The sequence below is a fragment of the Streptomyces sp. NPDC054783 genome (genome assembly GCF_053611725.1).
Genome location: NZ_JBSHAY010000004.1, coordinates 395,843 through 451,613 on the forward strand (window position 1 = coordinate 395,843; position 55,771 = coordinate 451,613).

General features: G+C 71.1%; 51 protein-coding genes and 4 pseudogenes (1 of these 55 only partly in view). 17 read left to right on the plus strand and 38 right to left on the minus strand.

Annotated features, from left to right (window positions below):
- Positions 1-1,102: the 3' portion of an alpha-amylase gene (locus ACWGJ5_RS11410; RefSeq protein WP_453309557.1), read on the plus strand. It extends 275 nt beyond the left edge of the window; only the last 1,102 of its 1,377 coding nucleotides appear in the window; its start codon lies beyond the left edge, outside the window; the stop codon is at positions 1,100-1,102.
- 1 nt (position 1,103) lies between these two features.
- On the opposite strand, the gene ACWGJ5_RS11415 is transcribed toward ACWGJ5_RS11410, so the two are convergent.
- Positions 1,104-3,173, minus strand: coding sequence for a carbohydrate-binding module family 20 domain-containing protein (locus ACWGJ5_RS11415; protein ID WP_453309496.1), 2,070 nt, complete (start codon positions 3,171-3,173; stop codon positions 1,104-1,106).
- A gap of 198 nt (positions 3,174-3,371) precedes the next feature.
- Between ACWGJ5_RS11415 and pulA the strand changes: the two genes are divergently transcribed.
- Positions 3,372-8,747: a pullulanase-type alpha-1,6-glucosidase gene (gene pulA, locus ACWGJ5_RS11420; RefSeq protein ID WP_453309497.1), complete on the plus strand. Its 5,376-nt coding sequence runs from the start codon at positions 3,372-3,374 to the stop codon at positions 8,745-8,747.
- A gap of 32 nt (positions 8,748-8,779) precedes the next feature.
- Positions 8,780-9,148 carry a 5-carboxymethyl-2-hydroxymuconate Delta-isomerase gene (locus ACWGJ5_RS11425; protein ID WP_453309498.1) on the plus strand — a complete coding sequence of 123 codons (369 nt, stop codon included), beginning with the start codon at positions 8,780-8,782 and terminating at the stop codon, positions 9,146-9,148.
- Here the strand turns inward: ACWGJ5_RS11425 and ACWGJ5_RS11430 are convergent.
- The 4 genes from ACWGJ5_RS11430 to ACWGJ5_RS11445 form a co-directional block, all read right to left on the minus strand.
- A complete protein-coding gene (locus ACWGJ5_RS11430; protein WP_453309499.1) occupies positions 9,145-9,834 on the minus strand; it encodes a TetR/AcrR family transcriptional regulator in 690 nt (229 codons plus the stop codon). The genes ACWGJ5_RS11425 and ACWGJ5_RS11430 overlap by 4 nt on opposite strands.
- A 36-nt stretch (positions 9,835-9,870) precedes the next feature.
- Positions 9,871-10,893 (minus strand): PDR/VanB family oxidoreductase, encoded by a 1,023-nt coding sequence (locus ACWGJ5_RS11435; RefSeq protein ID WP_453309500.1) that lies wholly within the window; start codon positions 10,891-10,893, stop codon positions 9,871-9,873.
- Positions 10,893-11,771, minus strand: coding sequence for a metal-dependent hydrolase (locus tag ACWGJ5_RS11440; RefSeq protein WP_453309501.1), 879 nt, complete (start codon positions 11,769-11,771; stop codon positions 10,893-10,895). The genes ACWGJ5_RS11435 and ACWGJ5_RS11440 overlap by 1 nt, the downstream gene beginning before the upstream one ends.
- 110 nt (positions 11,772-11,881) lie before the next feature.
- Positions 11,882-13,798, minus strand: coding sequence for a hypothetical protein (locus tag ACWGJ5_RS11445; protein ID WP_453309502.1), 1,917 nt, complete (start codon positions 13,796-13,798; stop codon positions 11,882-11,884).
- 130 nt (positions 13,799-13,928) lie between these two features.
- On the opposite strand from ACWGJ5_RS11445, the gene ACWGJ5_RS11450 reads away from it, so the two are divergent.
- On the plus strand, positions 13,929-14,339 hold the full coding sequence (locus tag ACWGJ5_RS11450; protein WP_453309503.1) for a hypothetical protein: 411 nt from the start codon (positions 13,929-13,931) through the stop codon (positions 14,337-14,339).
- A gap of 92 nt (positions 14,340-14,431) precedes the next feature.
- Here the strand turns inward: ACWGJ5_RS11450 and ACWGJ5_RS11455 are convergent, their stop codons facing one another.
- The 8 genes and pseudogenes from ACWGJ5_RS11455 to ACWGJ5_RS11490 all read right to left on the minus strand — a co-directional run bounded on the left by ACWGJ5_RS11455 (position 14,432) and on the right by ACWGJ5_RS11490 (position 21,943).
- A complete protein-coding gene (locus tag ACWGJ5_RS11455; protein ID WP_453309504.1) occupies positions 14,432-15,967 on the minus strand; it encodes a DUF1996 domain-containing protein in 1,536 nt (511 codons plus the stop codon).
- A gap of 136 nt (positions 15,968-16,103) precedes the next feature.
- Entirely contained in the window at positions 16,104-16,757 is a 654-nt protein-coding gene (locus ACWGJ5_RS11460; RefSeq protein WP_453309505.1) for a LuxR C-terminal-related transcriptional regulator, read from the minus strand.
- A complete protein-coding gene (locus ACWGJ5_RS11465; protein WP_453309506.1) occupies positions 16,742-18,004 on the minus strand; it encodes a sensor histidine kinase in 1,263 nt (420 codons plus the stop codon). The genes ACWGJ5_RS11460 and ACWGJ5_RS11465 overlap by 16 nt, the downstream gene beginning before the upstream one ends.
- A 31-nt stretch (positions 18,005-18,035) precedes the next feature.
- A pseudogene (locus ACWGJ5_RS11470) lies at positions 18,036-19,089 on the minus strand (NAD-dependent epimerase/dehydratase family protein).
- Positions 19,090-19,164: 75 nt separating this feature from the next.
- Positions 19,165-19,752, minus strand: a complete 588-nt coding sequence (locus ACWGJ5_RS11475) for a winged helix-turn-helix domain-containing protein (protein ID WP_453309507.1) — start codon at positions 19,750-19,752, stop codon at positions 19,165-19,167.
- A 317-nt stretch (positions 19,753-20,069) separates the two neighbouring features.
- Positions 20,070-20,198, minus strand: coding sequence for a hypothetical protein (locus ACWGJ5_RS11480; protein ID WP_453309508.1), 129 nt, complete (start codon positions 20,196-20,198; stop codon positions 20,070-20,072).
- A gap of 83 nt (positions 20,199-20,281) precedes the next feature.
- Complete coding sequence (gene glnII / locus ACWGJ5_RS11485) at positions 20,282-21,313, minus strand: glutamine synthetase (protein WP_453309509.1); 1,032 nt, start codon at positions 21,311-21,313, stop codon at positions 20,282-20,284.
- A gap of 153 nt (positions 21,314-21,466) precedes the next feature.
- Complete coding sequence (locus tag ACWGJ5_RS11490) at positions 21,467-21,943, minus strand: MarR family winged helix-turn-helix transcriptional regulator (RefSeq protein WP_453309510.1); 477 nt, start codon at positions 21,941-21,943, stop codon at positions 21,467-21,469.
- A gap of 69 nt (positions 21,944-22,012) precedes the next feature.
- On the opposite strand from ACWGJ5_RS11490, the gene ACWGJ5_RS11495 reads away from it, so the two are divergent.
- The gene (locus ACWGJ5_RS11495; protein WP_453309511.1) at positions 22,013-22,882 is read left to right on the plus strand and encodes an alpha/beta fold hydrolase; all 870 of its coding nucleotides are present in this window, start codon (positions 22,013-22,015) and stop codon (positions 22,880-22,882) included.
- Positions 22,883-22,885: 3 nt separating this feature from the next.
- On the opposite strand, the gene ACWGJ5_RS11500 is transcribed toward ACWGJ5_RS11495, so the two are convergent.
- From ACWGJ5_RS11500 to ACWGJ5_RS11520, 5 genes are all read right to left on the minus strand, one after another.
- On the minus strand, positions 22,886-23,635 hold the full coding sequence (locus ACWGJ5_RS11500) for a hypothetical protein (protein WP_453309512.1): 750 nt from the start codon (positions 23,633-23,635) through the stop codon (positions 22,886-22,888).
- A gap of 120 nt (positions 23,636-23,755) precedes the next feature.
- Positions 23,756-24,124: an arsenate reductase family protein gene (locus ACWGJ5_RS11505; protein ID WP_453309513.1), complete on the minus strand. Its 369-nt coding sequence runs from the start codon at positions 24,122-24,124 to the stop codon at positions 23,756-23,758.
- Positions 24,125-24,149: 25 nt separating this feature from the next.
- A complete protein-coding gene (locus ACWGJ5_RS11510; RefSeq protein WP_453309514.1) occupies positions 24,150-25,058 on the minus strand; it encodes a PhzF family phenazine biosynthesis protein in 909 nt (302 codons plus the stop codon).
- Complete coding sequence (locus tag ACWGJ5_RS11515; protein ID WP_453309515.1) at positions 25,051-25,626, minus strand: carboxymuconolactone decarboxylase family protein; 576 nt, start codon at positions 25,624-25,626, stop codon at positions 25,051-25,053. The genes ACWGJ5_RS11510 and ACWGJ5_RS11515 overlap by 8 nt, the downstream gene beginning before the upstream one ends.
- Positions 25,627-25,726: 100 nt before the next feature.
- A complete protein-coding gene (locus ACWGJ5_RS11520; protein ID WP_453309516.1) occupies positions 25,727-26,089 on the minus strand; it encodes a winged helix-turn-helix transcriptional regulator in 363 nt (120 codons plus the stop codon).
- Positions 26,090-26,360: 271 nt separating this feature from the next.
- Here ACWGJ5_RS11520 and ACWGJ5_RS11525 point away from each other — a divergent pair, with 271 nt between their 5' ends.
- Positions 26,361-26,675 (plus strand): hypothetical protein, encoded by a 315-nt coding sequence (locus ACWGJ5_RS11525; protein ID WP_453309517.1) that lies wholly within the window; start codon positions 26,361-26,363, stop codon positions 26,673-26,675.
- A gap of 70 nt (positions 26,676-26,745) precedes the next feature.
- Here the strand turns inward: ACWGJ5_RS11525 and ACWGJ5_RS11530 are convergent, their stop codons facing one another.
- A complete protein-coding gene (locus ACWGJ5_RS11530; RefSeq protein ID WP_453309518.1) occupies positions 26,746-28,395 on the minus strand; it encodes an alpha/beta fold hydrolase in 1,650 nt (549 codons plus the stop codon).
- Between the two features lie 136 nt (positions 28,396-28,531).
- Between ACWGJ5_RS11530 and ACWGJ5_RS11535 the strand changes: the two genes are divergently transcribed.
- Positions 28,532-28,810 (plus strand): hypothetical protein, encoded by a 279-nt coding sequence (locus ACWGJ5_RS11535; protein WP_453309519.1) that lies wholly within the window; start codon positions 28,532-28,534, stop codon positions 28,808-28,810.
- A gap of 19 nt (positions 28,811-28,829) precedes the next feature.
- Here ACWGJ5_RS11535 and pspAB read toward each other — a convergent pair whose 3' ends face one another.
- The 8 genes from pspAB to ACWGJ5_RS11575 all read right to left on the minus strand — a co-directional run bounded on the left by pspAB (position 28,830) and on the right by ACWGJ5_RS11575 (position 35,381).
- Positions 28,830-29,414, minus strand: a complete 585-nt coding sequence (gene pspAB / locus ACWGJ5_RS11540) for a PspA-associated protein PspAB (RefSeq protein WP_453309520.1) — start codon at positions 29,412-29,414, stop codon at positions 28,830-28,832.
- 3 nt (positions 29,415-29,417) lie between these two features.
- On the minus strand, positions 29,418-30,338 hold the full coding sequence (gene htpX / locus ACWGJ5_RS11545) for a zinc metalloprotease HtpX (RefSeq protein WP_453309521.1): 921 nt from the start codon (positions 30,336-30,338) through the stop codon (positions 29,418-29,420).
- Between the two features lie 166 nt (positions 30,339-30,504).
- Positions 30,505-30,756 carry an SCO2583/SCO2584 N-terminal domain-containing protein gene (locus ACWGJ5_RS11550; RefSeq protein ID WP_453309522.1) on the minus strand — a complete coding sequence of 84 codons (252 nt, stop codon included), beginning with the start codon at positions 30,754-30,756 and terminating at the stop codon, positions 30,505-30,507.
- A 409-nt stretch (positions 30,757-31,165) separates the two neighbouring features.
- Positions 31,166-32,347: a PP2C family protein-serine/threonine phosphatase gene (locus ACWGJ5_RS11555; protein ID WP_453309523.1), complete on the minus strand. Its 1,182-nt coding sequence runs from the start codon at positions 32,345-32,347 to the stop codon at positions 31,166-31,168.
- A 418-nt stretch (positions 32,348-32,765) separates the two neighbouring features.
- Positions 32,766-33,440 carry a phosphate signaling complex protein PhoU gene (phoU, locus tag ACWGJ5_RS11560; protein ID WP_453309524.1) on the minus strand — a complete coding sequence of 225 codons (675 nt, stop codon included), beginning with the start codon at positions 33,438-33,440 and terminating at the stop codon, positions 32,766-32,768.
- A gap of 97 nt (positions 33,441-33,537) precedes the next feature.
- Positions 33,538-33,822, minus strand: a complete 285-nt coding sequence (locus ACWGJ5_RS11565) for a DUF6328 family protein (RefSeq protein WP_453309525.1) — start codon at positions 33,820-33,822, stop codon at positions 33,538-33,540.
- The gene (locus ACWGJ5_RS11570) at positions 33,819-34,100 is read right to left on the minus strand and encodes a DUF6328 family protein (protein WP_453309526.1); all 282 of its coding nucleotides are present in this window, start codon (positions 34,098-34,100) and stop codon (positions 33,819-33,821) included. The genes ACWGJ5_RS11565 and ACWGJ5_RS11570 overlap by 4 nt, the downstream gene beginning before the upstream one ends.
- Positions 34,101-34,241: 141 nt before the next feature.
- Entirely contained in the window at positions 34,242-35,381 is a 1,140-nt protein-coding gene (locus ACWGJ5_RS11575; protein ID WP_453309558.1) for a PP2C family protein-serine/threonine phosphatase, read from the minus strand.
- 273 nt (positions 35,382-35,654) lie between these two features.
- Between ACWGJ5_RS11575 and ACWGJ5_RS11580 the strand changes: the two genes are divergently transcribed.
- Together ACWGJ5_RS11580 and ACWGJ5_RS11585 are read left to right on the plus strand one after the other, a co-directional pair.
- Positions 35,655-35,798 carry a GntR family transcriptional regulator gene (locus ACWGJ5_RS11580; RefSeq protein ID WP_453309559.1) on the plus strand — a complete coding sequence of 48 codons (144 nt, stop codon included), beginning with the start codon at positions 35,655-35,657 and terminating at the stop codon, positions 35,796-35,798.
- A pseudogene (locus tag ACWGJ5_RS11585) lies at positions 35,753-35,938 on the plus strand (site-specific integrase); the annotation flags it as partial. The gene ACWGJ5_RS11580 and the pseudogene ACWGJ5_RS11585, both read left to right, overlap by 46 nt.
- Before the next feature lie 118 nt (positions 35,939-36,056).
- Here ACWGJ5_RS11585 and glnA read toward each other — a convergent pair.
- Positions 36,057-37,466, minus strand: coding sequence for a type I glutamate--ammonia ligase (gene glnA / locus ACWGJ5_RS11590; RefSeq protein WP_228619845.1), 1,410 nt, complete (start codon positions 37,464-37,466; stop codon positions 36,057-36,059).
- A 210-nt stretch (positions 37,467-37,676) separates the two neighbouring features.
- Between glnA and ACWGJ5_RS11595 the strand changes: the two genes are divergently transcribed.
- A complete protein-coding gene (locus ACWGJ5_RS11595; RefSeq protein ID WP_453309527.1) occupies positions 37,677-38,147 on the plus strand; it encodes an RDD family protein in 471 nt (156 codons plus the stop codon).
- Between the two features lie 94 nt (positions 38,148-38,241).
- Positions 38,242-38,739 carry a flavin reductase family protein gene (locus tag ACWGJ5_RS11600; protein WP_453309528.1) on the plus strand — a complete coding sequence of 166 codons (498 nt, stop codon included), beginning with the start codon at positions 38,242-38,244 and terminating at the stop codon, positions 38,737-38,739.
- Positions 38,740-38,757: 18 nt separating this feature from the next.
- Here ACWGJ5_RS11600 and ACWGJ5_RS11605 read toward each other — a convergent pair whose 3' ends face one another.
- The 4 genes from ACWGJ5_RS11605 to lipB form a co-directional block, all read right to left on the minus strand.
- Entirely contained in the window at positions 38,758-39,447 is a 690-nt protein-coding gene (locus tag ACWGJ5_RS11605) for a DUF4191 domain-containing protein (protein WP_453309529.1), read from the minus strand.
- Positions 39,448-39,512: 65 nt separating this feature from the next.
- Positions 39,513-39,710 carry an SCO2195 family GlnR-regulated protein gene (locus tag ACWGJ5_RS11610; protein ID WP_228619840.1) on the minus strand — a complete coding sequence of 66 codons (198 nt, stop codon included), beginning with the start codon at positions 39,708-39,710 and terminating at the stop codon, positions 39,513-39,515.
- Between the two features lie 231 nt (positions 39,711-39,941).
- Positions 39,942-40,907, minus strand: a complete 966-nt coding sequence (gene lipA, locus ACWGJ5_RS11615) for a lipoyl synthase (protein WP_453309530.1) — start codon at positions 40,905-40,907, stop codon at positions 39,942-39,944.
- A 118-nt stretch (positions 40,908-41,025) separates the two neighbouring features.
- The gene (gene lipB / locus ACWGJ5_RS11620; RefSeq protein ID WP_453309531.1) at positions 41,026-41,847 is read right to left on the minus strand and encodes a lipoyl(octanoyl) transferase LipB; all 822 of its coding nucleotides are present in this window, start codon (positions 41,845-41,847) and stop codon (positions 41,026-41,028) included.
- A gap of 241 nt (positions 41,848-42,088) precedes the next feature.
- On the opposite strand from lipB, the gene ACWGJ5_RS11625 reads away from it, so the two are divergent.
- Complete coding sequence (locus ACWGJ5_RS11625; RefSeq protein WP_453309532.1) at positions 42,089-43,555, plus strand: regulator; 1,467 nt, start codon at positions 42,089-42,091, stop codon at positions 43,553-43,555.
- 31 nt (positions 43,556-43,586) lie between these two features.
- On the opposite strand, the gene ACWGJ5_RS11630 is transcribed toward ACWGJ5_RS11625, so the two are convergent.
- Both ACWGJ5_RS11630 and ACWGJ5_RS11635 read right to left on the minus strand, forming a co-directional pair.
- Positions 43,587-44,960, minus strand: coding sequence for an NAD(P)/FAD-dependent oxidoreductase (locus tag ACWGJ5_RS11630; protein WP_453309533.1), 1,374 nt, complete (start codon positions 44,958-44,960; stop codon positions 43,587-43,589).
- 183 nt (positions 44,961-45,143) lie between these two features.
- Positions 45,144-46,040, minus strand: coding sequence for a TIGR01777 family oxidoreductase (locus ACWGJ5_RS11635; protein ID WP_453309534.1), 897 nt, complete (start codon positions 46,038-46,040; stop codon positions 45,144-45,146).
- Between the two features lie 65 nt (positions 46,041-46,105).
- Here ACWGJ5_RS11635 and ACWGJ5_RS11640 point away from each other — a divergent pair, with 65 nt between their 5' ends.
- The gene (locus ACWGJ5_RS11640) at positions 46,106-46,585 is read left to right on the plus strand and encodes an N-acetyltransferase family protein (RefSeq protein WP_453309535.1); all 480 of its coding nucleotides are present in this window, start codon (positions 46,106-46,108) and stop codon (positions 46,583-46,585) included.
- 35 nt (positions 46,586-46,620) lie between these two features.
- Here the strand turns inward: ACWGJ5_RS11640 and ACWGJ5_RS11645 are convergent, their stop codons facing one another.
- Positions 46,621-47,805 carry a MarP family serine protease gene (locus ACWGJ5_RS11645; protein ID WP_453309536.1) on the minus strand — a complete coding sequence of 395 codons (1,185 nt, stop codon included), beginning with the start codon at positions 47,803-47,805 and terminating at the stop codon, positions 46,621-46,623.
- 651 nt (positions 47,806-48,456) lie between these two features.
- Here ACWGJ5_RS11645 and ACWGJ5_RS11650 point away from each other — a divergent pair.
- Positions 48,457-49,371, plus strand: coding sequence for a peptidoglycan recognition protein family protein (locus tag ACWGJ5_RS11650; RefSeq protein WP_453309537.1), 915 nt, complete (start codon positions 48,457-48,459; stop codon positions 49,369-49,371).
- A 72-nt stretch (positions 49,372-49,443) separates the two neighbouring features.
- Entirely contained in the window at positions 49,444-49,713 is a 270-nt protein-coding gene (locus tag ACWGJ5_RS11655; protein ID WP_453309538.1) for a hypothetical protein, read from the plus strand.
- 11 nt (positions 49,714-49,724) lie between these two features.
- On the opposite strand, the gene ACWGJ5_RS11660 is transcribed toward ACWGJ5_RS11655, so the two are convergent.
- Both ACWGJ5_RS11660 and ACWGJ5_RS11665 read right to left on the minus strand, forming a co-directional pair.
- Positions 49,725-50,243 (minus strand): DUF4240 domain-containing protein, encoded by a 519-nt coding sequence (locus ACWGJ5_RS11660; RefSeq protein ID WP_453309560.1) that lies wholly within the window; start codon positions 50,241-50,243, stop codon positions 49,725-49,727.
- A 66-nt stretch (positions 50,244-50,309) separates the two neighbouring features.
- Entirely contained in the window at positions 50,310-51,326 is a 1,017-nt protein-coding gene (locus ACWGJ5_RS11665; protein ID WP_453309539.1) for a helix-turn-helix transcriptional regulator, read from the minus strand.
- A gap of 84 nt (positions 51,327-51,410) precedes the next feature.
- Between ACWGJ5_RS11665 and ACWGJ5_RS11670 the strand changes: the two are divergent.
- Together ACWGJ5_RS11670 and ACWGJ5_RS11675 are read left to right on the plus strand one after the other, a co-directional pair.
- A pseudogene (locus tag ACWGJ5_RS11670) lies at positions 51,411-52,214 on the plus strand (serine/threonine-protein kinase); the annotation flags it as partial.
- 99 nt (positions 52,215-52,313) lie between these two features.
- Positions 52,314-52,985: pseudogene (locus ACWGJ5_RS11675) on the plus strand (cellulose-binding protein); the annotation flags it as partial.
- 68 nt (positions 52,986-53,053) lie between these two features.
- Here the strand turns inward: ACWGJ5_RS11675 and aceE are convergent.
- Positions 53,054-55,756 carry a pyruvate dehydrogenase (acetyl-transferring), homodimeric type gene (gene aceE / locus ACWGJ5_RS11680; RefSeq protein ID WP_453309540.1) on the minus strand — a complete coding sequence of 901 codons (2,703 nt, stop codon included), beginning with the start codon at positions 55,754-55,756 and terminating at the stop codon, positions 53,054-53,056.
- Positions 55,757-55,771 lie beyond the last annotated feature (15 nt).

A 55,771-nucleotide genomic window follows, 5' to 3' on the forward strand; every position in this document is an offset into this window, starting at 1 on the left:
CGGTGACCGGACCGCCTTCAAGAACATGATCGACACCTGTCACGCGGCCGGCCTGAAGGTCGTCGTCGACACCGTCGTCAACCACATGTCGGCGGGCAGCGGCACCGGCACCGGCGGCTCGACGTACAGCAAGTACGACTATCCGGGCCTGTACTCGTACCCCGACTTCGACGACTGCACCTCCCAGGTCACCAACTACCAGGACCGCTGGAACGTCCAGCACTGCGAACTCGTCGGCCTGGCCGACCTGGACACCGGCGAGGAGTACGTCCGCAAGACCATCGCCGGCTACATGAACGACCTGCTCTCCCTGGGCGCCGACGGCTTCCGCATCGACGCGGCCAAGCACATCCCGGCGGACGACCTGGCGAACATCAAGTCCCGCCTCACCAACCCCTCCGTCTACTGGAAGCAGGAGGTCATCTACGGCGCGAACGAGGCCGTCCAGCCCTCCGAGTACACCGGCAACGGAGACGTCCAGGAGTTCCGCTACGCCTACGACCTCAAGCGCGTCTTCAACAACGAGAAGCTGGCCTACCTCACCAACTTCGGCGAGGGCTGGGGCTACCTCAGCAGCTCGGTGGCCGGCGTCTTCGTCGACAACCACGACACCGAGCGCAACGGCTCGACCCTGAATTACAAGGACGGCGCCAACTACACCCTGGCCAACGTCTTCATGCTCGCCTGGCCCTACGGCGCCCCCGACATCAACTCCGGCTACGAGTGGTCCGACGCGGACGCCGGCCCGCCCAACGGCGGTCAGGTCAACGCCTGCTGGCAGGACGGCTGGAAGTGCCAGCACGCCTGGCCGGAGATCATCCGCATGGTCGCCTTCCGCAACGCGACCCGCGGTCAGTCGGTCACGAACTGGTGGGACAACGGCAACAACGCGATCGCGTTCGGGCGGGGGAGCAAGGGCTATGTGGCGATCAACCACGAGACCTCGTCGCTGACCCGCACGTACCAGACCTCTCTGGCGGCCGGCACCTACTGCAACGTGCAGAACGACACGACGGTGACGGTGAACTCCGGTGGGCAGTTCACCGCCACCTTGGGTGCCAACACGGCACTGGCGATCTATGCGGGGAAGAGTACCTGCTGAGCTACTTCCAGGTGTCGCTCGTCGTGTAGCCGGACGAACCGCCCGTCGTGTACGAGCGGTTCGTCCCGGACTCCCAGGTCACGTTCCCGGAGCCGTCCTTCTTGACGTACTTGTACGCGAAGGTCGTGCTCTTGGGGACGATGACCAGCCTGCTCCAGTTCGGGTACGACGCCGAGGACAGGGGGATGGCGTCGGACGTGTTCCAGGAGCCGAGGGACGGGACCGAGCCCACGACGTAGACGTTGGTGCCCCAGTCGGTCGTGGCGTTCTCGTCGAAGGTGACGTCGGTGGCGTCGGCGTCCGCCACGTTCCAGGAGTTGTCGAGGGACAGCGCCGACGTGGTCGTGGTCGCCGACCTGTTGGCGTTCGACTCCCACGTCACATTGCCTGAGCTGTCCTTCTTTATGAATTTGTAGCTGAACGCCGTGTTCACAGGCACGCTCACCTCGCCCGACCACACCGGGTACCCGGAGGACGACAGCTGGACGGCCTTCGAGGTGTCCCAGCCGCCCAGCGCCGCGATGGACCCGACGACGTACACGTTGGTGCCGGAGGACGTGGACGCGTACTCGTCGAAGGTCGCGCTGACCGTGTCGCCCGAGCTGCCGCCCGCATCGCCGCAGCCCACCGTGCAGGTGTAGGAGGAGTTGTAGAAGGCGACCGCGCTCTTCGCCGGGATGGTGAGGGACGTGCTCCCGCCCGAGACGGTCACCGTGGAAGCGCCGCCGTCGACCACGTTCTTGTACGTGCCGTCCGCCATGCCCGTCGTGAACGTGTAGGTCGCCGCCGACGTGCCGTTGTTGAGCGCGAAGAAGCCTTTGCCGCTGCGGCCGAACCCGATCACGGACGACGACTTGGTCTGCCAGTCGGAGACCGCCGCCGTGTCCACCGCGTTGTGCCAGGCCACCATGCCGACCACGGCCGTGTCACGGTCGAGGCAGTACCACGCACCGTTCGAGCAGTCCGTGTTCGTCACGAATCCGGACGAGTTCGGCGGGGCCTGGTCGCTCTGGGTCCACTCCCAGCTGGCGTACACCGTGGGCGTGGACCACTTGTAGGCGAGCTGGAAGAGGTTGGCGAGCTTGTAGGTGTCGCCGTCCTTGTAGGACAGGTGGAGGCCGTTGCGCTCGGTGTCGTGGTTCGTCACGAAGGAGACCGAGTTCGCGGCCGGCAGGATGCCGCTGGATCCGATCGGGGCCAGGTCGCCGACATTGCCCTGGAAGGCCGACTTCAGCTTGCTCGCGTAGGTGAAGTCCAGGACGTCACCGGAGGCGTAGTAGTCGGAGGGCTGCGGGGTCGTACCCGGGTAGACCTCCTGGAAGACGTACGGCGCCGAGCCGGACGTGGTGTTCGTCAGCTTGGACTCGATCGCCGCGAGGTCGGCCTCGGGGATGTGCTTGGCGGCGTCCACCCGGAAGCCGTCCACGCCGAGCGCCAGCTGGGAGTTGAGGTAGTTCGCGATGCCCGCGCGGACGGTGTCCGACTCGGTCTTGAGGTCGGGCAGACCCAGCAGCTCGCAGTTCTGGACCTGGGTCAGGTTCGAGTAGTCCTGGATGGTCAGGTCCGAGGTCGGGCATTCGCTGGAGTCGTGATAGTCGGTCCGGCTCCAGTTGGGGGTGGAGTACTTGTTGGTGATCGTCGTGCCGTTGTAGCCGGTGCCGGTCTGCGCGGCGGTGTGGTTGATCACCGCGTCCGTGTAGACCTTGACGCCCGCCTTGTGGCACGCGGTGATCATGGCGCTGAACTTCGCCTGGCTGCCGAAGCGGCTGTTCAGGCTGTACGAGTACGGCTGGTAGACGTCCCACCAGTAGTACGACGACTGTTTCAGGGACTCCTGCGGCGGCGCCACCTGGACCGCGCCGTAGCCGGCCGGGCCCAGCACGTTCGTGCACTCGGAGGCGATGGAGTCCCAGTTCCACTCCCACAGGTTGGCGATGACATCGCCCTTGGCGGTGGTGTCCGCCTGCGCGGGTATCGCGGGAAGGGCGACGGCTCCGGCCAGTGCGAGGGCGCCCGCGGCCGCGGCGGTCGCGGTGCGGCGGAGGACACCCGGGGGTCGGTGTCTGCTCATGTGCGGCTCCGAAAGAGAGGGACAGCGTTCAACAACCCGTGAGCGTGAGGGAGTTGAGGAGCGCGCGTCAAGGTTGACGCTGAAAATTCTTGCTATGAGTTTCAAGACTCTTGCTGTAAACCTTTCGACGGCGATACGGTCGCGCGGGGTCGGACCCAAGGGATCCAAAAGAGCCGCATTCGCTAGGAGTTACCGCCTGTGATACCGAGAGCGAAACGGGCCGCGGCCGTCACCGCCGTGGCCCTCGCCGCCGCCCTGATCCAGCCACTGGCCGCGCAGGCGGCCACCCCGCCCCCGCCCCCTTCGGACGCCAGACTCGCCGCCGTACCCGCCCGGCACGACGACACCCGCGAGCAGTTCTACTTCGTCATGCCGGACCGTTTCGCCAACGGGGACACCTCCAACGACAAGGGCGGACTGACCGGCTCCCGGCTCAGCACCGGCTACGACCCCACCGACAAGGGCTTCTACCAGGGCGGCGACCTCAAGGGCCTGACCAAGAAGCTGGACTACATCAAGGGCCTCGGCACCACCGCCATCTGGATGGCCCCCATCTTCAAGAACCGTCCCGTACAGGGCACGGGCAGCAACGCGTCCGCGGGCTACCACGGCTACTGGATCACCGACTTCACCCAGGTCGACCCGCACTTCGGTACCAACAAGGACCTCGAGACCCTCATCTCCAAGGCGCACGCCAAGGGCATGAAGGTCTTCTTCGACGTCATCACCAACCACACCGCCGACGTCGTGGACTACAAGGAGAAGTCCTCGGACTACCTGTCCAAGGGCGCCTTCCCGTACCTGACCCAGGACGGCCGCCCCTTCGACGACGCCGACTACGCCGACGGAAGCAAGAGGTTCCCGGCCGTCGGCACCGGCTCCTTCCCGTACACCCCGCAGGTCACCAGTCGGTCCAAGGTCCCGGCCTGGCTCAACGACCCGACGATGTACCACAACCGGGGCGACTCGACCTTCGCCGGCGAGTCCGCGACCTACGGCGACTTCTCCGGCCTGGACGACCTGTGGACCGAGCGTCCCGAGGTCGTGCACGGCATGGAGAAGATCTACGAGCGGTGGGTGAAGGACTTCGCCGTCGACGGCTTCCGGATCGACACCGTCAAGCACGTCGACATGCCGTTCTGGACCCAGTGGGCGACCGCACTCGACAACTACGCGGCGGCGCACGGGCGGAAGAACTTCTTCATGTTCGGCGAGGTCTACTCCGCCGACACGAACATCACGTCCCCGTACGTCACCCAGGGCCGCCTCGACGCCACCCTCGACTTCCCCTTCCAGGACGCGGCCCGCTCCTACGCCTCCCAGGGCGCGAGTGCCCGGAAGCTGGCGGGCGTCTTCGGCGACGACTACAAGTACACGACCGACAAGGCCAACGCGTACGAGCAGGTCACCTTCCTCGGCAACCACGACATGGGCCGCATCGGGTACTTCCTGAAGCAGGACAACCCGAAGGCCACCGACGCCGAGATCCTGAAGAAGGACGAGCTCGCCAACGAGCTGATGTTCCTCAGCCGCGGCAACCCGGTCGTCTACTACGGCGACGAGCAGGGCTTCACCGGCTCCGGCGGCGACAAGGACGCCCGCCAGACCATGTTCGCCTCCGAGGTCGCCGACTACCTGGACGACGACGAGATCGGCACCGACCGCACCCACGCGAGCGACTCCTACGACACGGGTGCGCCGCTGTACAAGCAGATCGCCGCGCTCTCCGGGCTCCGCAAGGCCGAGCCGGCCCTGACCGACGGAGTCCAGACCCAGCGCTACGCGGCCGACGGCGCCGGCGTGTACGCCTTCACCCGTACGGACGCGAAGACCGGGCAGGAGTACGTCGTCGCCCTCAACAACGCCGACTCGGCGCAGACGGCGACCTTCGCGACCGGCTCCGCCGACATGGCGTACCGGGGCATCTACGGCGCCACCGACTCCGTGACGTCCGACGGCGACCGCAAGGTCAGTGTCACCGTCCCGGCCGAGTCCGCCGTGGTCTACAAGGCCGCCGGCACCCTCGCCGAGCCCGCCGCCGACCCGGCGATCACCCTCAAGGCGCCGGCCGCCGGAGCCACCGGCACGGTGGAGGTCGGCGCCGACGACGGGGGAGGCGGTCAGCTCGACCGGGTCGTCTTCGCCGCCCAGGTCGGAAACGCGAAGTGGCAGGTGCTCGGCTCCGCCGACCACGCGCCGTACAAGGTCACCCAGACCCTCGGCAGGGACGTGCCCGCCGGGACCGCGCTGCGCTACAAGGCCGTCGTGATCGACTCGGCCGGGCGCACCGCGAGCGCCACGGCGAGCAGCACCTCCGGCACTCCGCCCGCGCCCGAGGTCCCCACGGCCTCCTCCCGCGACTACGTGATCGTCCACTACAAGCGCACCGACGGCGACTACGACAACTGGGGCCTGTACGCCTGGGGCGACATCGCCGACGGCGAGGCCACGAACTGGCCCGCCAGCCACCCGTTCACCGGCCGGGACGCCTACGGCGCCTTCGCCTGGGTCAAGCTCAAGCCCGGCGCCTCCGGCGTCGGCTTCCTGGTCATCGACAAGAACGGCAACAAGGACGTCTCCGCCGACCGGAGCATCGACGTCACCAGGACGGGTGAGGTCTGGGTCGAGCAGGGGAAGACGGACGTACTGACCCAGAAGCCCGGCTATCCGGCGCAGGACAAGACCAAGGCGGTCATCCACTACCACCGCGCCGACGGCGACTACGACGGCTGGGGCCTGCACGTCTGGACGGGTGCCGCGAACCCCACCGACTGGTCGAACCCGCTGAAGCCGGTCAAGACTGATGCCTATGGCGCGGTCTTCGAGGTGCCGCTCACCGCGGGTGCCACCAGCCTCAGCTACATCATCCACAAGGGCGACGACAAGGACCTGCCCGCCGACCAGTCGCTGGACCTCAAGGCCAACGGCTACGAGGTGTGGCTGTTGAACGGCCAGGAGAAGTACCTGCTGCCGCAGCCGGCGGGCAGTGCGGCCGCCCTCGACCTGAGCACGTCCAAGGCGATCTGGATCGACCGGGACACGGTCGCCTGGAACGGCGCGGACGGCGCCGCCTCCACCCAGCTGCTGTACTCCGCGGACGGCTCGATCGCCGTCAAGGACGGGACGCTGACCAGCGACGACGAGCGCTGGATCCGGCTGGAGAAGAGCACGCTGACCGACACGCAGAAGGTGAGGTTCCCGCACCTTAAGGACTACACCGCCTGGTCCGTCGACCCGCGGGACCGGGACCGCGTGCGCGCGGCGCTGAAGGGCCAGATCGTCGCCTCGCAGCGTGCCGCCAACGGTGCCGTCCTGGCCGCGACCGGCGTGCAGGTCGCGGGCGTGCTGGACGACCTGTACCCGGCCGCCACCAAGGCCGCCCTCGGCCCGGTCTTCCACGACGGCAAGCCGACTCTGTCCGTGTGGGCGCCGACCGCGCAGAGCGTCGCGCTGGAACTGGACGGCTCGACCCACGCCATGCACCGCGACGACACCACCGGCGTCTGGTCCGTCACCGGCCCGCCGTCCTGGAAGGGCAAGCCCTACCGGTACGTCGTCGAGGTCTGGGCGCCCAGCGTCCGCAAGATGGTCACCAACAAGGTCACCGACCCCTACTCGGTCGCCCTCACCGCGAACTCCGAGCGCAGCCTCGTCGTCGACCTGAACGACAGGACCCTCGCCCCGAGCGGCTGGTCGGGCCTGCGCAAGCCCAAGGCCGTACCGCTGAGGGACGCGCAGATCCAGGAGCTGCACATCCGGGACTTCTCGGTCGCCGACAGGACCGTCCCGGCCCAGGACCAGGGCACCTACCTGGCCTTCACCGACAAGAACACCGACGGCTCCAAGCACCTGAAGGAGCTGGCGAAGTCCGGGACCTCCTACGTCCACCTGCTGCCCGCCTTCGACTTCGCCACCGTCCCGGAGAAGAAGGCCGACCAGGCGAGTCCCGGCTGCGACCTGGCCTCCTACCCGGCCGACTCCGACAAGCAGCAGGCGTGCGTGGCGAAGACCGCCGCGAAGGACGCCTACAACTGGGGCTACGACCCGTACCACTTCACGGTCCCCGAGGGTTCGTACGCCACCGACCCCGACGGCACCGCCCGTACGGTCCAGTTCCGCAAGATGGTGCAGGCGCTGAACGGGGACGGCCTCAGGGTCGTCATGGACGTCGTCTACAACCACACGGCGGCCGGCGGCCAGGCCGACACCAGCGTGCTGGACAAGATCGTGCCCGGCTACTACCAGCGGCTGCTCGCCGACGGCTCGGTGGCCAACAGCACCTGCTGCGCCAACACCGCACCCGAGAACGCGATGATGGGCAAGCTGGTCGTGGACTCGATCGTCACCTGGGCCAAGGAGTACAAGGTCGACGGGTTCCGCTTCGATCTCATGGGCCACCACCCGAAGGCCAACATCCTCGCGGTCAGGAAGGCCCTGGACGCGCTGACCCCGCAGAAGGACGGCGTCGACGGCAAGAAGATCATCCTGTACGGCGAGGGCTGGAACTTCGGCGAGGTCGCGAACGACGCCCGGTTCGTGCAGGCCACGCAGGCGAACATGGCCGGCACGGGCATCGCCACCTTCTCCGACCGCGCCCGTGACGCCGTACGCGGCGGCAGCCCCTTCGACTCCGACCCCGGCGTCCAGGGCTTCGCCTCCGGGCTGTACACCGACCCCAACGGATCGGCGGCGAACGGCACTTCGGCCGAGCAGAAGGCCCGGCTGCTGCACTACCAGGACCTGATCAAGGTCGGCCTGACCGGAAACCTCGCGAAGTACCACTTCACGGACACCAGCGGCAAGGAGGTCACCGGAGCGGAGGTCGACTACAACGGCTCGCCCGCGGGTTACGCGGACGCACCCGGCGACGCCCTCGCCTACGTGGACGCGCACGACAACGAGTCGCTGTTCGACGCCCTGACCTACAAGCTGCCCGCCTCGACGAGCGCCGCCGACCGGGCCCGGATGCAGGTCCTGGCGATGGCCACGGCCGCCCTCTCGCAGGGGCCGTCCCTCTCCCAGGCCGGCACCGACCTGCTGCGCTCGAAGTCGCTGGACCGCAACTCCTTCGACAGCGGCGACTGGTTCAACGCCATCCACTGGAACTGCGCCGACGGCAACGGCTTCGGGCGCGGGCTGCCCATGGCGGCCGACAACCAGTCCAAGTGGGACTACGCCAGGCCGCTGCTGACCGGCGTGCAGGTCGGCTGCCCGCAGATCACCGGCACCTCCGCCGCCTACCAGGACATGCTGAGGATCCGTACGACCGAGAAGGCGTTCTCGCTCGGTACGGGCGCGCAGGTGCAGGACGAGCTGTCCTTCCCGCTGTCCGGGACGGACGAGACGCCGGGTGTGATCACGATGAAGCTCGGAGACCTGGTCGTCGTCCTCAACGCCACCCCGCACCGGCAGGAGCAGAAGATCGGCGGTCTCGCCGGCACGCAGTTCCGGCTGCACCCGGTGCAGGCCTCCGGCGCCGACCCGGTGGTGAAGACCTCCTCCTACGCGGCCGACTCGGGCACCTTCACCGTCCCGGCGCGGACCGTGGCCGTGTTCACCCGGGCGGCGAAGTAGGGTCGGACCGTCGCCGTAGAACAGGAGTGCCCATGCCGCAGATCACCGTCGACCACTCGGCCGGTGTCGAGGACTTCCCTGACGCCTTCGTGCGGGAGCTGCACGAGACGACCGTCGAGATCGCGGGGGCCAGGCCGGAGTCCTGCAAGACGCTGTTCCGGTGCGCGTTGTACAGCGCGTTCGGCTACGAGGCTCCCGATGACGACCAGAACCAGCGGCACGCCATCGTGCATGTGACCATCGGGCTCCTCGCCGGCCGCAGCGAGGAGACGAAGGCCAGGCTGACGGAGGGGGTGCTGGAGCTGCTCCAAAAGCACGTGACGCCGCTGGACGGCGTCACCCTGCACGCCTCCGCCGAGATCCGCGACCTGGATCCGTCGTACCGGAAGTTCGACCGCTAGGGAGCAAGGGAGATCAGCCGGCCGACGAGCTCCGCGAAGGGCCCGTCGGCCGGCTCGTCCTTGACCATGGTGCGCAGCAGGGCGGCCATGTCCTCGTCGTAGGCCGCGCTCACCGCCGCCAGCGCGGCGAAGTCGTGCACTAGCTGCAGCTCCAGCTCGCCGCGCGGGATGCGCCGGCCGTCCAGCCAGATCAGCGCCGTCGACTCGGCGAGCGAGATCCAGGAGCGCACGACCAGTTCGAGGCGCGCGGGTGCCTCGGTGACGCCGAGGTGCGCGAGCATGTGCTCGTAGGCGGCCTGGCGTACCGAGTCGATGAGCGCGTTGGTCGCGGACGATCCGACCGCCGGGCCGCCGCGCATCAGTGCCGAGAAGCCGGGGCCGTGTTCGTCCACGAAGTCGAAGTAGCGGCGCATCACACGCAGCAGCCGGGCGCCGAGCGGGCCCTCGTGCGGCTCGGCGAAACGGCCCGCGAGATCCTGCGAGGCACGCTTCAACGCGGCCTCGTACAGGCTGAGTTTGCCGGGGAAGTAGTGATACACCAGCGGGCGCGAGATGCCCGCGGCCGACGCTATCTCGTCGATGGAGACCTCGTCGGGCGAGCGTCGGCTGAACAGGTCGAGGGCGACGCCGATCAGCTGCTGCCGCCGCTCCTCGACGCCCATTCTGCGGCGAACCCCGGTACTCATGCGCACACCTTACCGATCGGGTTCGGGCGCAGGTGATCACATGTCGAGCACCAGACGATCGCTTCGGGCCCGCGATACACAGATCAGCATCGAGTCGCCGCGCTCCTCGTCCGTCAGCAGCTCGTCCCGGTGGTCGATCTCCCCTTCCAGCACCCGCTGTTGGCAGGTCCCGCAGAAACCCTGCTCGCAGGAGTAGGCGGTGTCCGGCAGTTCCCGGCGTACGGCGGCCAGCACGGTGGAGTCGGCGGGAACGGTCAACGTCCGTCCGCTGCGCCGCAGCTCGACCTGGAAGTCGCTGGTGCCCTCGGACGGCGTACGGGGCGCGAACCGCTCGAGACGGACGCCCGGGAAGCGTGCCGCGACGGCCGCCATGAGTCCCTCGGGCCCGCAGCAGTAGACGGCAGCCCCCTCGCTCACCCCGAGAGCGTCGAGGTCGGGCCTTCCCTCCACGACGGTCACCCGGTCCCGGCCCAGCTTCTCGACCTCCTCGAGGAAGGGCATCGAGGCCCGGTCGCGTCCCGCGTACAGCAGCCGCCATGCGGCGTGCTCCGGCAGGGCCCGCAGCATCGGCAGCAGCGGCGTGATCCCGATACCGCCGGCGACGAAGACGTACGACTCCGCCTCGACCAGCGGGAAGCGGTTCCGCGGCCCCCGCACCTCGAGTTCCGTGCCCTCCGTGACCTGCTCGTGCACCTCGCGCGAGCCGCCCCGCCCGTCCTCGACCAGCCGGGTCGCGACCGTGTACGAGGAGGTGTCCTCGGGGTCCCCGCACAACGAGTACTGCCGGACCAGCCCCGACGGCAGGACGAGGTCGAGATGGGCTCCCGGCTCCCAGCACGGCAGGTCGCGTCCCTCCAGGCGGAGTTGGACGACCCCCTCGGCCACCGTCTCGCGAGAGGTCACCAGCAGCCGCAGCGCACGCGAACGCGGCCGGCCCGACGTGGGCTCCTCCAGCGCGGGCATCGGCCACAGCGGCGAGACCTGGATCCGGCGGCGCAGGGCGCCCCGGGCCAGCAGGGCGGCGCCCGCGACGAGCACGACAGTACGCAGCCTCGGCATCAGGCGGCCCTCTTCTCCGCCGCCGTGGCCGCCGGGGAGGCGGCCAGATAGGCGACGGCCTGCTCGGTGTCGCCCTCCTGCGAGGGGTGGTAGTCGCGGCTCAGATAGCGGGGGACGGACCTGAGCATGTCCCCGGTCGTGGGCAGCAGGCCCCGCCTGCCGCGGACGTGGAAGTCCTTGAAGGAGGCCTTGCCGTCGATGAGGGTCGGGTCGTTCGCCATGAAGAACCGCGCCCCGCGCTGCCACAGGAACACCAGCGCCGAGAAGGCCGTGGCCCAGGTGCGTACGCGCCGGCGGTAGCTGCCGTCGACGTGCATGAACAGCTCGAAGGCGACGGAGCGGTGCTCGACCTCCTCGGCGCCGTGCCAGCGCAGCAGGTCCAGCATGGTCGGGTCGGCGCCGCGCCGGTCCAGTTCCTCGGCGTTGAGCACCCAGTTGCCGAGGAACGCGGTGTAGTGCTCGATGGCCGCGATGAGCGCGACCCGCTCCATCAGCCACCACCGGCGCGCCCTGCCCGGCGGCAGCGTGCGGTCGCCGAGCAGCTTCTCGAAGAACCAGTCGACCTGTGCGGTGTACGGCGTCGGGTCGAGGCCCCGCGCGCGCAGGTGCGGCAGCACCTCGTCGTGGGCCTGGGAGTGCATGGCCTCCTGGCCGATGAACCCGATCACGTCCTCGCGGAGCCGCTCGTCGCGGATGTACGGCAGCACCTGCTTGTACACGTGCACGAACCACCGCTCACCGGCGGGCAGCAGCAGGTGCAGCACGTTGATGGTGTGCGTGGTGAACGGATCCTCCGGCACCCAGTGCAGCGGCGTGCCGTCCCAGGAGAAGGACACCTTGCGTGCCTTGAGCGGCACCCGGGCCTGCGTGTTAGACATGGCGTCAATGTACTGATGGGTAGGCGCGCTGAGAACCCCTCCGGCAGTGCTTGTTTACGCAACTGTCAATAAAGGGCTGCCGGTGTCGACGAAGAGCTGCCGCAACCGCCCTACTGCAACCCGCCGACCTCGGTGCCGTCCACCAGCGTGCCCTTCAGCGAGGCCTGGGCGCCCTTCTTGGCCCGGGCCACCAGGAACTGCCCCTGACCGGCCGCGGTGACCGCGCCGCCCGCCTGGATCGACGCCGTGTCCTTGTCGCCCGCCGCCAGCAGATACCAGTGGCCGGCCGCGGACTTCCACAGCACCCCGGCGAGCACATGGGGATCACCCGGACCGCAGGACCGCGCGTCCGTGCCCCTGGCGACGACCGCCCCGGCCGGATGGTCCGGCAGGCCGAACAGGGCCAGCGAGCCCGTACCGTCGCCGCGCCACGTCTCGGCCCTGGCGCACATCCACGAGGCCGCTCCGCTGCCGTCGGGCAGCGGCTGGTCGGCGAACGACCAGGCGTTGACAGTGCGCACCCCGCCGGAGCGCTCGGCGTCCAGCGCGCAGGCGAACGGCGCCCAGGCCCGCAGCCCGGCCGCCCCGGACGCCTCGCCGGCCGAGCCGGGCCGGCCCGCGGTCAGGTGGGCCGGTACCAGCTCGCCCAGGTCGGTGGCGAGCGCGGCGCCGGAGGCGGAGGTCAGCTGGAGCACGGTCCAGGAGGTGCACTTGCCGGGCTGCAGCGCGGGGCTGGCCAGCGGCGCGGTGACGCCGTGGGTGACGGTCAGCGGGGTCGGGTCCGAGTCCGGCTTCATCAGGTCCCGGGAGGCCACCTTCTTCACCCAGGGCGCGATCAGGTACTGGGCGTTGCCGTCGGAGCGGCCCAGCAGCAGGGCGCTCGCCTCGGTGCCGGTCGCGCCGTCGACCCGGGCGAGGTCGAGCGCCGCGCCCTGGGTGCCGCCGGCCGGCTCGGCGTAGCGGGCGATGCGCAGACCGTCGTAGAAGATCACCACGTGGGCGTCCGCGACCTGGCCCGCGTACAGCAGCTGGGGCGGGCCGGCCGGGCCGCCGGTCTGGGTGCCGGGGGTCGCCGAGACCCGGACCGTCGCGCCGGGGCGGGCCCACACCGCGAGCGCGCGGCGCAGCAGGGCCGTGTCGCCGGTGAGCGGCCCGCGCGCGGGCCACACCGAGAAGTCGGTGCGGGCGGCGGTCTTCCAGTCGACGGGGGAGACCTGGATCAGCCGGGCGGGGTCGAGGGCGGCCTCGGCGGCCGGGTTCTGGGCGTATGCGGGCGCGGCGGCGCCGTCCGGGCCCCAGCCGCCCGAGGGCAGGCCGATCAGCGCCCCGCACACCACGAGCGCCGCGGCGGCGGCGAGGGCGGCCTTGGTGTGCTGGCGGCGGCGCATCAGATCGGTGGGCCGGGCCTGCAGCAGACACGGGTCGAACTCGGGGGAGGAGAGCAGCGCGGGCTGGGTGGGCACGCCGTTCGCGGAGGCCAGCGCGCCGCCCGCGTCGTCCGCCCCGGCGGCGGTGAGCAGCTCCCGGATCTCGGCGTCGGACAGGTTCTCCAGACCCCGCAGCACGTACGCGGCGCGGGCCGGGCCGGGCAGCGTGGACAGGCGCTGGTCCAGGGCGAGTTCGTCGGCGCCGCCCGAGCGCGGGAACAGCCTCAGGCCCCACACCTGGGGCAGCGGCTGCGGCAGCTGGGCGAGCCGGGCCAGGCCTTTGCGGGGCCGGGCCGCCCCCAGCGCCGCAACCAGGACGCGCTCGCGCAGGAAGGCGTACCCGGGGTCGCCCTCGCGCCCGGATGCCGGGGCCGGGATCACGGACTGCTGCTTGCGGCCTCTGGGCAGGGCGCGCTGGACGAGCGCGTGTGCGGTCAGCACCCGGCGGCTGCGGCCGAGACCGGGCGGCAGCACCAGGTAGGCGATCCGGACCAGCCGTGGATAGTGCTCGACGAGCGCGGCCGCTGCCTGCTCGACATCGACCGGTCCGTTGTTCGCGGGGGTGGGTGCGTGACGCTGGGCTACATCCTGTGACTGCACGTCATGGAGAACGAGCGAGGCGTTGGTTGGTCACCACCGGATGGGTGGTTCCGGGAATTGAGCGCACGGCGGCCCGGAGCCGTATCCGAAGGAGCTGAGGCATGCTTGGCCCACAGGACCGGAGGAACAGATGAGGGTGACACGACTGCTGCCGGCCGCCGCGGCCGTACTGGCGCTGGCGGGCTGCGGTTCGGGCGGGGACACCAAGGCGGTTCCGCCCACCGCGACCGGCAGCCTGGAGAGCCTGGCCGCCGAGGTGAAGTGCGCACCGAACATGCAGATCGACTCCGACGAGGTCCGTCAGGCCATCTGCAAGAACCCCGACGGCAGGTTCGTCTTCGCCACCTTCGCCACCGACCGCGGCCAGCGCGAGTGGATCAACGACGCGAAGGACTACGGCGGTTACTACCTCGTCGGCCGCAAATGGGTCGCCGTCGGCGACGACGGGGTCGTCAAGGCGCTGCGCGGCACCCTCGGCGGGGACGTGGAGATGGGCACCAACCATTCCGGCCACTCGGGCCACTCCGCGCACGGCGGCTGAGCCGGCCGTATCCAGCCAGCGCGCGCACGGGAAAGGCCGGTGACGGGAGGGGGGTCCGTCACCGGCCTCGCTGTGTGGCCCGTGTCAGGCGGTCATGCGCACTTCTGGCCGCTGTTGATGCAGTTGGCGATCCGGTTCGCCAGGCCGCCGGTCGTGACGCTGATGAAGTCGTCGTGGTCGGTGATCGGCTTGTGCAGCTCCTCCGGGAAGCCGTCGACCGCGTAGGCGTTCTTCACCGTGCCGTCCGCCTGGATGACGGGCTGCGGCACGTTGTAGACCAGACGCATCGTCAGCTGCGGGATCGCCTTGAAGCCGTTCGGGCAGACACCGCTCCCGGGGTCCGCGAAGGCCACGTGGGTGCGGTGGTTGGCACTGTCGATGTTCTGGCCGTCCCAGCAGCTCTGGAAGGCGAACGAGCGCACCACCTGGCTGCCTTGCGGGCAGATCGGGTACTTGTCGGTCAGCTGCACCCTGTTCTCGAAGCCGGTGCAGCTCCAGTGGGCGTTGGCGTTGGCCGGGCCGTTGACGAAGGCCTTGGCGTCACCGGTGATGATCCGCAGGAACTGCGGCATCGCGACGACCTTGCTCGCCGGGCTGCCCACGTACTTGATCTGGGCCTGCTGGGCGACCAGGATCTTGCCGACGTTGAGGTCCTTGCCACCGCCGTCCGCGTTCGCGTCCTTCTCCTGGGTGCCGTCCTGCTCGCGGATGACCGGCCAGTAGTACGCCGACAGGTCGTTGCGGTTCTGGCAGCTGGTGCCGCCCTGCAGGAACGTCTGGTTGCTGGAGAACGCGTTGACCTTCTGGTTGCCCACGTAGTCGTGCACGTGGTGGGCGCCGTTGGTCACGCCGGGCGCGACGATCACGTTGTCGCTGTTGTGGTTCTGGTTCGCGTTCACACCGCAGCGGGTGATGAACGTGCCCGTCGAGGCGTTGGGGGTCTGGTTCGGCTTGCCCTGGACGTTCGGTGCGACCTTGGTGATGTCCACGAAGTCCGCCGCGGCGGGCCCGTCACCGCCCTGGCCGCCGTTGTTGCCCTGCTGCTGGCCGCCTTGCTGCTGCTGACCTCCCTGCTGCTGGCCGCCCTGCTGTTGCTGACCGCCGCTGTTCTGCTGCTGGCCATCGCCGTTCCCCCCGGCGGTGGTCTGGTTGGCGGACTGCGTGGTGCACGCGGCGAGCTGCGACAGGGCGTTGTTGAAGCTGCCGCCGACGCGCTGGATGTCGATCCGGATCCGGTCGATCGTCGCCGCCCGCTTGTCCTTGAGCGGACCGACGATCGAGTTCTGCACGAAGCTCGGATCCTTGGCCTGGGCGTCGCGCGTGGAGGCGAGCCGGGTGTAGGCCTCGGTGATCTGCTTGTCGAGGTTCGACAGCTCCGTCGCCACGCCCTGGCGGGCCCGCCAGGGCACGTTCGTCAGCTTCTGGCCGACGTCCGGGCACGAGATGGTCGCGACCTGCGCCGTCGCGGCCTTCGTCTGGTTGCCTCCCCACGTCTGGTGGTTCGACTCGTGCGCAGAGGCGTAGAAGTTCGCCCAGATCAGCCCGCCCCCACCGAGCGCTAGGGCCGCCGATGCGGCTATGGCCTTGGTGGCCAGCGGCGTACGGCGTTTTCGTGTGTTGCGTCCCATGGAACTCCTCTGACTTCCTTGCGGGGCAGCATCGAGGCGCCCGACAGGAGTGAAGCGGCGCCCTTCCATACGGACGCCGCCCCAGAGGTGTTCACCGGTCTCACAAATTCCTCGCAGAAACAGGGGAGTTGGCTGGTCAGCGGTCCCGGTCCAGATAGGCGAGGACCGCCAGCACGCGCCGGTTGTCGTCGTCCGACACCTCCAGGCCCAGCTTGGCGAAGATGTTGGAGGTGTGCTTGGCGACGGCCCGTTCGGTCACCACCAGCTGGGCCGCGATGCCCGCGTTCGACCGGCCCTGCGCCATCAGCTCCAGCACCTCCAGCTCGCGCGGGGTGAGGCCCGCGAGCGGCCGGTCGTCTCCGGCCCGGCGGGACAGCAGCTGCTGGATCACCTGCGGGTCCATCGCCGTACCGCCGGCCGCGACCCGTCGTACGGCGTCGACGAACTGCTCGGCGTCGAACACCCGGTCCTTCAGCAGATACCCGATCCCGCCGCTTCCGTCGGCGAGCAGCTCGCGCGCGTACAACTGCTCCACGTGCTGGGAGAGCACCAGCACCGGCAGCCCGGGCCGGGCCCTGCGGGCCGCGAGCGCGCACTGCAGGCCCTCGTCGGTGTGCGTGGGCGGCAGCCGTACGTCGACCACGGCCACATCCGCGTCCAACTCTGCCAGCGCGCGGGAGAGTTCGGGGCCGGACTCGACGGCGGCCGCGATCTCGAAGTCGAAGGCCTCCAGCATCCGCACCAGCCCGTCGCGCAGCAGGAAGAGGTCTTCGGCTAGGACAACGCGCACGGGATCTCCATGGTCACCAGGGTGGGGCCGCCGACGGGGCTGCTGACGGCCAGGACGCCGTCGAATGTACCGAGCCGGCGTTCGACCCCGGCGAGACCCGACCCTGCGCCCACCGTCGCGCCGCCCCTGCCGTTGTCGGTGACCGTGATCCGCAGCCGGCCGTCGGCATGGTGCACGTCGACCCGGACCCGGTCGGCGCCGGAGTGCTTGGCGGCGTTGGTGAGCACCTCGCTGACCGCGAAGTAGGCCGCCGACTCCACCGGCGCGTCCGCCCGGCCGGGCAGCTCCACGGTCACCTCGGCCGGCAGCGGCAGCCGCAGCGCCAGCGCCCGTACGGCGTCGCCGAGTCCGCGTTCGGCGAGGACCGGCGGGTGGATGCCGCGCACCAGGTCGCGCAGTTCCTCCAGGGCCTCGGCGGAGTTCCGGCGGGCCTGGGCCAGCAGCTTCTTCGCCCGGGCCGGGTCCTGTTCCACCAGTATCTCGATGGTGCCGAGGTCCATGCCCATGGCGACCAGCCGGGCCTGCGCCCCGTCGTGGAGGTCGCGCTCGATGCGCCGCAGTTCGGCGGCGGAGGTGTCCACGGCGTCCCGCCGGGTCTCGGTCAACACCCGGACGCGCTCGGCGAGTTCCACGTCACCGCCGAGTACGGCCCGGGTGAGCCGGAAGTGCGCGGTCAGCGCTCGGGGGGTGTAGCGGAAGGCGACGACCAGGAGCCCGGCGGCCAGCACGGCGGCGGCCAGCGCGGTCAGGGGGCCGCCGACCGGCACGAAGAGATACCAGTACGGGCCGTCCTCCACGCGCCACAGCCCGGCCGCCACCGCGAACCCCTCGAACGGGTAGAACACCAGCAGGGCCGGGAGCAGTGCGGTGACGAAGCCCGCGGTCATGTCCACCGGCAGCCACAGCACGTCCCGCCGGACCTGCGGGTCCCGGAGCAGGGCGAAGGTGCGCGTCCAGGGGTTGGCACTGCTGGGCGGCGGCCGGTACGCCACCGGGATCCGCACCCCGCACCACTCCGCCGCGAGCTTCCTGCGGGCGTCCGCGAGGGCCCGTACGCCGGTCAGGACGGCCGGGGTCGTGACGAGCCCGACACCGACGGGGATGAGCGCGACGGAGACGAGGGTCAGGACGAGGAACGCCACACCGCAGGGCAGCACGGCCACGGACAGCGTCAGCCCCTGTACGGCGGCCAGTACCGCGCTGCGGGCCCGGGTGCGGAAGTCGTCGCTTTCGGTGTCGGTGTTCATGCCGTCAGTCTTGCCGACGGCCGTGCCCACGTCAGTCGTCCGAAGTCGCCTCTTCGGGGGTGGTGCCAGGTACACCCCCGCCCCCGGCCAGCACCTTCGCCTCCACCTCCGGATCGACGCCCGGGGCCGTCCGGCCGGGCCGCATCGGCGCCTCGCCGCCGGTCTCCGTCAGCCAGCGCCAGGTGTCCGCCACGGTCTGTGCGGCCGGCCGGCACACCAGACCGGTCGCCAGTGCCCGTGACACGTCGGTGCGGTGCACGCAGTCGTACAGCTCGGTGCCCGGCGGCACCCACACCGGCAGCTCGGTCCACGGTTCGATCCCGGCGGCCAGGATCGGCTCCGGGTCGGTCCAGCGCAGCTCGGCGTCCGCGCCGGTGACGCGGCACACAGAGGTCGAGCAGCTCGCCCATGGTGCTGTGCCCCGGCGGGCCGATCAGGTCGTACGGCCCGCTCAGCGACTGTTCCACCGCGCCGAGGAGCCATGCGGCCAGGTCGCGGGCGTCGATGAACTGCACCGGCAGCTCGCGCGGCCCGGGGGCAAGCACGGGGCCGCCGCGGGCGATCCGGGTCAGCCACCAGGGCAGCCGGCCGACGTTCTCGTGCGGGCCGAGGATCAGCCCCGCCCGCACCAGCAGCGAGTCCCGCTCGCCGAAGGCCTCGACGGCGGCCAGTTCACCGCCCCGCTTGTCGCGCGGGTAGTCGGTCGGCCCCGCGTCGGCCGCGGCGCCCTCGACCGGCGCCCCGGCCTCGGCGGCCCCGCCGAGGCTCGGCCAGGGCCAGGCGTACACGGACCGGCTGGAGACGTACACGTACCGCGCGGCACGGCCCCGCAGCAGCCGTGCCGCCGCGAGCACGGCACGCGGCTCGGCCGACCAGGTGTCGATCACGGCGTCCCAGGAGCCGGCATCGGCGGCGAGCGCGGCCAGGCCGTCCGGGGCGGTGCGGTCGCCGTGCAACGACCGTACCCCGGGCGGAGGTTGGTGCCGCCCCCGGTGGAAGACGGTCACCTCCCAGCCGCGCCCCAGCGCCGCCTGGGCGACCGCCCGCCCCACGAACTCCGTACCGCCCAGCACCAGAAGTCTCATACCGGGATCGTGCCTGCTCCGGGCGAGTGGCGGCAGGGGACTCTGCCGAGGGCAGAGCCGCTCGTCCAACCGCGGTCAGCGGCCGGTCGGCGGGGTGTACTTGTAGCCGACCCGGCGCACCGTCCGGATCGCCTGGCGGTGCTCGGCGCCCAGCTTGCGGCGCAGCCGGGCGATGTGCACGTCGACGGTGCGGCCGTCCCCGACGTGGCCGTAGCCCCACACCGTGGTGACCAGCTGGTCGCGGGTGTGCACCCGGTGCGGATGGGCCACCAGGTGCGCGAGCAGTTCGAACTCCAGGTAGGTCAGGTCGAGTTCACGGCCGTCGACGCGGGCGGTGCGCCGCACGGGGTCGATCCGCACCAGCGGCTCGCCGCCCGCCAGGGCGCCCGCATCGGCGGCCCTCTCCGGCTGGTCCGGCACCGCTACCGGCAGGAACGGCGGGTGCTGGTCGGCCGGGACCAGCACCAGGTAGCCGACCATCGGCGGCTGTCCGGGCAGGGTCGGCAGGGTGTGCTGCGGCGCGGGCAGCCAGGTGGCACCCGGCGGCAGGAGGTCCGCGACGCCGACCACCTCGTCCCGGTCGACGGCGCGCAGCCGGTGCCGGGCGGGGGCGGTGGGGGCGGAGGCGGGGGAGGCGGGGGAGAGGGAACGAGTGGTCGCCATGAGAGGTCAGCTCTTTCGCGCGAGAGGTTCGTCGGTCGAGGCGACGGCCGCGATTCGTGTCGGGGCGCGCCGGGGGACGTACGTCGTTCCGCGCTGGCCGAAGGCCGGGGGTTACGGCTTTAGAGGGCCCGCGCGTTCACCGCGCGGCAACACACCCGGTCGAAGTCGTGGTGCTGACGGGAAGGCCAGAAGGGCTCGAGGTCATGGCGACCCGTCGCGGTGTACTTCTGGAAGCCGGCCATGGGCCCATTGAAGCAGACGCGGGCGCCGGACAGGACCCTGCGTGAAATGTCGTCTCGTCATCCGGACAACGCCGTTCAGCCGACCACCGTCGCGGTCGCCGGCAACGTCCGCGCCGCCGCGCGCGGTACGTAGCCCGGGTGCAGGTCGTCGTCCCCCGCCAGGCCGGCGGCGACCCGGCGCCCCGACTCGGCGATCCGCCGCACCGGGGCCACGGCGAATGGGCCGCACGATACGCAGCAGGGGCGCCCGCCATGACGGCGGGCGCCCCTGTCGGAAGCGGGACGGATCAGACCTGGCCGGCCTTCTCCAGCGCGGTGCAGCAGGTGTCCACCAGCAGGCGGGTCACCACGTACGGGTCGACGTTGGCGTTCGGACGGCGGTCCTCGATGTAGCCCTTGCCGTCCTTCTCGACCTGCCACGGGATACGGACCGAGGCACCGCGGTCGGAGACGCCGTAGGAGTACTTGTCCCACGGGGCGGTCTCGTGCAGCCCCGTCAGGCGCTCGTCGATGCCGGCGCCGTAGTTCTTGACGTGGTCCAGTGGCTTGGAGCCCTCGCCGAGCGACTCGCACGCGGTGATGATCGCGTCGTAGCCCTCGCGCATGGCCTTGGTGGAGAAGTTGGTGTGCGCGCCCGCGCCGTTCCAGTCGCCCTTGACCGGCTTGGGGTCGAGGGTCGCGGAGATGCCGAAGTCCTCGGCGGTGCGGTACAGCAGCCAGCGGGCCACCCACAGCTGGTCGGAGACCTCCAGCGGGGAGACCGGGCCGACCTGGAACTCCCACTGGCCGGGCATCACCTCGGCGTTGATGCCCGAGATGGCGAGACCCGCCTTCAGGCAGTTGTCCAAGTGGGCCTCGACGATCTCGCGGCCGAAGATCTCGTCGGCGCCGACACCGCAGTAGTAGCCGCCCTGCGGGGCCGGGAACCCGCCCTCGGGGAAGCCCAGCGGGCGGGTGCCGTCGAAGAAGGTGTACTCCTGCTCGATGCCGAAGACCGGCTCCTGCGCGGCGAACCGCTCGGCGACCTCGGCCAGCGCGGCACGCGTGTTGGACCGGTGCGGGGTCATGTCGATGTCGAGGACCTCACACAGCACCAGGACGTCGTCGCCGCCGCGGATCGGGTCCGGGCAGGTGAAGACCGGCTTGAGCACGCGGTCCGAGGAGTGGCCCTCGGCCTGGTTGGTGGAGGAGCCGTCGAAGCCCCAGACCGGCAGCGCGTCGAGACCGGCCGGGGTACCCGTGATGATCTTCGTCTTGGAACGGAGCTTGGCCGTCGGCGCGGTGCCGTCGATCCAGATGTACTCAGCCTTGAAGGTCACGGGGGCCACATCCTTAGAGGGTCGGGCGCACTCGGTGCGGGTGCTGCGGCGCTGCGGCACTGGGGCGCCGCTCGAACTGCCGGGCAGCCTGTCAACAGGCGGTTTCCCGTCCATTGCCCTTGTGTGAACCCCGTGTTACCTGGTCGTTCTGTGTCACGACTCACGTTGTGAGGTGCCGGTGGGCGGGGTATGGGCGCCGTCCGCGGCGGCCTGCCGCACCCCGTCGAGGAAGTCCCGGATCGCGGCCCGCTGATGGTCGTCGTAGCCGCGCAGCAGCTCCAGCGACCGCTCGATCAGTGGCCCGAAGAACGCCCAGCCGAGTTCCACGGCGCTGTCCGTCACCTCCACGACGACCCTGCGTCGATCGCTCGGCCCGCGCGTCCGCCGTACCCGACCCGCCCGCTCCAGCCGGTCCAGCAGCGCTGTCGTGCCGGCCGAGTTGAGCCCGAGCGCGGTCCCGAGCCGCCCGGCGGTCAGCTCCTCGCCCGCGCGCCGCGCGTCCATGAGTGCGATCAGGGCGCGTACGTCCGTCGGATGCATGCCGTTCTGCTGAGCGAACCGGCCGCTGTGCAGGCCGAGTTCGACGGCGACGGCACGCAGCAGATGGACGGTCTCCAGGTCGGACTGCACGCGGGGCCTCCCCGGCTATCGTCTCGCTCGACGAGTATCTTGCCGAACGAGATAATAGGGGGCGGTTCCGTGGCCGGAGACACCGGATACGACAGCGAGGCCTTCCGGGTTGCGTACGACAAGGTCCTGGCGAAATGGCCCGCCGAGCGGGAGGCGCTGACCGTCGCCACGCCCTTCGGTGACACGCGCGTCAACACCTGCGGCCCCCGCGACGCGCCCCCGCTGGTCCTGCTCCCGGGCGGTGGTGGGGCCACCTCCGTCTCCTGGTACGCCCAGGTCGCGGAGCTGGCCCGGGTGCGCCGGGTGCACGCGGTCGACGTGATCGGCGCCCCGGGCCTGAGCGTCCCGGCCGGCGACCGCCACCCCCGTGCGGTCGCCGACCTGACGCTCTGGCTGGACGCGGTCCTGGACGGCCTGGGCACCGCCTCGGCCGACCTGGGCGGGCACTCGTACGGCGGCTGGATCGCCCTCCACTACGCCCTGCACGCCCCGGCCCGGACACGCCGCCTGTTCCTCCTGGACCCGACCCAGTGCTTCGCCGGGTTCAAGGCGGCGTATCTGCTGCACGCCCTGCCGATGCTGCTGCGGCCCACGCCCCGCCGGGCCCGCGCCTTCCTGGAGTGGGAGACCGGGGGAGGGGCGCCCCTGGACCCGGACTGGCTCGCCCTCCAGGAGGCGGCCGTCGGCTTCCCGGCGGCGAAGCCGGTGACCGGCCCGCGCCCGGCACCGGACGCGCTGCGGGCCCTGGAGGCCCGGGCCCTGCTGCTCGTGGCCGCGAACAGCAGGACCCATGACCCCCGCGAGGTTGCTGCCAGGGCGACTGCACTGCTGCCGCGCGTGGAGACGGCCGTACTACCGGGCCTCTCGCACCACGCGCTGCCGCAGGCGGCACCCCCCGCCCTGGCCGGCCGCCTCACCGCATTCCTGGCCGGTCCCTGAACCTCACCCCACCTTCTCGATCCGGGCGTGCCGGATGAGGAACTTGCCGGGCTCCCGGACCTGTTCGAAGGCCGCGTTGTTCAGCAGCACACAGCTTCCCGAGACGGAGGTGACCTTCACCGTCGTGGACTTGTTGTTGTCCAGGTTGGTCACCTTCAGGGTCGTACCCGCCGGGAACTGGTCGCTGGACGCGGCCGGGGCGCCGGCCTCACCGGAGAGCGTGACCGTGGAGCCGTTGCAGACCTGCTGACCGGAAGCCGCGGCGGCGCCACCGCCGTTGTTCCCCCCGGCGGCGGACTGCGAGGGCTGCGCGCTCTGCTGGCCGGCGCCCTGCTGGCCGGCGCTCTGCTGGCCGGCGCTCTGCTGGCCGGCCTGCTGCCCCGCGCCCTGCTGGCCGTTCTGCGCCTGCTGCCCGGTCTGGGAGCCCTGAGCCGACTCCCCAACCGTGCAACCGGCCGCCTTCTGCTGGACCTCGATCTGTTTGATGACCGCCTCGCGGTTGGCGATCCGGGCTGCCGACTGCGCGTCCGGATGCGCCTTTTGGTCCGCGATGAACCGGTCGTTGTTGCCGTGGGCCGTGGCCAGTCCCTGGCACACCGTCGAGTCCCCGGCGGACAGCGTCTTCGCGTTGTGCGCGGGCTGCGCGGCGTTGGACGTGGTCGCCAGTGCGAAGGCCCCGCCGCCCGCCACCGCCGCGGCGCTGACGAGCAGTGCGATCTTCTTCTTCGTGCCGAGAGTTCTCCTGCGCGACATGCGCGCCTCCTGAAGAGGTAGGGGAGCGTACGCCGCTATGTACGAGATACCGAACGAGGTTACTCAGCGGTTGCAGGAGTAAGTGAAGTGGGCTGCGTCACAGGACAGTTGGGCGTCGGCTCAGCTCTTGTTGTGCGACAGGGCCTCGCGTACCGCGTCCTCGGAGCGGGCCACCAGGGCCGTTCCGTCGTCGGCGGTGATGATCGGCCGCTGGATGAGCTTCGGGTGCTCGGCGAGCGCGGTGATCCACCGGTCACGGGAAGTCTCGTCCCGCGCCCATTCCCCGAGCCCCAGTTCCTTGGCCTCGGCCTCCGCCGTGCGGGTGATGTCCCACGGTTCGAGGTTCAGCCGCTCCAGCACGGCCCTGATCTCGTCCTCGCTGGGTACGTCCTCCAGATAGCGGCGGACGGTGTACTCGGCTCCCTCGGCGTCGAGCAGGCTGATGGCGCTGCGGCACTTGGAGCAGGCCGGATTGATCCAGATTTCCATGCGGGACACGGTACGCCAAGGCCCGCTACCGCCCGGTGATGCCGGTATCCGCCGGGAGCCGGACCATGCCCGTCACGATCGCGGCGCCGCCCACGCGCACGAGCCGTGCGGGCGCGCCCGGGGACGGCGGCTCCGTTGTGGCGGTGATGGCGGACGGGGAGCCGAGGGCGTCCCCCAGGTCGACGGTGACGCCGGCCGGGTGCGTGCCGGCGAGGTGGGCGGCGAGGCAGCCGGTGCTGTTGGCGTTCGCGATGTCCTCGGGCACACCGATCGACGGTGCGAACATACGGGCCGCGAGGCGCCTTGTGTGGTCCGTCGGCTGTGTGTACACATAGCAGCCGAGCAGCCCGCCGCGGTCGCAGGCCGCGCGCAGCCGGTCGAAGTCCGGTGCCAGCGAGTCGAGAACGGGCCGCGCGGGCACCGGGACGAGCAGCCGCGGCCGTCCCGCCGAGGCCACGCGGAGGGGACCGGGCAGGGTCCGCCCGGCGAGACCCAGGGCATCGAGGACCGCTTCCGGTTCGCCGGGCCCAGGTGTGCGCAGGCCGACGGGGCCCAGGGTGAACTCCGCGGTGAGCCTCCCGTTGTCGCGGACGGCCCGGCCGGTGAAGACGCGTTCCCGGGTGCGGAGGGTCGCCCGGTACTCCCGCCCTCCGGCCCGCTCGGCCAGATGGGCCAGCGCGGCGACCGTCCCGTGGCCGCAGGCCGGCAGCTCCCCGGTGGCGGTGAAGAACCGCAGGGTCACTTCGGGACCCTCGGCGCCGGCGTCACGCGTGGCGACGAAGACCGCGTGGGAGGTGCCCGCCAGAACCGGAACGGCCCGCCGGGCGGCGTCGTCCAGGCCGGTTTCCGGCAGTACCGCGGTGGGGCTGCCGCCCATGCCGCCTCGTACGCAGGCGTGCACCATCGTCACGTGCGGCACGGTGTCGTCAGGCATGTGGGTGTCCTTCGGCCGGGAACGCGGCGGCCCAGGGTTCCGCCTCCAGCAGCAGACCGTTGGCCAGCCGGCTGATGGTGCGGTACCAGCCCGCCAGGACCAGGAACTCCAGCAGTTGGGCGTCGTCGTAGTGGGTGCGCAGGCCGTCCCGGGCGGCGTGCGAGAGGTGGGCCGTGTCGTGCAGCTCGTCGACCGCGTCGAGCAGGGCGCGGTGGCGCGGCGGCCATGGGGCACCGGTCGCGGGGTCCGGCTGGGCCGTCGCCCGGAGCTGCTCCGGGCTCAGGCCGGCCCGTTCGGCGAGGGCGGCGGCATGCACGCCCCACTCGTAGGCGCAGCCGGCGCGTGCCGTGCCCCGGGCGATGACGAGCTCGCGGTCGGGGGCGGGGAGCAGGCCGTGGCCCAGCGGTCCGGCGCCCAGTGCGAACATCCGCGAGGCCAGCTCGGGGTGACGGTGCAGCACCCGGAACAGGGTGATCGGTTCATGCCCCACGCCCGGCGGCATCCAGCGGCGCAGCGCCCGGTCGATCGGGTCGGGGTAGGGCGGGGTGAGCGGTTCGATGCGCGGCACGCGACACCTCCTGCTTCGATTTCCGAATCATCCTCGCGCTTCGATTTCAGAAGCGCAAGGGTTCGCCGGCAGCCGGACGGCGAGCACTGGACGAGGAGTGTCAGTCGCCGGCGTCCGGATGCTCGTCCGTGTCCTCGGCGAGGGCTTCCGCCCACCGGCCCGACCAGCGGACGAGCGGCCGCAGGGCGGTGCACGCCTCGGTGCCGAGCGGGGTGAGGGCGTACTCCGTGCCGTCCCGCTGGGTCACGAGCCCCGCCTCGGTCAGTTCGAGGAGCCGCCCGCGCAACACGCTGGAGGACATGCCGTCGCAGCGCTGCTGCAGCGCACGGAAGCCGGTGGGCCCCTCGTGGAGTTCCCAGAGGATGCGCAGGGTCCAGCGCCGCCCGAACAGGTCGAGCGCCGCCATCAGGGGGCGGCCGGTGGCCGAGCCCCGGACCGGCCGGCCGGGTCTGGGTGTCGTCATGCCGTCCGCGCAATCTGCCTGGTGCTTCGGTTTTCGAAACCGTAACATGCGGGCGCCGACGCCTCCGCCGGACGGCTCTGTTCGAATTGACGCCGACTCACCCGCCTCTTGGGGAACTGGCGTGACGTAACGACAATTTCCGTGCTGAGCTGGAGCTTTGGCGGACTCGCGGGCTCCGCCGTTGTCAGTGCCCGGCGGTAGACTGGAAGCAGTGTTCGAGGGTGTCGCCGGGCTGTCCGGCCGGTGCCCTGACCGCGACAGGAGGATGCCCGTGCCCGCTGCCGCCCTGAAGCCGAAGCCGTTGCCCACCCAGTCCACCGCCCAGCACCCCGTGCTGTTCGACTCGCCGTACGCGCCCGTGGCGAAGCGGCCCCTGCCGGCCGGACGGCCGCGCGAGTGGTACGTCACCCACAACCGCCGCCTGAAGGCCATGCGCCTCGCCATAGCCCTGCTCGACTCGGGCATCTACCTGCCGGCCCAGGCCCGCGACGACAAGATCCGCAGCAAGGCGGAGGAGATCGGCATGCGCCCGCCGTCCGACACCACCTGCCACATGGTCCGGGCGTTCATGCGCTACAGCCGCTGACAGCCGGGACCGGCGCCGGGTGCCCTGCCCCGCGAGGGGGCGCCCGGCGCCGCAGGGCCCGCGGGATCGCTCAGCCGTAGCGCTCCAGCAGTCCGCGCACATACCCCTCCGTGCGCGCGCCCAGCACCTCGGACGTCAGGTCCGTACGGCCGAGACCGCGCCACGGTCCGGCCAGTTTCTCCGCGCCGGACGCGTAGTGGAGGGCGTCCAGCAGTCGCCAGTACAGATGGTCCCGGCCGTCGGCGAGGCCGTGGCCGCCCCGCCGCTCGTACCGGTCCCGGAAGGCCAGCCCGTGCTCCGGGCCGTGCAGCAGGGCCAGCGCGGTCGAGCAGTGGGCCACGTCCAGGTCGGCCGGACCCCAGGAGGTCTCCACCCAGTCGACGACCCCGCTGATCCGCACGTCCTCGCCCGTGCCCGTGAAGAGCACGTTCCCCGGGTGGTAGTCCCGGTGCAGAAAGCGCCCCCGGTACGGCGGCGGGTCCCGGCGGATGACGTCCACGGCGCGTTCCCACAGCTCCCCCGCCGGAGTGCGCACGTTCTCGGGTGGGGTCCACGCCTGGTAGGTGCGGGGTTGCTCCGGCGGAACCACCGCGTGGATCCTGACCAGTTGGGCCGCCAGCAGATCGAGCCGCCGGTCCAGCGCCCCGCCGCCCTGCCCGTCCTCCTCGTCCACCAGGATCCGGCCCGGCAGCCTGGTCATCAGCAGGGAGGGGTGGTCGCAGTGCTCGGCCGTGGCGTCCACGGCGACCAGGGCCGGGGCCGGGACGCCCTCCTCCGCGGCGAGCAGTCCGAGGACCGCGGCCTCCCGGGACAGCAGCCCGGGCGCGTGCCGCCGGAAGAAGGGCTTCACGAAGGTGCGCAGCACCAGCTCCACCCCGTTGTCGAGGGTGAGCCCGCGCATCTGCGACGACCAGCCGCCCCGGAGCATCCGGGCGTCCGTGACGGTACGGCCCTCGGGCAGCTGCTTGGCCGTCCAGGCCCGGGTCGCCGCCCAGCCCCGCTCTCCGTCGAGCCCGCTCACCAGCGCCGCCACCAACTCGCGCCGGTCCTCGGCATGGTCGCAGAACCACAGCCCCAACCGGTGCTCCGCCTCCGGGAGTTCGAAGCGGGTGTACCGGGCCCGTGCGGACAGAGCGTCCTGCACCGCCTCCGTCACGGCCGGCGGGATGACCGCGTCGCTGCCCGGGACCGCCAGCACCGCCCGGCCCCCGTACGTCCGGAACGCCTCCAGCGCGGGCGAGGTCCGCCAGCCGTCCGGCGTGCGGATGATCTCGCTGAACCGGCCCTGACGGTTCTCGAACGGCACGTCCCAGGCCTCGGGGGCGTAGACGGCGGGCGAGCACAGCCCGACGGCCGCCACCCGGGGGCCGTAGTGCCGTACGAGATCGGCGACCGTCTGGCCGCTCATGCTGAAGCCGACCAGAACCAGCGGATCGTCCGCCGGTGCGTGTGCGTCGAGCACCGCGACCGCCTGCTCGAACCGTCGGCGCAGGCTCAGTTCGGCGAGCGAGCCCGTGCTCTCGCCGTGGCCCGAGAAGTCGAACGCCAGGGCGTGGCAGCCGTGCCCGGCGAACTCCGTGAGCAGGGGCAGCAGGCGCTGCTTGCTGCCGTTGCCCGCGCCGTGCAGCAGCACCGCCGTGGCCCGGCCCGGTGGACCCGCGGCCACGCCACTGAGCCGTTCGCCGTCGAAGTCGTAAGTGAATGCGGAGAGTTCGCTCATGGGGTCATTCACTCACGGCGGCCCCCCGCCGGGCGGAAAACGGGATGCGGTCGCCGCCACGGCCTCCCTACGCTGAACAAACGGCACGAAGCCGACACACTCCACCCCCGCCACACTCACCCCACGGAGGTCCGTCATGCGTGGCATCGTCGCATCCGGGACCGTCGTCCTGGTGATCCTCGGAATCGGAAACCATCTGTGGTGGCTCGCCGCCGTCGCGCTGCTCTACCTGTACGCGACGCATGGACGTGGTTCTCCCGGCACGCCACCACCCGCCGGCGCGGGCACCCCGCCCACGCCGGAGAACTACCGCGCCTACCGCGAGCGCCGGGACCGGCTGGCGAAGTGGGAGCGCCGCTACCGCCGGGAACGGCCCTTCGAGACCCGCCGGCAGCAGCGTGAGAAGAGCAGGTAAGGGCGTGGGGCGGCCCCGGTCACAGGCCGGGGGCGCCCCATACCGGGAACCAGCGGCCGAGGTCCTGCTCGATCCGCAGATCGCTCGCGAGCGCCGCCCTCACCTGGAGCTCCAGCGCGTTGTCCCGCCGCTCGGCAGCGCCGGGCAGGGGAGCGAAGGGGTAGAAGGTGCCCCGCTTGTAGAGGTAGACCAGCGCCAGCTTGCGGCCGTCGTCGTCCGTGAAGGCGGCCAGTGAGCACAGCAGCTGCGGGCCGAAGCCGTTGATCTCCATCGCGCTGTTCACCGCGTGCAGGTCGTTGACCAGCTCCGGCAGCTGCTCGGGGCTGCGCGCGGACACCAGCCAGGAGTAGCCGTAGCCGTCCCGGCGCAGCTCCACCGGCAGTCCGCCGCGGTCGCTGTCCGCGTCCAGCAGCGCCTGCACCTCCCGGTGGGTCTGCTCGAAGGCCGCGCCCTCCACCGTGGCGAAGCACACCGCGCCGGTCCCGGTCGCTGTGAAACCGGCCGCGGCCTGCAGGGTCACGGCCGCCGAGGGCAGCGCGAAGAGCTGGTCGAGATCGGGCGCGACCGGTTTCGTACGGCCCAGCAGGATGTCGAGCAACCCCAACGCTCAGCCCGCCTTCCCGGGAGTGGTGGCCTCGCCCAGCTCCGCCGAGATCCGGCCCAGCTGTTCCAGTCGCTGCTCCAGGGTCGGGTGCGTGGAGAAGATCCGCTCGATGCCCGGCTCCTTGCCGGTCGCCGGGGTGAAGTAGAAGGCGTTGAAGGCCTGGGCGGTGCGCAGGTCCTTGCTCGGGATCCGGGCGATGTCCCCGGTGACCTTGGTGAGCGCCGAGGCGAGGGCCGACGGGCGGCCGGTGAGATGCGCGGCCGCGCGGTCCGCCGCCAGCTCCCGGTACCGGGACAGCGCCCGGATCAGCAGGAAGCTGATCGCGTACACCGCCGCGGAGACGCCCATGATCGCGGCGAAGACGGCGGCGGTGTTCTGGTCCCTGCGGCCCCCGCCGAAGAGCTGCGAGTAGAAGGCGAACCGCACGATCAGGCCCGCCAGCACACCGAGGAAGGACGCGACCGTGATCACGGCGACGTCCTTGTGCGCCACGTGCGACAGCTCGTGCGCCAGCACGCCCTCCAGCTCGGCCGGCTCCAGCCGCCGTAGCAGCCCCGTGGTCACACAGACCACGGCGTGGTCGGGATTACGGCCGGTCGCGAACGCGTTCGGCATGTCCATGTCGGACACCGCGACCACCGGTTTGGGCATGTCCGCGATCGCGCACAGCCGGTCGATCACCGCGTGCAGCTCGGGATACTCCTCGCGCTCCACGACCCGGCCGTGCATCGCGAACATGGCGATCCGGTCGGAGAACCAGAACTGTGCGACGAACATCGCCCCGACCACCACGACGACCAGCACCCAGGACCTCAGCAGCGCGATCAGCGCGGCGACGAAGCCCACGTACAGCAGACCGAGCAGGAACATCGTCAGACCCATGCGCACGGTCAGCCGTCGGTCGCTCCGGAAGCGGCTCTGCATCTTGCATCACCCCGCAGTCAGGCACTCGTCCCGCTGTCCAGTGTGCACCAGCCGACTCCCATGAACAGGTCCCGAACGTCCCTAGGAGCAGCAAAACGTACCCGTGAGTCGGCCGGCTGTCGCTGAGCGTCCCCGGGCACCGTGCGCCGGGTACGGGGCCGCCCGGCTACGACGAGCCGAACTGCAGCAGCCCGATCAGCACCATGACCGCGATCACACAGCCGAAGACCATGGCCGTCGACGCCCACGACGCCCGGCGCGGCCCCGGTTCCGGGTCGGCGCGGAAGGGCGCCGCATTCGGCGGGTTCTCCTTCCAGCGCGCGGCGAGCATCCGAGCCCGGGCCGAGGGCTCCTTGTGCTCGGCGGAATTCGCCCAGCGGTGATCGAATTCCCGCTCCCAGTCGTCCTGTTCCGTCATCCCCGTTCAACCTCTCTCGTCCGGCAGGGTCAGGAGGGATGATCCCCCGGAAGTAGGAAGTCCGGGAAGCAGGAAAAAGTTCCCTAGCGGCCGGTGCCCCACTGCCTGGAACACGCGGAAGGCCCCCCGGCGGGAGCCGAGGGGCCTTGCAGTGGCGTCTGTCACACGTCGAAGAAGTGATGACCTGGCTCGGTCACCTCCGTAGACCGGCGGGACTGTCGCTCTGACCAGCGCGGACGTCGTCGTTGTCTGGCGTCATCGGTCGTTGTTGGTCTCCCTGGGACGGCCCACAGACGGCCCCGCTCCTATGGCCGAGGGCCTCGCTTCTGGGTGAGGTCAAGCTCGCAGGACGGAGCCGGCGGACTTACAGACCGTGCGGCGGGCAACCCTTGAACTGCGGATTCGCAGCTCACGGCGACCACTGCCCCACGTCCGCTCCACCGGGAGGCGGCGGCTCTGGTTCGCCGTTGAGCCGGTCAACGAGGAGCATCGCCACATCGTCCGCCAGGTCGCCCTCGGTGTGGCGGGCCAATGCCTGGTGCAGATGTTCCAGGAACTCGGGCGGGGTGGTGCTGCGGCGTATCCCCTCCATGGCCTCCGGCAGAGCGAAGAATTCGCCGTCGCGGTTGCGGGCCTCTATCACGCCGTCGGTGTACAGCAGTAGGCGGTCACCGGGGAGGAACCCAAAGCTCTCAGCTTTGGGGGGAGGGCCGGTGACGAGGTCTTCCATGCCGACGGGCGGCAACGGCGAGTTCGGCATCAGCATCTTGGCCCTGCCCTGGTGCAGCAGCAGCGGCGGCGGATGCCCACGGTTGACCAGCTGCACCACGGGTTCCTCCGGCACCTGTGCGATGAGCACCGTAGTGAACCCTTCCAGCAGAACTACCTCGTCGTATGCGCCCGGCACGGCGAGTTCCCGTCGCAACGCAGCCGCACAGTGGTTCATCACCTCCACCAAGTCGTCCTCGTAATGCACGGCCTCCCGAAACGCACCCGCCGCCACTGCGACGGCTCGCACCGCAACAAGCCCCTTGCCCCGGACGTCCCCCACGATCATCCGGACGCCATACCGGGTCTGCACGGCCTCGTACAGATCACCGCCCACCTGTGCGCCCGTCCCGGCCGCAAGGCACAGGCTGGCCGCCCGCACTGGGCCCAGTCGCGCGGGCACAGGCCGTAGCACGACCTCCTGTGCCGCCACGGCGATCTGGCGAACCCGGTCGAGCTCTCTCTGCCGGCGCGTCTGCATGGCGCTGCTCGTGATGAAGCCGGCCACGGTCACCAGGGCCAAGGCCAGAAAGTTGGTATAGACCTGCAAGGTGCCCCACGCCTGGTTGTACGTAGCCGTGGTCACGCTGATTACAAGCGCGAGAGCAGCTGCCGCGGCGGTCCCCTTGGGGCCCAACGTCACGGCCGCCAACGCCGGGATCGCGGCGAGAAAGGGGCCGGTATAGATGAAGTGGGCAGGCGTGAGCTCGATGACCAGCACGGCCAGCCCGATCAAGAAGGGCACGCACTGCATCAGGGCGAAGAGGAGCCGGCCACGGCCGCCTGCCCCTGGCCGAAGGGACGAGCGCAGGAGCGCCTGCATGTATTCAGCCTGCCTTGCTGCAGCTCACGCCTCCACTCGCCGCTCTCACGACATCCTCGCTGTCTGACGCTCAAGACCTCCGAGCAGTACAACGGCTGCTCGAAACCCCACGGTCACCTGAACGACAAACGGGTCCGCGTCCAGCATTCGGGCTGGTCACGGACCCTTTCGGTCCTGTGGCGGCGCCAGGATGCGAACCTGGGAAGGCTGAGCCGGCAGATTTGCAGCGGGCCCGGTCCGACCCTCGCTACCTGCGGGTTCCTGCGGAACCGGTGCCGCCGGGGGACGCCTGGGGGCACGCGAGCGCTGCCGTGCGACGCGCCCACGCTCTGGTCAGCCGAGTTCCCGAAGCGCGCTCCTTTGTGACTGAGCAGCTCAGTTGGCCACTCTGAGCGTCACAGTTGGCCGCACGGAGGGGTCAGGTGGTCGCGGGCGGGTCGGTGGCCAGGTCGTCCGCGTGCTCGCCGGTGACGAGGTAGACCACGCGCTGTGCGACCGCTACGGCGTGGTCAGCGAAGCGTTCGTAGTAGCGGCCGACGAGCGCGGTGTCGACGGCCGTCTCGACGCCGTGGTGCCAGCGGTCGTCCATGAGGTGCTGGAAGATCGTGCGGTGCAGCTCGTCCATGCGGTCGTCGTCCTTCTCCAGCTGGAGTGCCGCCCCGACGTCATGGGTGATGAGTACCTCGGCGGCCTGTGCCATGAGGCGCTGCGCGAGCTGGCCCATCTCCAGGATCGTACGGCGCAGGTCCTGCGGAATCGCGTGTTCGGGATGCCGCAGCCGGGTCAGCTTGGCCACGTGCTGAGCCAGGTCTCCCGACCGTTCCAGGTCGGCGCTCATCCGCAGTGAGGTGACCACGATCCGCAGGTCGGTTGCGACCGGCTGCTGCCTGGCCAGCAGTGCGATCGCCCGGTCTTCCAGGTCACGCTGGAGGTCATCGACTTCCGCGTCCGCTGAGATCACGTCCTCGGCCAGCTTCAGGTCGGCGTCGAGGAGAGCGGTGGTGGCCCGGCCGATAGCGGAGCCGACCAGGTGTGCCATCTCCACCAGACCCTCACTGATCGAGTTCAGCTCCTCGTGGTAAACCTCTCGCATCGTCCTCACCGTCCGGTTGCCTGGGCCAGCCTCCACCGTCTGTCAGGTTTGCACACATCGCGGCGCAGACAGCGGCCGCCCAAGGTTCCTGGCTGGCTCACATACGTCGGACGGCCCAGGGCAGCAGGAACCACAGGTCGGCGAAGGTCGCTGTGGTCACGGTCGTGATGGCGATGGCTGCTGGGCCGCCCAGTACGACGTCCATCAGCAGGAGAACGGCTCCGTTGAGCGCCGGCACCAGAAGGATCAGGCCGATTTGCGCGTGCCTGGCAGACAGGGCAACGATGCGTGGCTTTACACCGGGGTGGAAGAGGCCGCGGTGCAAGGCGACGGGGGTGGCAAGAACCGCAGAGGTGATGACGGTCAGCAGCAGGGTGATCACGTAGGTGTCGCACTGAAAAGCATCGAGCTGCGGGAAACGGCTGGTGAACGCCAGCCCAGGAGGAAGGCGAACAGGATCTGCACGCCGGTCTGGACGACGCGCAGTTCCTGAAGGAGTTCGGCGAGGTTACGGTCGGCTCGCTCCTCGGGCGTTTCGTGACGGGACGTCTGCGGCTGCTGTCCTGGATCTTTCGGCATGGCCTTCACTGTCCGACCGGCTTCAGGATCACTCCACAACCGGCTGAGCGTGTGTTGATCTGCGCACTGCTTGCGCCGCATCTCGGCCGTCCTCGCTGACTACGGGCCCCTGGCTTCAGGGAGCGGGAAACGCCGGCGGCCCGCTGTCGGGGGGCAGCGGTCTGTTCGCGGACACCGTACGAACGGCCGCCCATCTGTCCTCTCCCACGTCGTGCGTCCAGTTCAGGAGCTTGCGCCGAAGGTGTTCGCGTGGATAACGCGTCCGTGATGATGGCGTCGGTGAGTATCAGGCTCGCGGCGGAGTGCGACGAGGGCCGCGTCGTCGCCGAGACGTCCGCGGGTGTGAGCGAGCAGGTCGCGCTGGACGTGGTGCAGCAGCGATTCCGGGCTCGCCTCGCTCCACTGGGCGGCCCGTGTCTCAAAGGGGTAGAAGGCGCCATTGGCGTCGCGGGCTTCGATGACGCCGTCGGTGTAGAGCAGGAGCGTGTCGCCGGGCTCGAAGGAGAGCACATCGATCTTGTATTCCTCCGGTCCCAGCTCGCCGATCCCCAGCGGTGGCGCGGGGTGCAGGCTGGGGACGGTGAGGGACCTGCCGGGGTTGAGCACCAGCGGCGGGGGGTGCCCACAGCTGACGATGCGCGTGGTGGGGTCGTCGTCGGGGAGTTCCAGCAGCAAGGCGGTGGCGAAGCGTTCGCCGGTTTCCTCGGCCGGCTCGAAGTCGGCGAGGTAGCGGGTGACGCTCTGTTCCAGGGAAGCGGCCAGATCCGGCAGGGAGGTGTGCCGGTGGGCGGCTTCGCGGAAGGCTCCGAGCAGGAGGGCGGCCTCGCCGATGGCGGACAGCCCTTTGCCCCGCACATCGCCGATCATGATGCGCACACCGCCGATGATGCGGGTGGCAGCGTAGAGGTCACCGCCGATCTGCGCCTCGTCCTCGGCGGCCAGGTACAGGCAGGCGATCTGCAGGGCGCCGATCCGCTCCGGCAGTGGCCACAGCAGGACGTGCTGCGCGGCCTCTGCGACCGACCGCACCTGGGCCAGTTGGCGTCGGTTCCGCTCACGCACCACGCAGCCGAACACGATCATGGCTGACAGCGCTGCCAGGGCGAGGATCTGCACCAGCACGTTGCGCGAGAGCAGTACGCCAAAGTGCCAGCCGATGTACGCCTGTGCCGCCACCGCCAGGAACCCGATCAGCCCGGTCAGCCGCGGGCCGGCGAACGAGGCAGTGATCGCAGGAGCGATGACCAGCAGCGGGCCGAGATGGATGTCGGCCGGGACCAATTGATCCGTCGCTGTGATCACCACGATGAGCACGATCGGGATCACCAGCAGCACATGACTCGACTGCCACACCTGCCGCACACCAGCCAAGCCATGACCGGCTTCCACATCCTCCAGATTGCCACCGCCCAGCCAGCTCTGCGCGCCGCCGCTCCTCCCTGGTCTGCCTTCGACTTCGCACACAGCGTGACCGCGATCCGAAAGAGCGACCTCCGTCGCGACAAGGGATGGAACCCAAGCATCCCCGGGGGACGGTTGAGGGGGCGGTTCTACCACTTGCCTGAGTCAGGCCGCTGGGGTGCCCCTGCCGAGGCTCTGAGGGAGCGCATCCAGAGCGGGGTCATCGCCGACAGGATGCCGTCAGAAGCGGCAACCTCTGCCGAGTTCGGTATCGCGCGAACCACAGTCAGGCGAGCGCCGGCGACCCTGGAGAGCGAGGGCGTCATCGAGTCCATTGCTACTACGCGTCGGTCCTGCTGGACGCGGGGGAGAACGTGAAGGCCCTCGCCGAGTACCTCGGGCACGCGGACCCCGGCTTCACGCTGCGTACCTACACGCACCTGCTGCCGAACAGCCAAGATCGAGCCCGCAAAGCCATCGACCAGGCATTCCAAGAGCGACAGTACGACGCAGCCTGAGCCAGCCCCGGAAGCGGGAGCCGAAAAGCCGTCGGCCGGCTCTCCCACGCTGGGAGAGCCGGCCGACGGCCCACACACGGCCCAGGGGAGCGGTTACCCGCCCCGACCTGGGGCGACATCACACGTCGAAGTACAGCTCGAACTCGTGCGGGTGCGGACGCAGCTGCAGCGGCGCGATCTCGTTGGTGCGCTTGAAGTCGATCCACGTCTCGATCAGGTCCGGCGTGAAGACGTCGCCCTGGAGGAGGAACTCGTGGTCGGCCTCGAGCGAGTCGAGGACGGCCGGCAGCGAGGTCGGGACCTGGGCGACGTTCGCGTGCTCCTCGGGAGCCAGCTCGTACAGGTCCTTGTCGATCGGCTCGGCCGGCTCGATCTTGTTCTTGATGCCGTCCAGACCCGCGAGGAGCAGGGCGGAGAAGGCCAGGTACGGGTTGCCGGAGGAGTCCGGGGCGCGGAACTCGACGCGCTTGGCCTTCGGGTTGGAGCCGGTGATCGGGATACGCATGGCCGCGGAGCGGTTGCGCTGCGAGTACACCAGGTTGATCGGCGCCTCGAAGCCCGGCACCAGACGGTGGTACGAGTTCACCGTCGGGTTGGTGAAGGCCAGCAGCGACGGGGCGTGCTTGAGGATGCCGCCGATGTAGTAGCGGGCGGTGTCCGACAGGCCCGCGTAACCGGCCTCGTCGTAGAACAGCGGGTCGCCGTTGCTCCACAGCGACTGGTGCACGTGCATGCCCGAGCCGTTGTCACCGAAGATCGGCTTCGGCATGAAGGTCGCGGTCTTGCCGTTGCGCCAGGCCACGTTCTTCACGATGTACTTGAAGAGCTGCAGGTCGTCGGCGGCGGCGAGCAGGGTGTTGAACTTGTAGTTGATCTCCGCCTGGCCGGCGGTGCCCACCTCGTGGTGCTGGCGCTCGACCTGCAGGCCGGCCTTGCCCAGCTCCAGGGAGATCTCGGCGCGCAGGTCTGCGAAGTGGTCGACCGGCGGGACCGGGAAGTAGCCGCCCTTGTAGCGGACCTTGTAACCACGGTTGTCCTCGAGGGCACCGGTGTTCCAGGCGCCCGCCTCGGAGTCGATGTGGTAGAAGGACTCGTTCGCGCTGGTCGCGAAGCGGACGGAGTCGAAGACGTAGAACTCGGCCTCGGGGCCGAAGTACGCGGTGTCCGCGATACCGGTCGACGCGAGGTAGGCCTCGGCCTTCTTCGCCACGTTGCGCGGGTCACGGGAGTACTGCTCGCCCGTGATCGGGTCGTGGATGAAGAAGTTGATGTTGAGGGTCTTGTCGCGACGGAACGGGTCCACACGGGCGGTGGACAGGTCGGCGCGCAGGGCCATGTCGGACTCGTGAATGGCCTGGAAGCCGCGGATCGAGGATCCGTCGAAGGCGAGCTCGTCGTCCGGGTCGAACGCCTCGACCGGCACCGTGAAGTGCTGCATCACGCCCGGCAGGTCGCAGAAGCGGACGTCGATGAACTTGACGTCCTCGTCCGCGATGAACTTCTTGGCCTCGTCGGCGTTCTGGAACATCCAGCTCCTCCTACTCCCGACCGTCCTCGCCGGGGTGGTAGATCGTTCGTGCGGCCAGTGCGGTGGCACACGCTGGTCTCGACCCTAGGGACGGGTGATTTCTCGGGCGTGACCCGTTTGTTTCGCAGAAGTTAACCGGCCACGCGTCCACGGTAGCCCCGACACACCCCTCGGCACAGTGCGCGAATCCGGGCGCAGTACCGTTGACGGGTGGACAACAGGCAAGCACTCGGATCGTGGCTCTCCGGGCCCCGCGCGGCCATGGAAGAGGCCGGTGCGGACTTCGGCTACCGGGGCGAGCAGCTCGGCCTCCCCGAGGAGGGACCGAACTCGATCGCCCGCCAGGGGCGGCGGCTCGGCGCCCTCGCCGTGGACTGGGCACTGAGCGTTCTGATCGCATACGGCCTGATCACGAACGGCTACCGGGTGCCTGCGACGAGCAACTGGGCGCTCGGCGTCTTCTTCGTCATGAGCGTGCTGACCGTGGGCACGATCGGCTTCACCCCGGGCAAGCGGCTCTTCGGCATCCGGGTGGTGGCTCTGGAGACCGGCACGGTCAGTCCGCTGCGGTCGCTGCTTCGTACGGTGCTGCTGTGCCTCGCGATTCCGGCGCTGATCTGGGACCGGGACGGCCGCGGGCTGCACGACAGGCTGGCGAAGACCGTAGAGGTCCGGATCTGACCGCTCCCGGCCGCGGGTCCGCACCTGCGCCCGGCCATCGTCCAGATGCCGCCACCCGGTTGCCCGGTCGAACCGGCGGCCGCATCGTCGCCGTATGACCGATGCTCAGGATCTGATGGCGGCCGAGGTGACGCCCGAGGAGTTCCGGGACGCCATGGCGCGTTTTCCGTCGGGCGTGGTGGTGGTGACCGCCCGCTGCGAGGACGGCACCCCGCGCGGCTTCACGGCGAGCTCCTTCTGCTCCGTCTCCCTGGAGCCACCGCTGGTCCTGGTGTGTCTCGCGGACGCGGCCGACTCCGCGGCGGTCTTCGCGCGGTGCGACCACTTCGCGGTGAGCGTGCTGGCCCCGGAGCACCAGCCGCTGGCCCAGCTGTTCGCCACCAAGGGCGCCGACAAGTTCTCCGACGCCCTGCTGCAGCCGAGCCCCTTCGGCCCGACGGTGCGGCAGGCGCCCGTACAGCTGAACTGTGCCGCATACGCACGTTACCCGGCCGGGGATCACACGATCCTGATCGGCCGGGTAACGGGAGTACGGCTGGGCGAGGGTTCGCCGATGGTCTACTGCGAGCGGGAGTTCCGGCGCCTGTGCTGACAGGCCGCGCCTCGGGGCTCAGCGGCCCTTCGGCATCCGCATGCCCTTGGGCATGGGACCCTTCGGCAGCGGCATGTTGCTCATCAGGTCGCCCAGGGCCCGCAGCCGGTCGTTGGTGGCTGTCACCTGGGGACCGGTGAGCACGCGCGGGAACTTCAGCAGGGTCGTACGCAGCTTCTTCAGCTCGACCTGGCCCTCGCCGTTGCCGACGATCACGTCGTGCACCGGTACGTCTGCGACGATCCGGCTCATCTTCTTCTTCTCGGCGGCCAGCAGGCTCTTCACCCGGTTCGGGTTGCCCTCGGCGACCAGCACGATGCCGGCCTTGCCCACGGCCCGGTGCACCACGTCCTGGCTGCGGTTCATCGCCACCGCCGGAGTCGTCGTCCAGCCCCGGCCGATGTTGTCCAGCACGGCGGCCGCGGCGCCCGGCTGACCCTCCATCTGGCCGAAGGCGGCGCGCTCGGCCCGGCGGCCGAACACGATCGCCGTCGCCAGCAGCGCGATCAGCAGGCCGAAGATGCCCAGGTAAACCGGGTGGCCGAGCAAGAAGCCGATCACAAGGAAGACAGCGAGGGTGCCGATGCCTACGGCCCCGAGTACAAGACCGATCTTCGTGTCGACCTTGCGGGTCATCTTGTAGGTGAGAGCGATCTGCTTCAGTCGCCCTGCGTTCGCGGCGTCCGCCGCGGTTTCCTTCCTCGCCATGTCACGAAGTCTACGTGGCCCCGGGAGTGCCGACGACGGCAGTGCCCGGTGCACGGCCCGTGGGCTCAGGAGCGGCCGGCGGCCTGCTCCAGGACACGCTGCGCCTCCACCCGGTCCTTGGCGCGCCGGCGGTCCTCCAGCACGGAGGTCCACGCGTTGCGCCGGGCGGTGCGCTGACCGCTGCTCATGAGCAGGGACTCGACGGCGCGGAGAGCGTCGGTGAAGGACGGGATGGCGGTGGCGCGTACGGGCGCGGCCTGCATGATCGAGGTCCCCCCTCGGAGCGGACGGTGTACGAGGCGTGATACCAGAGTCACTGATTGGTGTTACCAGGGCGTGTCCGACCGGTCAAACACCAATGAAGCCTTGATACAGAGCACTGAAACGCTGACGCGGCCCTGATGCCCGCCCTCATCAGCGAGGACGGTCAGGACCGCGTCGACTCGGCCATTACTGGCCAGTAGCTACTTGTGCGCGAATTCACACGCGCGGGCTCACACCGCCTGGGTGGCGACGAACGAACCACGCTTCTCGATGGCCATCTGATAGAGACGCCCGGCGCGGTACGACGACCGCACCAGCGGACCCGACATCACACCGGAGAAGCCGATCTGCTCGGCCTCCTCCTTCAGCTCCACGAACTCATGCGGCTTCACCCAGCGCTCGACGGGGTGGTGGCGGACGGAGGGGCGCAGGTACTGGGTGATGGTGACCAGCTCGCAGCCGGCGTCGTGCAGCTGCTGCAGTGCCTCGCCGACCTCCTCGCGGGTCTCGCCCATGCCGAGGATCAGGTTCGACTTGGTCACCAGGCCGTGGTCGCGGGCCTCGGTGATGACCTTCAGGGAGCGCTCGTAGCGGAAGCCGGGGCGGATCCGCTTGAAGATCCGCGGGACCGTCTCGACGTTGTGCGCGAAGACCTCGGGGCGGGAGGAGAAGACCTCCGCCAGCTGCTCGGGGACCGCGTTGAAGTCGGGGGCCAGCAGCTCGACCTTGGTCCGGCCGCCCTCTCGGTCCGCCGTCTGCGCGTGGATCTGGCGCACGGTCTCCGCGTACAGCCAGGCGCCGCCGTCCTCCAGGTCGTCGCGGGCGACGCCGGTGATGGTGGCGTAGTTCAGGTCCATCGTGACCACGGACTCGCCGACGCGCCGCGGCTCGTCGCGGTCCAGGGCCTCGGGCTTGCCGGTGTCGATCTGGCAGAAGTCACAGCGCCGGGTGCACTGGTCGCCGCCGATGAGGAAGGTCGCCTCGCGGTCCTCCCAGCACTCGTAGATGTTCGGGCAGCCGGCTTCCTGGCACACGGTGTGCAGGCCCTCGCTCTTCACGAGGTTCTGCATCTTCGTGTACTCGGGACCCATTTTCGCCCGGGTCTTGATCCACTCGGGCTTGCGCTCGATGGGGGTCTGGCTGTTGCGGACCTCCAGGCGCAGCATCTTGCGTCCGTCCGGTGAGACTGCGGACACGTCGGCTCCCTGTGACTTCGATTCTTCGGCGTACACCAGGGTACGCCCGTGCTCATTGCGCCCTACCGGGGAGATCAACCTCGCGGTCGCAGGGGGCATTCCCCCAGGTCCGGTCGGCTCAGGCGGACGCCTTCTCGATCAGCCGCGGCTTCAGGTCCGCGTTCTCCAGGACGTCCCGCAGGTGCTTCTCGGCCACCGGCAGGACCTCCTCGATGGTGATGTCCCGGTCCAGCTCGGCCGCGAGGGAGGCGACCCCCGCGTCCCGGATCCCGCACGGGATGATCCGGTCGAACCACTTGTTGTCGGGGTTCACGTTGAGGGCGAAGCCATGCATCGTGACGCCCTTGGCGACCCGGATGCCGATCGCGGCGATCTTGCGGTCCTCGCGCCGCTGGCCCGCGTTGGACGGGGCGTACTCGGGGCCGTTGAGCCGGGGGTCGAACTCCGGGTCGCTCATCCGCGGGTCGAAGTCCAGGGACAGCCCTCCCCCGGCCTCCGGCCGGAAGGACCCCCAGGCCGGCCGCTGCTCGATCGGGTCGCCGAGCACCCACACGCCGCTGCGGCCCTCGACCCGGGTGGTCTCCAGACCGAACTCGGCGCAGGTGCGGATCAGCGCCTCCTCCAGGCGCCGTACGTGCGCGACCACGTCCACCGGGCGCGGGAGCTTCTGGATCGGGTAGCCCACCAGCTGGCCGGGGCCGTGCCAGGTGATCTTGCCGCCGCGGTCCACGTCGATGACCGGGGTGCCGTCCAGCGGACGCTCGCTGTCCTCGGTGCGGCGGCCGGCCGTGTACACGGGGGGGTGCTCCAGGAGGATCACGGTGTCCGGGACCTCGTCGGCGAACCGGGCCGCGTGCACCCGGCGCTGCTCGTCCCAGGCCTCCTGGTATTCGACGGCATCCGCACCGAACCCCATGCGAACGAACCGCAACTCACTCACGGCAAGGGCCTCCCTCAGCGAACCGGTGTGTCAGGCACGTAACGCGCCCACGCCACTGTACGTCCGACCGGCTTACGTCAGCCCTGGGGGCGTTTCTCACACGATCGGATGAATGCCCCGTGGAATGTGCGATCGCCTGCTCACCCTCCGCTACATTCGCGCCGTTCATGAGGCCATAAGGGCTGCTCAAAGGCAAACCGGGCACTTCGACAGGCCCGGAAGGCAGGAGACCGCACCGCAGATGACGGACCGACCCGCGCAGCGCACCCCCAACCGCCAACTCGCCGCGCTCATCGCAGAAGCGGGGTTCTCCAACGCGGGTCTGGCCCGTCGCGTCGACCAGCTCGGCCTCGAGCACGGGCTCGACCTCAGATACGACAAGACCTCGGTCACCCGCTGGCTGCGCGGACAACAGCCCAGGGGTACGACCCCCGCCCTGATCGCCGAGGTCTTCACACGCCGGCTCGGGCGCCGGCTCACGGCCCAGGATCTCGGCCTGGACGCCTGTGCGCCGGTGTACGCCGGGCTGGAGTTCGCGGCCACCCCGGAAGAGGCCGTCGACATCGTCGGCGGGCTGTGGCGCAAGGACTCCGGCAGCCACGCCGAGCTGCGCAAGATCGCGTTCACCCCGGCGGGGCTCGTGGTGCCCAGCCGGGACTGGCTGATCGGCAAGCCCGACGACAAGGTGGCCCGCGAGCCGGCACCCCGGGTGCCCGCGCAGGTCCGTCCCGCCCCGGTCAAGCCCCCGGGCCGGCCGTTGCCGGTGCCACCCCGGGCGCGCGGACACGCCGACCGCGCCCCCGGCCAGAGGGTGACAGGGGGCGACATCAACGCGCTGCGCTCGGTCGGCGAGCTGTTTCGCACCCTCGACGACCGGTACGGCGGCGGCCACGCACGGCAGGCCCTGGTGCGCTATCTGGAGCACGAGTGCGAGCCGATGCTCCGCGGCAGCTACGACGAGCAGACCGGCCGCAAGCTGTTCGGCGCCGCCGCCGACCTGACCCGGCTCGCGGGCTGGACCTCGTACGACATCGCCGCGCACGGACTCGCCCAGCGCTACTTCGTGCAGGCCCTGCGGCTCGCCCAGGCGGCCGGCGACCGGGCGTACGGTTCCTACGTCCTGGTCACCATGAGCCGGCAGGCCGTCTATCTCGGCCACGGCAGGGAGGCCGTACAACTCGTCCGTGTCGCCCAGCAGGGCATGGGGACCGGTGGCCCGCCGGTCGTGCAGGCGCTGCTGCACGCCTCCGAGGCGAGGGCGCACGGCGTGCTCGGCGAGGTGCGGGCGTGCACGGCGGCGCTCGTGCGGGCCGAGCGCGCCCTGGAGGCGGCCCGGCCCGGGGACGAGGTGCCGTACTGGGCCAAGTTCTTCGACGAGGCGCAGCTCGCCGACGAGTTCGGGCACTGCCACCGGGATCTGCAGCAGTTCCGGGCCTCCGCCCAGCACGCCGAACGCTCCCTCCAGCTCCGTGCGCCGTCCTACGTCCGCAGCCGGCTCTTCTGTCGCGTCGTCCTCGCCACGGCCCGCCTCGGCCTCGGCGAACTCGACCAGGCCTGCGCCCTGGCCGCCGAGGCCGCCGGCCAGGCGGCGGAGATGCGGTCCGCTCGCGCCATCGAGTACGTGCGGGACTTCGAGCGGCGACTGGAGCCGTATCGGGATGCGGCACCGGTGCGGGGGTATCGCGAGAAGGTCGCGGCGTTGGGATGAGGGCGCGCTGAGCAGGGCTCGCCGCAATCCTCTATGCCGCTCGCGGCAACGTCGGTGCCGGGTCGGCCCGGTTCAGGGAACCCCCCGCGCCCAGGTCGGCCAGGATCGCCGCTGCCGCGCGGTGGGCGGAGTGCAGGGCGCCCTGGAGCGTGCTGGTGTCGCGATGGTCGCCGCAGACGTAGAGGCCGGCCAGCAGGCGTACCGGGCGGCGCAGGTCGTGGGGTGGGCGCATGGCCGGGACCGCCTCCGGGGTGTGGTGCACCGCCAGCGTCTCCCAGCGGCGCGTCGAGGTGCCGTAGAGGCGGGAGAGGTGGATGCGGACGGCGGTGTCGATCCCTTCCGGCGGTGTGCCGAGCACGGTCGAGGAGATCAGCACCCGGCCGACCGGCGCCCGGCTCGGGTCCACGGTGCTGAGCACCGCCGTGTGCGCCACCGGCCCGCCGCGGTCGGCGTCCAGCAGCAGCGAGGTGCCGGTGGAGAAGGCCGTCGCCGGGTCGTCGGTGGTGTGGTGGACCACCGTCACCGGGTGGAAGTCCGGCACCCTGAGGCCCGGCAGCAGCTCCGCCGCCGCCCGCGCGTCGGTCGCCAGCAGCACCGCCCGGCAGCGGATCTCGCCGTGCTCGGCGGTGGCCACCGAGGTCGTGGACACCGAGGTGACCCGCACCCCGGTGTGCACGGTGCCCGGCGGCAGCGCCCGCGCCAGCAGTTCCGGCAGTACGTCCGCGCCGCCCTCCGGCACGCACAGCCGGCCGCTCGCGAAGGCGCGCAGCGCGAGGTCGGCGCACCGGCTGGAGGTGGTCAGCTCCGGGTCGCACAGCAGGGTGGCGAGCAGCGGCCGCAGGAAGCCGTCGACCGTGCGCGGCGGCATCCCGCGCTGGGCGAGGGCCTGGCGGGCGGGCATCTCCGGGCGGGCCAGGATGCGCTCCACCGGGGTGGCGGCTATCCGCCCCAGCGCGGCGCCGAGCCGGGCCTGGTCGACCGCGCCGCCCACCGGCGCGCCGGCCCGGCCCGGGGCGGCCGCCGGTCCCCTGGGGGCGCTGGCGAGGGCGCGCACCACATGGAGTGCGCCCCTTGCGCCCCGTGTGCTCCCTCCGGCCGCCGGTGCGCCCGCGCGGTGGGTGCGTCCGTCGCGGTGCAGCAGGACGCCCGGCGCGAAGGTGCGCAGGACCACGGAGTCCAGGCCCGGGGTCGTGCGGAGTTCGGGGTAGGACGTGGACAGCAGCTGTCCGATGCGGTCGAGCCGGAAGCCGTCGACCTTCTCCGTCGACATGCGGCCGCCGACGCAGGGAGCGGCCTCCAGGACTGCGGTCGAGATTCCTGCGCTGGTCAGCCGATGAGCCGCCGAGAGTCCGGCGATGCCGGCTCCCACGATGACGACGTCCACCTGGTACGCGGGCTCAAGCACGAGGCCCCTCCTGTGGTTGCGCGGCCGGTGGAGACGTCATGCCCCCAACTGGCTCCAGGGATACCCGAGTTCGCCTCGAGGTTAGGTCCGCGATCGGTCACGAACAGTCGCGCATCAACAGGGCACGGTCGCATAGAGGTCGCATACGGTCACGTTCGTTCGCCGGTGTTGCAGGCGCCCGACTCACCCCGCGGAACGGATCGCCTCCTCGATCCCCGGGAACGCGAACCGGAACCCCGACTCCAACAGCCGCTTGGGCACCACCCGTTGGCTGCCCAGCACATCCCCCGCCATTTCGCCCAGCACCGCCCGCAGCACCGGCGCCGGGACCGCGAAGGGGGCGGGGCGGTGCAGCACGCGGGCCATCGCCGCCGTGATCTCACGGTTCGTCAGCGGCTGCGGGGCCGTCAGGTTGAACGGCCCGGAGAGGGTGTCGTCGTCGATGAGATGCCGGATCGCGGCGACCTCGTCGTGCAGCGCGATGTACGACCAGTACTGCCGCCCGTCGCCCAGCCTCCCCCCGAGCCCCGCCCGGAACAGCGGGAACAGCCGCCCCCAGGCCCCTCCGCCGCGCGCCACCACCAGGCCCGTGCGCGCGAACACCGTCCGCACGCCCGCCTCCTGCGCGGGCGCCGCGGCCTCCTCCCACTCCACGCACAGCGAGGGCAGGAAGCCGTCGCCCGGCGGGGCGTCCTCGTCCACCGCCCGGTCGCCGGTGTCGCCGTAGACGCCGATCGCGCTGCCGCTGACGAAGACCCGCGGCGGCTCGGGCAGCGCGGCCACCGCCTCCGCCAGCGCGGCCGTCCCCAGCACCCGGCTGTCCCGCAACAGCCGCTTGTACGACGGCGTCCAGCGCCGGTCACCGATGCCCGCCCCGGCCAGGTTCACCACCGCGGCACAGCCGGTCAGCCCGGCCGCGTCCACGTACTGGCCCTCGGGGTCCCAGCAGACCTCGTACGGGCCCACGGCCGCCCGCCGCACCAGTCGTACCACCTCGTGCCCGTCCGCGGTCAGGGACCGCACCAGGGCGCTGCCGATGAGCCCGGACGCGCCGGCCACCGCGATGCGCATACGTTCCATGGCCCCAGCATGCCCGCACGAAAACCCCGTGAGGTGCTCCGGCGGGCCGCCGTAGGGTGATCGTCATGCCGGAGCCGTACATACGCATCGCCGTGCCCGCCGACGAGGAGCAACTGGCCGCCCTCGACCGGGCCGCCTGGTCCACCCTGCACGCCGTGGCGCCCCCGCCGGAGGGGCCGTTCCTCGACGAGCGCCACCTGCCGGAGGACTACCTGGTCGCCGAGGCCGACGGGCAGGTCCTCGGCTACGTCCGCATCGCCCGCCCGACCCGGCTCGCCTCCAACGCGCACGTCCTGCAGATCCAGGGCCTGGCCGTGGCCGACGACGCCCGCGGGCAGGGCGTCGGGCGCGCGCTGATCCGGGCCGCCGTCGAGGAGGCGCGCGGGCGCGGGGCACGGCGGCTGAGCCTGCGCGTGCTCGGGCACAACGCCCCGGCCCGCGCGCTGTACGAGTCCGAGGGGTTCGCCGTCGAGGGAGTGCAGCCGGAGGAGTTCTACCTCGACGGTGCCTACGTCGACGACGTGCTCATGGGCCGGCGCGTCTGACCGCCGGGAGCCGGCCGGCCGACCCGGCTGCCGGCCTACGAGCTGACCAACTGGCCGGTGTCCACCGACACCGTCGCCGTGGCCGCGCGCTGGGCGTCGCCCGTCACCTCGGACGCCGTGAGCGCGTACCCCGTCTCGGCGTCCGAGGTGGAGCGCGCGAAGACCACCCCGAACACCTTGCCGGCCGTGGTCAGCAGCGGGCCGCCGGAGTTGCCCGGCCGGACCGTGGAGCGGATCGAGTAGATGTCCCGGGTGACCGCGGCGTCGTTGTAGATGTTCTGCCCGGTCGCCCGCACCCGGCTCGCCACCGTCGCCGCCTGCAGGTTCAGCCCGCCGTCCTGCGGATAGCCCGCGACCACGGCCGAGTCCCCGCGCGTCGCGCTGGTGTCGAAGCGCAGCACCGGGGCGCTCAGCCCGGGCACATAGAGCACCGCCACGTCCCGGTCGGGGTCGAAGAGCACCACCCGGGCCAGATACGACCGCCCCACGCCGCCGACCCGCACGCTCGGGTGGTCGATGCCCGCCACCACGTGCGCGTTGGTCATCACGTGCTGCGCGGAGTAGACGAAACCGCTGCCCTCGCGGCCCTCGTTGCCCGAGGCGCCCTCGATCTTCACCGTGCTCAGCTTCGCGGCGCTCGTCGCGGCCGGGGTGACGCTGTCACCGGAGGGCCGGGCCACCCTTGCCGTCGACTCGTTCTCGAACGGGTTGAAGACCTGCGGGAAACCCGCCTCGGTCAGCGCCGAAGTGGCCCGCGAGAACCACGCGGGCGTGGTGTCCGGCATCGCGTCCTGCACCGCGCCCAGCAGCGTCGAGTTCCGTATCGCCGCGTTCAGCGTCTGTGACGGGGCCGCGCCCAGCACGCTGGCCACCACCCAGGCCACGATCAGCACCGCCACCGAGTTCGCCGCCGCGCCCCCGAGCCCGTCCAGCACCCGCAGCGGGCCCCGGTCCAGCTCCCCGCGCAGGCGCAGCGCCAGCCGGCCCGCCAGCTCGTGCCCCACCACCGCGGGCACCAGGACCGTCACCACCGCGAGCGCCGTCGCCTGCGCCGTGCCGCGCTCCACCAGGCCGGTCACCCAGGGCAGCACCCACACACCGACGACGGCACCGCCGACGAACCCGGCCAGTGAGACACAGCCGGCCACCAGCCCGCGCCGGTAACCGGACGCCGCGTAGACGAGGATCACCAGCACGAGCACCAGGTCGAGCAGGTCCACGGAGCCGCCTTTCTCTCGGACCCCTCAGTACGCACGGGACGGGTCCGGTGATCAGTCACCCACTCACGGGCACGGCCACCGGGCGGCGAACCGGCCATTATGTGTGTACCCCCAGAAACGTCCTGGACCGGGATGATGGTTCCGCCAGGTGGCAGAGCGCGCATCGCGGGCACGGCCCGGCCGCCCGAGAGTGGGCTCATGCACGCCGTCCGAAAAAGACTGGAGACGCTCGGCAGGCGCAAGCCGCTGGGCGGGCCGGGGACACCGGAGCCGAAGCTGCCGGGGACACCGGAGCCGGGGGAAACATCCGGTATGCAGCGTATGTCGGAGACGGCCCGGATGTCGGGGGCAGCCGGGACGCCGGAGTACTCCGGGGAGCGGCGGACGTCCGCGGCCCGGAGGCGCACGGGACTGCTGGAACTCCTGAGACCACACCTGAGGCTCCTGATATCCATGAGACGCCTGAGACCGAGACCCATGAGACAAACGAGACGCCTGAGACGCCGGAGCGCTGACGAGACCCCGCAGACTCCGAGAGACCTGAGGACCACGGAGGAGTCCGGGTTCCCACCGACGCCGAGCAGGCGGACGCCGGAGGCGGGAAGGACACCGGAGGTGTCCGCGGGGCCGGCGACACCGGGGACAGCGGGCATGCCGAAGCCGCCGGACCCGCCCGGGCCGCCGCACACCCTGGACACGCAGGGTCCGCCGGACACGCCCGGTCTGCTGGAGACGCCGGAGTGGGCGGGCACGCCGGAGCCACGCCGCCTGGGAGCCCGGCGGATACCCGGCGCCCTGCCGGTGCTGCTCGGCTGTCTGCCCGGGCTGGTGTCCGTCCTCGTGCTCGCCCTGAGCGCCGGCGGCGCCGGGCGCCCCGCCGCGGCGGGCCTCGACCGGTCCGTCCCGCTCCGCACGCCGGTCACCCACCACGCCCCCCGGCCGCACATCGTGGCCCGCTCCGTCTGGCTGGGCACCGCCGGGCGCGTCCAGCCGCCGCCGCGCTACGACGACAAGGTGGTGGCCGTCTTCCTGCACCACACCGACTCGCCGAGCGACTACAACTGCGCCGACGCGCCGGAGATCATCCGCCGCCTGTACGCCGGCCAGACCGGCGTCCGGAACTGGGACGACATCGGCTACAACTTCATCGTCGACCGCTGCGGCACCATCTACGAAGGCCGCGCCGGAGGCACCGACCGGGCCGTCACCGGCGCCCACACCCAGGGCTTCAACCACCGCACGGCCGGCATAGCCGCCCTCGGCACCTTCACCGCCGGCGTCCCCGTGCCCCGGGCCATGACGGACGCGATCGCCGCCCTGGCCGCCTGGAAGCTGGGCCTGGCCGGCATCGACCCGCGCGCGAGCGTCCGCCTGGTCTCCAGCAACAGCCTCAGCCGCTACAAGCAGGGCACCACCGCCACCCTGCCCGCGCTGGCCGGCCACCAGGCCGGGTTCATGACCAGCTGCCCCGGCGCCGCCCTCACCGCCCGCCTCCCCGCGATCAGGGAGAAGGCCGCGCGCCTGCAGGGCCGGACCGCCACGGCACGGCTCACAGCAATCCCCTAGGCACCACGCAGCCCGCTCCGAGCCCCGCGCCCTACGGTCGTGCACATCACCAGCCGACCGGAGGTGGGGATCATGAACAGCAGTCGTGTCCGGGCGAAGTCCACGGACGAGAGCACGGTCGAGGGCACGGCCGGGACCACGGAGCGGGCGAGGGGGACTTGGACCGCGCGCGGCCCCTGGACGGTGCTCTGCGCGGTCGCGACCGTCGTCCTGGGCCCGGCCGCGGCCACCGCGTCCGCCCTCGACCAGGCCAACGCCGCGCCGCTGCACCACGCGGTGCGGGCCGATCAGATCCAGGTCCACCTGCCGGCCGACAGCACCCGCAGGCGCACGGCCGGCTGAGCCGGGCCAGGCTACTCCCGGAAGCGGTCCCACAGCCGCGGGAAGCGGACGGCGAGCGCCCGCTCGTTCTCGAAGTCCACCGGCGAGCCCTCCGGTTCGGCGGGCGCCGGGGCGATGCCCAGGTCGGGCGCGACGGTGCCGGTCAGCTGCTCATAGGCCTCGTCAGCCGCGTAGCCCAGTTCCTCGCCGTCGCCGTCGATCTCCTCGTCGAACTCCCCCAGCAGTTCCGCCAGCGAGTCGGGATCGTGCAGGGCGCCCTCGTAGACCTCCCGGCCCTGGCCGATCAGCCAGCACCGGAAGAAGTCGAACGCGTCGTCGCTGGCCCCGTCCAGCAGTACCCAGGCCGCGCCCCACAGGTCCCAGCGGTAGGCGCGGTTGTAGCGGGCCTCGAAGTGACGGGCGAAGTCCAGAATCAGCTCGGGGTCCAGCTGGAGCAGCCGGTCCACGAGCACGTCGGCCTGTTCCTCGGGGTCACCCTCGGCGGTCTCGCGGGCGGCGTCGATCAGCTCCCAGAACTCCGTCTCGTCCATCACGCCACCAGCATCGGGCCTCCACCGGTGGGGCGCACGCGGAGTACGCCGGAGTGCGGCGGATCGTTATCCGGCGTCCGATCCGGCGTTCGTACGGCCCCGGGGGCGCGGATCGCCGTACAGCGCGGCCAGCCGCGCCGCGTCCCGTGCGAACCGCTCCCGCAGAGCCTTCGGGGCCAGCACCTCCGCCTCCGCACCCAGCGCCGTCAGTTGTCCGTGCGCCACCTCCTCGGACTCCACCCGCAGCGTCACCGTGACCCAGCCGGCCCCGTCCGGCTCGGGCGGCCCGTTCAGCGCCTCGCGCGCCGCCAAGGGATCGACGGCGTACCGCAGCATCCGCGCCCCCTCCGGGGACAGCCGTACGACGACCTCGGCGTGCAGGATCGAGCGCGCGAACCGCTCGGCCTGCTCGGCCCAGTGACCGGGCAGATCGAACTCCGGATCACGGGTGAAGCGTTCCTGCAGGGGTTCCACGGCGTCGAACCGGTCGATCCGGTAGGTCCGGAACGAACCGGCGCCGGCCACCCGCGCGCACAGGTACCAGACGCCCGCCTTGAGCACGAGCCCGTACGGCTCCAGCACCCGCTCCACCTCACTCTCGCCGCGCCGGTAGCGGGCGAGGACGCGGTGGTCGTCCCACACCGCCTGCGCGACCGCCGGCAGCAGCGCGGGCGTCTCCGGCTCCCGGAACCAGGCCGGCGCGTCCAGATGGAACCGCTGGGCGGCGCTGTCCGGGGCGTCCCGCAGCGAGGGCAGCAGCGCCGCGGACACCTTCAGCCGGGCCGCGGAGGCGGCGTCCTCCAGCCCCATCTCCCGCAGCGCCCCCGGCACCCCGCTCAGGAACAGCGCCTCCGCCTCGCTCCTGGCCAGCCCCGTCAGCCGCGTCCGGTATCCGCCGACCAGCCGGTAGCCGCCGGCCCGGCCCCGGTCCGCGTACACCGGCACGCCCGCCTCCGACAGCGCCTGCGCGTCCCGGGTGACCGTCCGCTCCGACACCTCCAGCTCCCGGGCGAGTTCGGCGGCGGTCATGGACGGCCGGGACTGCAGCAGGAGCACCATCTTGATGAGCCGGGCCGCACGCATGGCGCCAGCCTGTCACGAAGCCCGCCGGCCCGGCGGCGATCTCCTACGCTGGAGGCACATGGGGAGCGGGGGAAGGGGTGGGGCATGCGGGGGGAGATCCTCGACGGCCGGTACGAACTGGTCGAACGGCTGGGCCGGGGCGGGATGGGGCAGGTGTGGGCGGCCCGCGACACCCGCATGCACCGGGAGGTCGCGGTCAAGCTCGTCACCGCGCTGCCCAGGATCGGCGAGCACGAGACCTTCCTCCGGTTCCGCCGGGAGATCCGGTCGGCGGCCCGGCTGCCCGGCCGGTACACGGTCATCGCCCACGACTGCGGCGAGGCCGTCCTGGACGACGAACGCGTGCTCTACATGGTGATGGAACGCCTGACCGGGCGGACCCTGTACGACGCGGTCGTGCAGGAACGTCCGTCCTGGCGGCGCGCCCTGGCCTGGGCACGGCAGGTCGCCGCCGCGCTGGACGCCGCGCACCGGCAGGGCATCGTGCACCGGGACATCAAGCCCGAGAACGTCATGTTCGACGCCGAGGGCGATCTGAAGGTACTGGACTTCGGCATAGCCAAGTTCCTCGGCGACACCGTGCTCGTCAGCGGCCTGACCGGCACCGGCGTCGCCATCGGCAGCCTGCTGTACATGTCGCCGGAGCAGGCGCGCGGCGAACGCACCGTGGACCACCGCACCGACCTGTACTCCTTCGGCTGCCTGCTCTACTTCATGCTCACCGGCCGGCCCCCGCTCGTCGCCGACAACCCGTACGCGCAGATGCATCTGCTCTTCGAGGGGCGGATCGAGCCGGTGCGCGTGCTGAACGCGGCCATCCCGCCCGAGTTGGACACCCTCGTCCTCGATCTGCTGTCCTGCACCCCCGGGGAGCGTCCCGCCACGGCCCGCGAGGTCCTCGACCGGCTGGGCGAGCCGGACGCCGAGGCGGCATCCCCGGCGGGGCCGGCCGTCGCCGAGGGCGAGGCCGCCGCGCTGCGCGAAGCCGCCCTGGAGGACGCCCGGGAGCTGCGCGAGGAGGCCGCGCGTGCCGCCGAGCAGCACCGGGAGCTGGCGGAGGCGGCGGCCCGGCAGGTGCGCGCCGACACGGAGGCCTACGTCACGGAGCGCAGAACCCGGGCCGAGCGCGAGGGCGTGCGGATCGTCGAACAGGCGAAGACCGACGCCGCCGGGCTGCTGGCGCAGGCCCAGCGGGACGCGCTGGCCAAGCGCGAGGAGGCCGAGGCGCTCTTCGAGGAGACCCGCGCCAGGGCCGCGCAGGCCGCCGCCGACTTCGAGACGAACCTCGCCAAGCGGCGTGAGCAGTCGGAGCGGGATCTGGCCGCGCGGCAGCACAGGGCGGAGAAACGGCTCACGGAGATCGAGGGCCGTGCCGAGCAACTGCGCCTGGAGGCCGAGAGGTTGCGCACCGACGCCGAGCGCCGGGCCGAGGAGACGGTGACCGAGGCGCAGGAGAAGGCCGGCCGGATCCTCTCGAACGAGGCGCTGAGCGGGCTGCGACGCACGGTCGCCGCGATCATCGCCGACAGCAGATTCACCCCGGTCGGCGGACTGGTCGAACAGCGCGCCACGATCATGCGCGAGCTGACGGAACTGCACACGGCGCTGACCGGATTGGAGCAGACCGCGCAGGCGCCGCGCCCCACCGGCAAGGGCTGACAGAACGCCGTTGCGGCGGACGGAGAAGGCGCACCCTTCCTGTCCGCCGCAACGGCGACCGATCAGGCTTACAGCCCGTACTTCTCCCGGGCCTCCTTGACCGCCGTGGCCTTCACCTCGCCGCGCTTGGCGAGCTGGGCCAGGGCCGCGACGACGATCGACTCGGCGTCGACGCCGAAGTGGCGGCGGGCGGCATCACGGGTGTCCGACAGCCCGAAGCCGTCGGCGCCCAGCGAGGACCAGTCCTGCTCGACCCACTGCGCGATCTGGTCCGGGACCTGGCGCATGTAGTCGGAGACGGCCAGCACCGGGCCCTCGGCCCCCTGCAGCGCCTGGCGGACGTAGGGCACCCGCTCCTCGCCGCGCAGGAGGGCGGCGTCCGCCTCCATCGCGTCGCGGCGCAGCTCGGTCCAGGAGGTCGCCGACCAGACGTCGGCCGCGACACCCCACTCCTCGGCGAGCAGCTTCTGCGCCCGAAGGGCCCAGTGGATCGCCGTACCCGAGCCCAGCAGCTGGATGCGCGGCGCGTTGGCGGCCGGGGACAGGCCCGCCGACTCCACCGTGTTGAAGCGGTACAGGCCCTTGACGATGCCCTCGTCGATGCCGAGGCCGCCCGGCTTGGCGGGCTGCGGCAGCGGCTCGTTGTAGACCGTCAGGTAGTAGAAGACGTTCTGGTCCTCGCCCGGCTTGGCCTCGCCGTACATCCGGCGCAGACCCTCACGGACGATCACCGCGATCTCGTAGGCGAACGCGGGGTCGTACGTCAGCGCGGCCGGGTTGGTCGCGGCGATGACCGGGGAGTGGCCGTCGGCGTGCTGCAGGCCCTCACCGGTGAGCGTCGTACGGCCCGCGGTCGCGCCGACGAGGAAGCCGCGGCCGAGCTGGTCGCCGAGCTGCCACATCTGGTCGGCGGTGCGCTGCCAGCCGAACATCGAGTAGAAGATGTAGAACGGGATCATCGCCTCGCCGTGCGTCGCGTACGCGGTGGACGCGGCGATGAAGTCGGCCATCGAACCGGCCTCGGTGATCCCCTCGTTGAGGATCTGGCCGTTCTTGGCCTCCTTGTAGTACATCAGCTGGTCGCGGTCGACCGGCTCGTACGTCTGGCCCTTGGGGGAGTAGATGCCCAGGGACGGGAACAGGCTCTCCATGCCGAAGGTGCGCGCCTCGTCGGGGACGATCGGCACCCAGCGCCTGCCGGTCTCCTTGTCGCGGACCAGGTCCTTGACCAGGCGGACGAAGGCCATGGTCGTGGCCACGTTCTGCGAACCGGAGCCCTTGTCGAAGGAGGCGAAGGCCTTCTCGGCCGGGGCCGGCAGCGGGGCCGACGCGTGCGTACGGCGGGCCGGGGCAAGGCCGCCGAGGGCCGCGCGGCGCTCCTGGAGGTAGCGGACCTCGGGGGAGTCGGCGCCCGGGTGGCCGTAGGGCACCACGCCGTCGGCGAAGTCGCTGTCCTTGATCGGCAGGTCGAGCAGGTCGCGCATCGCCTTGAACTCGTCCACCGTCAGCTTCTTCATCTGGTGGTTGGCGTTCTTCGACGCGAAGCCCTCGCCGAGGGTGTGGCCCTTGACCGTCTGGGCCAGGATCACGGTCGGCGCGCCCTTGTGCTCGACGGCGGCCTTGTACGCGGCATAGACCTTGCGGGCCTCGTGTCCGCCGCGCGAGAGGTGGAAGCACTCGAGGATCTTGTCGTCGCTCAGCAGCTTCGCCATCTCCGCCAGCGCCGGGTCCTTGCCGAAGAAGTCGGCGCGGATGTAGGCGGCGTCGCGGGTCTGGTACGTCTGGACCTGCGCGTCCGGTACCTCGCGCAGGCGGCGTACCAGCGCACCCGTGGTGTCGAGGGCGAACAGCTCGTCCCAGGCGGTGCCCCACAGGGTCTTGACGACGTTCCAGCCGGCGCCGCGGAACTGGGCCTCCAGCTCCTGCACGATCTTGAAGTTGGCGCGGACCGGGCCGTCGAGGCGCTGCAGGTTGCAGTTGATGACGAAGGTGAGGTTGTCCAGCTCCTCACGGGCGGCGAGCGCGAGGGCCGCGGTCGACTCCGGCTCGTCCATCTCGCCGTCGCCCAGGAAGGCCCACACGTGGGAGGCGGAGACGTCCTTGATGCCGCGGCTGGTCAGGTAGCGGTTGAAGCGCGCCTGGTAGATCGCGGAGAGCGGGCCGAGGCCCATCGACACCGTCGGGAACTCCCACAGCCAGGGCAGGCGGCGCGGGTGCGGGTACGACGGCAGGCCGTTGCCGCCGGCCTCCTGGCGGAAGTTGTCCAGGTGGTGTTCGTTCAGCCGGCCGTCGAGGAAGGCGCGGGCGTAGATGCCGGGGGAGGCGTGGCCCTGGATGTACAGCTGGTCGCCGGAGCCGTCCCCCTCCTTGCCCTTGAAGAAGTGGTTGAAGCCGGTCTCGTACAGCCAGGCGGCGGAGGCGAAGGTGGCGATGTGGCCGCCGACGCCGTGCTTGCTGCCACGGGTCACCATCGCGGCCGCGTTCCAGCGGTTCCACGCGGTGATCCGGGCCTCCATCTCCGGGTCGCCGGGCATCGCGGGCTCGGCGGCGGTCGGGATGGTGTTGACGTAGTCGGTCTCGAGGAGCTTCGGCAGCGCGATGCCGCCCGCCTCGGCGCGCTCCAGCGTGCGGCGCATCAGGTACGCGGCGCGGTGCGGCCCGGCCTCCCTGGCGACGGCGTCGAGGGAGGCCTGCCACTCGGCGGTCTCCTCCGGGTCGCGGTCGGGGAGCTGGTCGAGCGCGCTCGGCTGGATGGCGTTGGGGTCGGTCATGTCGCCGCCTTCCTC

What these genes read in the sequence shown, in the direction of transcription:
- ACWGJ5_RS11415 (WP_453309496.1), bottom strand. Translation starts at nt 3,173, where the DNA reads ATGAGCAGACACCGACCCCCGGGTGTCCTCCGCCGCACCGCGACCGCC.
- ACWGJ5_RS11425 (WP_453309498.1), top strand. Translation starts at nt 8,780, where the DNA reads ATGCCGCAGATCACCGTCGACCACTCGGCCGGTGTCGAGGACTTCCCT.
- ACWGJ5_RS11430 (WP_453309499.1), bottom strand. Translation starts at nt 9,834, where the DNA reads ATGAGTACCGGGGTTCGCCGCAGAATGGGCGTCGAGGAGCGGCGGCAG.
- ACWGJ5_RS11435 (WP_453309500.1), bottom strand. Translation starts at nt 10,893, where the DNA reads ATGCCGAGGCTGCGTACTGTCGTGCTCGTCGCGGGCGCCGCCCTGCTG.
- ACWGJ5_RS11440 (WP_453309501.1), bottom strand. Translation starts at nt 11,771, where the DNA reads ATGTCTAACACGCAGGCCCGGGTGCCGCTCAAGGCACGCAAGGTGTCC.
- ACWGJ5_RS11450 (WP_453309503.1), top strand. Translation starts at nt 13,929, where the DNA reads ATGAGGGTGACACGACTGCTGCCGGCCGCCGCGGCCGTACTGGCGCTG.
- ACWGJ5_RS11455 (WP_453309504.1), bottom strand. Translation starts at nt 15,967, where the DNA reads ATGGGACGCAACACACGAAAACGCCGTACGCCGCTGGCCACCAAGGCC.
- ACWGJ5_RS11465 (WP_453309506.1), bottom strand. Translation starts at nt 18,004, where the DNA reads ATGAACACCGACACCGAAAGCGACGACTTCCGCACCCGGGCCCGCAGC.
- ACWGJ5_RS11475 (WP_453309507.1), bottom strand. Translation starts at nt 19,752, where the DNA reads ATGGCGACCACTCGTTCCCTCTCCCCCGCCTCCCCCGCCTCCGCCCCC.
- ACWGJ5_RS11500 (WP_453309512.1), bottom strand. Translation starts at nt 23,635, where the DNA reads ATGTCGCGCAGGAGAACTCTCGGCACGAAGAAGAAGATCGCACTGCTC.
- ACWGJ5_RS11505 (WP_453309513.1), bottom strand. Translation starts at nt 24,124, where the DNA reads ATGGAAATCTGGATCAATCCGGCCTGCTCCAAGTGCCGCAGCGCCATC.
- ACWGJ5_RS11510 (WP_453309514.1), bottom strand. Translation starts at nt 25,058, where the DNA reads ATGCCTGACGACACCGTGCCGCACGTGACGATGGTGCACGCCTGCGTA.
- ACWGJ5_RS11520 (WP_453309516.1), bottom strand. Translation starts at nt 26,089, where the DNA reads ATGACGACACCCAGACCCGGCCGGCCGGTCCGGGGCTCGGCCACCGGC.
- ACWGJ5_RS11530 (WP_453309518.1), bottom strand. Translation starts at nt 28,395, where the DNA reads ATGAGCGAACTCTCCGCATTCACTTACGACTTCGACGGCGAACGGCTC.
- ACWGJ5_RS11535 (WP_453309519.1), top strand. Translation starts at nt 28,532, where the DNA reads ATGCGTGGCATCGTCGCATCCGGGACCGTCGTCCTGGTGATCCTCGGA.
- htpX (WP_453309521.1), bottom strand. Translation starts at nt 30,338, where the DNA reads ATGCAGAGCCGCTTCCGGAGCGACCGACGGCTGACCGTGCGCATGGGT.
- ACWGJ5_RS11550 (WP_453309522.1), bottom strand. Translation starts at nt 30,756, where the DNA reads ATGACGGAACAGGACGACTGGGAGCGGGAATTCGATCACCGCTGGGCG.
- ACWGJ5_RS11555 (WP_453309523.1), bottom strand. Translation starts at nt 32,347, where the DNA reads ATGCAGGCGCTCCTGCGCTCGTCCCTTCGGCCAGGGGCAGGCGGCCGT.
- phoU (WP_453309524.1), bottom strand. Translation starts at nt 33,440, where the DNA reads ATGCGAGAGGTTTACCACGAGGAGCTGAACTCGATCAGTGAGGGTCTG.
- ACWGJ5_RS11570 (WP_453309526.1), bottom strand. Translation starts at nt 34,100, where the DNA reads ATGCGGCGCAAGCAGTGCGCAGATCAACACACGCTCAGCCGGTTGTGG.
- ACWGJ5_RS11580 (WP_453309559.1), top strand. Translation starts at nt 35,655, where the DNA reads ATGCCGTCAGAAGCGGCAACCTCTGCCGAGTTCGGTATCGCGCGAACC.
- glnA (WP_228619845.1), bottom strand. Translation starts at nt 37,466, where the DNA reads ATGTTCCAGAACGCCGACGAGGCCAAGAAGTTCATCGCGGACGAGGAC.
- ACWGJ5_RS11600 (WP_453309528.1), top strand. Translation starts at nt 38,242, where the DNA reads ATGACCGATGCTCAGGATCTGATGGCGGCCGAGGTGACGCCCGAGGAG.
- ACWGJ5_RS11605 (WP_453309529.1), bottom strand. Translation starts at nt 39,447, where the DNA reads ATGGCGAGGAAGGAAACCGCGGCGGACGCCGCGAACGCAGGGCGACTG.
- ACWGJ5_RS11610 (WP_228619840.1), bottom strand. Translation starts at nt 39,710, where the DNA reads ATGCAGGCCGCGCCCGTACGCGCCACCGCCATCCCGTCCTTCACCGAC.
- ACWGJ5_RS11625 (WP_453309532.1), top strand. Translation starts at nt 42,089, where the DNA reads ATGACGGACCGACCCGCGCAGCGCACCCCCAACCGCCAACTCGCCGCG.
- ACWGJ5_RS11635 (WP_453309534.1), bottom strand. Translation starts at nt 46,040, where the DNA reads ATGGAACGTATGCGCATCGCGGTGGCCGGCGCGTCCGGGCTCATCGGC.
- ACWGJ5_RS11640 (WP_453309535.1), top strand. Translation starts at nt 46,106, where the DNA reads ATGCCGGAGCCGTACATACGCATCGCCGTGCCCGCCGACGAGGAGCAA.
- ACWGJ5_RS11650 (WP_453309537.1), top strand. Translation starts at nt 48,457, where the DNA reads ATGCCGAAGCCGCCGGACCCGCCCGGGCCGCCGCACACCCTGGACACG.
- ACWGJ5_RS11655 (WP_453309538.1), top strand. Translation starts at nt 49,444, where the DNA reads ATGAACAGCAGTCGTGTCCGGGCGAAGTCCACGGACGAGAGCACGGTC.
- ACWGJ5_RS11660 (WP_453309560.1), bottom strand. Translation starts at nt 50,243, where the DNA reads ATGGACGAGACGGAGTTCTGGGAGCTGATCGACGCCGCCCGCGAGACC.
- ACWGJ5_RS11665 (WP_453309539.1), bottom strand. Translation starts at nt 51,326, where the DNA reads ATGCGTGCGGCCCGGCTCATCAAGATGGTGCTCCTGCTGCAGTCCCGG.
- aceE (WP_453309540.1), bottom strand. Translation starts at nt 55,756, where the DNA reads ATGACCGACCCCAACGCCATCCAGCCGAGCGCGCTCGACCAGCTCCCC.